At 62.5% G+C, this 54,498-nt stretch carries 57 protein-coding genes and 1 pseudogene (2 of these 58 cut by a window edge); 31 read left to right on the top strand and 27 right to left on the bottom strand.

Translation table 11 applies throughout. The features are described from left to right. Nucleotides 1-390 carry the 3' portion of a DUF3299 domain-containing protein gene (locus LOY37_RS27050; protein ID WP_045199652.1) on the top strand. 144 nt of this gene lie to the left of the window's left edge, so 390 of the gene's 534 nt are visible here — the last part of the coding sequence; the start codon falls outside the window, past its left edge; its stop codon occupies nucleotides 388-390. A gap of 65 nt (nucleotides 391-455) precedes the next feature. Here the strand turns inward: LOY37_RS27050 and LOY37_RS27045 are convergent, their stop codons facing one another. Both LOY37_RS27045 and LOY37_RS27040 read right to left on the bottom strand, forming a co-directional pair. Next, complete coding sequence (locus LOY37_RS27045) at nucleotides 456-1,352, bottom strand: D-hexose-6-phosphate mutarotase (RefSeq protein ID WP_093377946.1); 897 nt, start codon at nucleotides 1,350-1,352, stop codon at nucleotides 456-458. Between the two features lie 72 nt (nucleotides 1,353-1,424). Beyond that, entirely contained in the window at nucleotides 1,425-1,826 is a 402-nt protein-coding gene (locus LOY37_RS27040) for an acyl-CoA thioesterase (RefSeq protein WP_009402429.1), read from the bottom strand. A gap of 373 nt (nucleotides 1,827-2,199) precedes the next feature. Between LOY37_RS27040 and LOY37_RS27035 the strand changes: the two genes are divergently transcribed. From LOY37_RS27035 to LOY37_RS27000, 8 genes are all read left to right on the top strand, one after another. Continuing rightward, complete coding sequence (locus LOY37_RS27035; RefSeq protein WP_045199508.1) at nucleotides 2,200-3,489, top strand: MFS transporter; 1,290 nt, start codon at nucleotides 2,200-2,202, stop codon at nucleotides 3,487-3,489. A 161-nt stretch (nucleotides 3,490-3,650) separates the two neighbouring features. Next, nucleotides 3,651-4,649, top strand: a complete 999-nt coding sequence (locus LOY37_RS27030) for a phosphate ABC transporter substrate-binding protein PstS (protein WP_045199510.1) — start codon at nucleotides 3,651-3,653, stop codon at nucleotides 4,647-4,649. Between the two features lie 139 nt (nucleotides 4,650-4,788). Next, nucleotides 4,789-7,077 carry an ABC transporter permease subunit gene (locus tag LOY37_RS27025; RefSeq protein WP_045199513.1) on the top strand — a complete coding sequence of 763 codons (2,289 nt, stop codon included), beginning with the start codon at nucleotides 4,789-4,791 and terminating at the stop codon, nucleotides 7,075-7,077. Nucleotides 7,078-7,148: 71 nt separating this feature from the next. Then, on the top strand, nucleotides 7,149-8,765 hold the full coding sequence (gene pstA, locus LOY37_RS27020; protein WP_176794310.1) for a phosphate ABC transporter permease PstA: 1,617 nt from the start codon (nucleotides 7,149-7,151) through the stop codon (nucleotides 8,763-8,765). Nucleotides 8,766-8,862: 97 nt separating this feature from the next. Further along, nucleotides 8,863-9,696, top strand: a complete 834-nt coding sequence (gene pstB, locus LOY37_RS27015) for a phosphate ABC transporter ATP-binding protein PstB (RefSeq protein ID WP_045199517.1) — start codon at nucleotides 8,863-8,865, stop codon at nucleotides 9,694-9,696. A 121-nt stretch (nucleotides 9,697-9,817) separates the two neighbouring features. After that, nucleotides 9,818-10,576 (top strand): phosphate signaling complex protein PhoU, encoded by a 759-nt coding sequence (phoU, locus tag LOY37_RS27010; RefSeq protein ID WP_038997986.1) that lies wholly within the window; start codon nucleotides 9,818-9,820, stop codon nucleotides 10,574-10,576. A 152-nt stretch (nucleotides 10,577-10,728) separates the two neighbouring features. Continuing rightward, entirely contained in the window at nucleotides 10,729-11,625 is an 897-nt protein-coding gene (locus LOY37_RS27005; protein ID WP_045199519.1) for a response regulator, read from the top strand. A gap of 244 nt (nucleotides 11,626-11,869) precedes the next feature. Next, nucleotides 11,870-12,766 (top strand): peptidoglycan DD-metalloendopeptidase family protein, encoded by an 897-nt coding sequence (locus tag LOY37_RS27000; protein ID WP_258716072.1) that lies wholly within the window; start codon nucleotides 11,870-11,872, stop codon nucleotides 12,764-12,766. A gap of 6 nt (nucleotides 12,767-12,772) precedes the next feature. On the opposite strand, the gene LOY37_RS26995 is transcribed toward LOY37_RS27000, so the two are convergent. From LOY37_RS26995 to phoB, 3 genes are all read right to left on the bottom strand, one after another. Next, nucleotides 12,773-14,113, bottom strand: a complete 1,341-nt coding sequence (locus LOY37_RS26995; protein WP_045199523.1) for a hemolysin family protein — start codon at nucleotides 14,111-14,113, stop codon at nucleotides 12,773-12,775. Nucleotides 14,114-14,226: 113 nt separating this feature from the next. Beyond that, nucleotides 14,227-15,501: a phosphate regulon sensor histidine kinase PhoR gene (gene phoR, locus LOY37_RS26990; protein WP_230090937.1), complete on the bottom strand. Its 1,275-nt coding sequence runs from the start codon at nucleotides 15,499-15,501 to the stop codon at nucleotides 14,227-14,229. Between the two features lie 151 nt (nucleotides 15,502-15,652). After that, on the bottom strand, nucleotides 15,653-16,342 hold the full coding sequence (gene phoB / locus LOY37_RS26985) for a phosphate regulon transcriptional regulator PhoB (RefSeq protein ID WP_010225936.1): 690 nt from the start codon (nucleotides 16,340-16,342) through the stop codon (nucleotides 15,653-15,655). A gap of 146 nt (nucleotides 16,343-16,488) precedes the next feature. On the opposite strand from phoB, the gene LOY37_RS26980 reads away from it, so the two are divergent. Next, nucleotides 16,489-16,860, top strand: coding sequence for a hypothetical protein (locus LOY37_RS26980; protein ID WP_258716071.1), 372 nt, complete (start codon nucleotides 16,489-16,491; stop codon nucleotides 16,858-16,860). A gap of 66 nt (nucleotides 16,861-16,926) precedes the next feature. Here LOY37_RS26980 and ubiA read toward each other — a convergent pair whose 3' ends face one another. Together ubiA and LOY37_RS26970 are read right to left on the bottom strand one after the other, a co-directional pair. Next, entirely contained in the window at nucleotides 16,927-17,814 is an 888-nt protein-coding gene (ubiA, locus tag LOY37_RS26975) for a 4-hydroxybenzoate octaprenyltransferase (RefSeq protein ID WP_123566976.1), read from the bottom strand. Continuing rightward, on the bottom strand, nucleotides 17,814-18,377 hold the full coding sequence (locus tag LOY37_RS26970) for a chorismate lyase (protein WP_045199531.1): 564 nt from the start codon (nucleotides 18,375-18,377) through the stop codon (nucleotides 17,814-17,816). Before LOY37_RS26970 ends, ubiA begins: the two co-directional genes overlap by 1 nt. A 168-nt stretch (nucleotides 18,378-18,545) precedes the next feature. On the opposite strand from LOY37_RS26970, the gene LOY37_RS26965 reads away from it, so the two are divergent. From LOY37_RS26965 to LOY37_RS26920, 10 genes are all read left to right on the top strand, one after another. Next, the gene (locus LOY37_RS26965) at nucleotides 18,546-18,713 is read left to right on the top strand and encodes a rubredoxin (RefSeq protein ID WP_045199533.1); all 168 of its coding nucleotides are present in this window, start codon (nucleotides 18,546-18,548) and stop codon (nucleotides 18,711-18,713) included. Between the two features lie 34 nt (nucleotides 18,714-18,747). Continuing rightward, complete coding sequence (locus LOY37_RS26960) at nucleotides 18,748-19,896, top strand: NAD(P)/FAD-dependent oxidoreductase (protein WP_093377970.1); 1,149 nt, start codon at nucleotides 18,748-18,750, stop codon at nucleotides 19,894-19,896. Nucleotides 19,897-20,083: 187 nt separating this feature from the next. Continuing rightward, on the top strand, nucleotides 20,084-20,359 hold the full coding sequence (locus tag LOY37_RS26955) for an HU family DNA-binding protein (RefSeq protein WP_003213368.1): 276 nt from the start codon (nucleotides 20,084-20,086) through the stop codon (nucleotides 20,357-20,359). A gap of 181 nt (nucleotides 20,360-20,540) precedes the next feature. Beyond that, nucleotides 20,541-20,759, top strand: a complete 219-nt coding sequence (locus LOY37_RS26950; protein WP_045199537.1) for a hypothetical protein — start codon at nucleotides 20,541-20,543, stop codon at nucleotides 20,757-20,759. After that, a complete protein-coding gene (locus LOY37_RS26945) occupies nucleotides 20,756-21,088 on the top strand; it encodes a hypothetical protein (protein WP_045199539.1) in 333 nt (110 codons plus the stop codon). The genes LOY37_RS26950 and LOY37_RS26945 overlap by 4 nt, the downstream gene beginning before the upstream one ends. After that, on the top strand, nucleotides 21,085-21,465 hold the full coding sequence (locus LOY37_RS26940) for a hypothetical protein (protein WP_258716070.1): 381 nt from the start codon (nucleotides 21,085-21,087) through the stop codon (nucleotides 21,463-21,465). The genes LOY37_RS26945 and LOY37_RS26940 overlap by 4 nt, the downstream gene beginning before the upstream one ends. Further along, the gene (locus tag LOY37_RS26935; RefSeq protein ID WP_258608644.1) at nucleotides 21,462-21,992 is read left to right on the top strand and encodes a hypothetical protein; all 531 of its coding nucleotides are present in this window, start codon (nucleotides 21,462-21,464) and stop codon (nucleotides 21,990-21,992) included. Before LOY37_RS26940 ends, LOY37_RS26935 begins: the two co-directional genes overlap by 4 nt. Then, nucleotides 21,989-22,996: a sel1 repeat family protein gene (locus tag LOY37_RS26930; protein WP_093377984.1), complete on the top strand. Its 1,008-nt coding sequence runs from the start codon at nucleotides 21,989-21,991 to the stop codon at nucleotides 22,994-22,996. Before LOY37_RS26935 ends, LOY37_RS26930 begins: the two co-directional genes overlap by 4 nt. Beyond that, complete coding sequence (locus LOY37_RS26925; protein ID WP_045199545.1) at nucleotides 22,987-23,376, top strand: hypothetical protein; 390 nt, start codon at nucleotides 22,987-22,989, stop codon at nucleotides 23,374-23,376. Before LOY37_RS26930 ends, LOY37_RS26925 begins: the two co-directional genes overlap by 10 nt. A 117-nt stretch (nucleotides 23,377-23,493) precedes the next feature. After that, nucleotides 23,494-23,868 (top strand): helicase, encoded by a 375-nt coding sequence (locus LOY37_RS26920; protein ID WP_045199547.1) that lies wholly within the window; start codon nucleotides 23,494-23,496, stop codon nucleotides 23,866-23,868. 22 nt (nucleotides 23,869-23,890) lie between these two features. Here the strand turns inward: LOY37_RS26920 and LOY37_RS26915 are convergent, their stop codons facing one another. The 6 genes from LOY37_RS26915 to exbB form a co-directional block, all read right to left on the bottom strand. Beyond that, nucleotides 23,891-25,291 carry an aminoacyl-tRNA deacylase and HDOD domain-containing protein gene (locus LOY37_RS26915; protein WP_045199549.1) on the bottom strand — a complete coding sequence of 467 codons (1,401 nt, stop codon included), beginning with the start codon at nucleotides 25,289-25,291 and terminating at the stop codon, nucleotides 23,891-23,893. Between the two features lie 78 nt (nucleotides 25,292-25,369). After that, nucleotides 25,370-27,445 carry an ATP-dependent DNA helicase RecG gene (gene recG / locus LOY37_RS26910; protein ID WP_093377989.1) on the bottom strand — a complete coding sequence of 692 codons (2,076 nt, stop codon included), beginning with the start codon at nucleotides 27,443-27,445 and terminating at the stop codon, nucleotides 25,370-25,372. A 9-nt stretch (nucleotides 27,446-27,454) separates the two neighbouring features. Then, nucleotides 27,455-28,375: a hydrogen peroxide-inducible genes activator gene (locus LOY37_RS26905; protein WP_045199553.1), complete on the bottom strand. Its 921-nt coding sequence runs from the start codon at nucleotides 28,373-28,375 to the stop codon at nucleotides 27,455-27,457. Nucleotides 28,376-28,468: 93 nt separating this feature from the next. Then, nucleotides 28,469-29,206, bottom strand: coding sequence for an energy transducer TonB (locus LOY37_RS26900; protein WP_045199555.1), 738 nt, complete (start codon nucleotides 29,204-29,206; stop codon nucleotides 28,469-28,471). Next, nucleotides 29,203-29,628, bottom strand: a complete 426-nt coding sequence (exbD, locus tag LOY37_RS26895) for a TonB system transport protein ExbD (protein ID WP_045199557.1) — start codon at nucleotides 29,626-29,628, stop codon at nucleotides 29,203-29,205. The genes LOY37_RS26900 and exbD overlap by 4 nt, the downstream gene beginning before the upstream one ends. A 3-nt stretch (nucleotides 29,629-29,631) precedes the next feature. Further along, nucleotides 29,632-30,621, bottom strand: coding sequence for a tonB-system energizer ExbB (exbB, locus tag LOY37_RS26890; RefSeq protein WP_093377992.1), 990 nt, complete (start codon nucleotides 30,619-30,621; stop codon nucleotides 29,632-29,634). 195 nt (nucleotides 30,622-30,816) lie between these two features. Between exbB and LOY37_RS26885 the strand changes: the two genes are divergently transcribed. Beyond that, the gene (locus LOY37_RS26885) at nucleotides 30,817-31,674 is read left to right on the top strand and encodes an SDR family oxidoreductase (protein WP_093377997.1); all 858 of its coding nucleotides are present in this window, start codon (nucleotides 30,817-30,819) and stop codon (nucleotides 31,672-31,674) included. Between the two features lie 3 nt (nucleotides 31,675-31,677). Here the strand turns inward: LOY37_RS26885 and LOY37_RS26880 are convergent, their stop codons facing one another. From LOY37_RS26880 to LOY37_RS26860, 5 genes are all read right to left on the bottom strand, one after another. Then, nucleotides 31,678-32,415: a hypothetical protein gene (locus tag LOY37_RS26880; protein ID WP_045199564.1), complete on the bottom strand. Its 738-nt coding sequence runs from the start codon at nucleotides 32,413-32,415 to the stop codon at nucleotides 31,678-31,680. A 61-nt stretch (nucleotides 32,416-32,476) separates the two neighbouring features. Next, entirely contained in the window at nucleotides 32,477-32,857 is a 381-nt protein-coding gene (locus tag LOY37_RS26875; RefSeq protein ID WP_003229509.1) for a RidA family protein, read from the bottom strand. Nucleotides 32,858-32,880: 23 nt separating this feature from the next. Continuing rightward, a complete protein-coding gene (gene spoT, locus LOY37_RS26870) occupies nucleotides 32,881-34,989 on the bottom strand; it encodes a bifunctional GTP diphosphokinase/guanosine-3',5'-bis pyrophosphate 3'-pyrophosphohydrolase (protein ID WP_045199568.1) in 2,109 nt (702 codons plus the stop codon). Between the two features lie 60 nt (nucleotides 34,990-35,049). Beyond that, nucleotides 35,050-35,319 carry a DNA-directed RNA polymerase subunit omega gene (gene rpoZ / locus LOY37_RS26865; RefSeq protein WP_045199570.1) on the bottom strand — a complete coding sequence of 90 codons (270 nt, stop codon included), beginning with the start codon at nucleotides 35,317-35,319 and terminating at the stop codon, nucleotides 35,050-35,052. Between the two features lie 242 nt (nucleotides 35,320-35,561). Beyond that, nucleotides 35,562-36,440: a LysR family transcriptional regulator gene (locus LOY37_RS26860; RefSeq protein WP_045199572.1), complete on the bottom strand. Its 879-nt coding sequence runs from the start codon at nucleotides 36,438-36,440 to the stop codon at nucleotides 35,562-35,564. Between the two features lie 247 nt (nucleotides 36,441-36,687). Here LOY37_RS26860 and LOY37_RS26855 point away from each other — a divergent pair, with 247 nt between their 5' ends. From LOY37_RS26855 to LOY37_RS26840, 4 genes are all read left to right on the top strand, one after another. Then, nucleotides 36,688-38,070: a glutamine synthetase family protein gene (locus LOY37_RS26855; RefSeq protein ID WP_045199574.1), complete on the top strand. Its 1,383-nt coding sequence runs from the start codon at nucleotides 36,688-36,690 to the stop codon at nucleotides 38,068-38,070. Nucleotides 38,071-38,087: 17 nt separating this feature from the next. Further along, entirely contained in the window at nucleotides 38,088-39,581 is a 1,494-nt protein-coding gene (locus tag LOY37_RS26850; RefSeq protein ID WP_045199576.1) for an aldehyde dehydrogenase, read from the top strand. A 14-nt stretch (nucleotides 39,582-39,595) separates the two neighbouring features. Next, a complete protein-coding gene (locus LOY37_RS26845; protein WP_045199578.1) occupies nucleotides 39,596-40,375 on the top strand; it encodes a gamma-glutamyl-gamma-aminobutyrate hydrolase family protein in 780 nt (259 codons plus the stop codon). Nucleotides 40,376-40,487: 112 nt separating this feature from the next. Beyond that, complete coding sequence (locus LOY37_RS26840) at nucleotides 40,488-42,008, top strand: APC family permease (protein WP_093378011.1); 1,521 nt, start codon at nucleotides 40,488-40,490, stop codon at nucleotides 42,006-42,008. A gap of 21 nt (nucleotides 42,009-42,029) precedes the next feature. Here the strand turns inward: LOY37_RS26840 and gmk are convergent, their stop codons facing one another. Continuing rightward, a complete protein-coding gene (gmk, locus tag LOY37_RS26835) occupies nucleotides 42,030-42,650 on the bottom strand; it encodes a guanylate kinase (RefSeq protein ID WP_045199581.1) in 621 nt (206 codons plus the stop codon). Nucleotides 42,651-42,663: 13 nt separating this feature from the next. Continuing rightward, on the bottom strand, nucleotides 42,664-43,527 hold the full coding sequence (locus LOY37_RS26830; protein ID WP_258716069.1) for a YicC/YloC family endoribonuclease: 864 nt from the start codon (nucleotides 43,525-43,527) through the stop codon (nucleotides 42,664-42,666). Nucleotides 43,528-43,764: 237 nt separating this feature from the next. Here LOY37_RS26830 and rph point away from each other — a divergent pair, with 237 nt between their 5' ends. Further along, the gene (gene rph, locus LOY37_RS26825) at nucleotides 43,765-44,487 is read left to right on the top strand and encodes a ribonuclease PH (protein WP_045199585.1); all 723 of its coding nucleotides are present in this window, start codon (nucleotides 43,765-43,767) and stop codon (nucleotides 44,485-44,487) included. A gap of 24 nt (nucleotides 44,488-44,511) precedes the next feature. Continuing rightward, a complete protein-coding gene (locus LOY37_RS26820) occupies nucleotides 44,512-44,880 on the top strand; it encodes a DUF4870 domain-containing protein (protein ID WP_258716068.1) in 369 nt (122 codons plus the stop codon). A gap of 66 nt (nucleotides 44,881-44,946) precedes the next feature. Here the strand turns inward: LOY37_RS26820 and LOY37_RS26815 are convergent, their stop codons facing one another. Next, nucleotides 44,947-45,726: an exodeoxyribonuclease III gene (locus tag LOY37_RS26815; protein WP_010225880.1), complete on the bottom strand. Its 780-nt coding sequence runs from the start codon at nucleotides 45,724-45,726 to the stop codon at nucleotides 44,947-44,949. Between the two features lie 80 nt (nucleotides 45,727-45,806). Here LOY37_RS26815 and pyrE point away from each other — a divergent pair, with 80 nt between their 5' ends. Continuing rightward, entirely contained in the window at nucleotides 45,807-46,448 is a 642-nt protein-coding gene (gene pyrE / locus LOY37_RS26810) for an orotate phosphoribosyltransferase (protein ID WP_045199589.1), read from the top strand. 41 nt (nucleotides 46,449-46,489) lie between these two features. Here the strand turns inward: pyrE and argB are convergent, their stop codons facing one another. From argB to coaBC, 5 genes and pseudogenes are all read right to left on the bottom strand, one after another. Then, nucleotides 46,490-47,395, bottom strand: a complete 906-nt coding sequence (gene argB, locus LOY37_RS26805) for an acetylglutamate kinase (RefSeq protein ID WP_045199591.1) — start codon at nucleotides 47,393-47,395, stop codon at nucleotides 46,490-46,492. A gap of 29 nt (nucleotides 47,396-47,424) precedes the next feature. After that, nucleotides 47,425-48,801, bottom strand: a pseudogene (locus tag LOY37_RS26800) (phosphomannomutase/phosphoglucomutase); the annotation flags it as partial. A gap of 149 nt (nucleotides 48,802-48,950) precedes the next feature. Then, nucleotides 48,951-49,763 carry a hypothetical protein gene (locus tag LOY37_RS26795; protein ID WP_258716067.1) on the bottom strand — a complete coding sequence of 271 codons (813 nt, stop codon included), beginning with the start codon at nucleotides 49,761-49,763 and terminating at the stop codon, nucleotides 48,951-48,953. After that, a complete protein-coding gene (gene dut, locus LOY37_RS26790; RefSeq protein WP_010225872.1) occupies nucleotides 49,760-50,215 on the bottom strand; it encodes a dUTP diphosphatase in 456 nt (151 codons plus the stop codon). Before dut ends, LOY37_RS26795 begins: the two co-directional genes overlap by 4 nt. A gap of 6 nt (nucleotides 50,216-50,221) precedes the next feature. Beyond that, complete coding sequence (gene coaBC, locus LOY37_RS26785; RefSeq protein WP_010225871.1) at nucleotides 50,222-51,430, bottom strand: bifunctional phosphopantothenoylcysteine decarboxylase/phosphopantothenate--cysteine ligase CoaBC; 1,209 nt, start codon at nucleotides 51,428-51,430, stop codon at nucleotides 50,222-50,224. Nucleotides 51,431-51,563: 133 nt separating this feature from the next. On the opposite strand from coaBC, the gene radC reads away from it, so the two are divergent. Next, nucleotides 51,564-52,238: a RadC family protein gene (radC, locus tag LOY37_RS26780; RefSeq protein ID WP_010225870.1), complete on the top strand. Its 675-nt coding sequence runs from the start codon at nucleotides 51,564-51,566 to the stop codon at nucleotides 52,236-52,238. Here the strand turns inward: radC and LOY37_RS26775 are convergent. Beyond that, entirely contained in the window at nucleotides 52,235-53,824 is a 1,590-nt protein-coding gene (locus LOY37_RS26775; protein ID WP_258716066.1) for an ABC transporter substrate-binding protein, read from the bottom strand. The two genes, radC and LOY37_RS26775, sit on opposite strands and share 4 nt — an antisense overlap. A gap of 362 nt (nucleotides 53,825-54,186) precedes the next feature. Between LOY37_RS26775 and rpmB the strand changes: the two genes are divergently transcribed. After that, nucleotides 54,187-54,423 carry a 50S ribosomal protein L28 gene (gene rpmB / locus LOY37_RS26770; protein WP_010225868.1) on the top strand — a complete coding sequence of 79 codons (237 nt, stop codon included), beginning with the start codon at nucleotides 54,187-54,189 and terminating at the stop codon, nucleotides 54,421-54,423. A gap of 11 nt (nucleotides 54,424-54,434) precedes the next feature. Beyond that, on the top strand, nucleotides 54,435-54,498 hold the 5' end (the start) of the coding sequence (rpmG, locus tag LOY37_RS26765) for a 50S ribosomal protein L33 (RefSeq protein ID WP_010225867.1). Its footprint extends 92 nt past the window's final position; only the first 64 of its 156 coding nucleotides appear in the window; the start codon lies at nucleotides 54,435-54,437; its stop codon lies off the right edge, out of view.

Here is a 54,498-nt window from a genome sequence, read left to right as displayed (position 1 = left end):
GAAGCCATGGGCACCTTCAGCGAAAAGGGTGGCCTCAAGCAGAGCAAGGGCTTGCCGGCAGTGATGTATTCGACCAAGACCGTGGCCGCCATGAATGGCAAGCACATCCGCCTGGGCGGGTATCCGGTGCCGCTGGAAACCGACGCCAAGGGCAACAGCACGTTGTTCTTCCTGGTGCCTTACCCCGGCGCCTGCATCCACGTACCGCCGCCACCACCGAACCAGCTGGTGCTGGTGCGCTATCCCAAGGGCTTGAAGCTCGACGATATCTACACGCCGCTGTGGGTCAACGGTACGTTGAAGGTGGAGACGGTCAGCAATGACCTGGCGGATGCGGCCTATGCAATGGATGCAGCCAAGGTGCGGGTGGTGGAAGACGCCGATCTTTGAATGATCGCGGGGCAAGCTTGCTCCCACCGGATACTGTGGGAGCGGGCTTGCCCCGCGATAGTGATCTAGAGCTGTTCGCTATCGATTTTCAGACTCAGCGAATGGGTTGCCCCAGGCGCCAGTGTCACCACATCGTCCCACACGTTCGCGGTCTCGATGCAGAGCATGCGCTGCCAGCCATCATCGGCCATGTCCGGCAACTCAGCGGCACGCTCGGTCCAGGGGTTCCAGATCACAGCCGTACGCGAACCCTGGGCCGTTATCACCACGCGACGATTCCAGGCCGGGTCGACGATGCTCAGTTGCTCGGGCGCCTGCAGATAAATGCGGTCGGTTTCACCGGCAAAGCCCAGCGCGCCTTGCTGCTGGCGCTGCTCCCAGTTGGCCAGGGTTTCGATGTAGTTCAGACCATCGACACCTTCGACCTGGACCTCGCGCACATCGCTGACCGCGAAGTAGCTGTGCAGCGCCTGGCTGAGGGTGACCGGGACGTTGTCGAGGTTATAGCTGGAGAGGGTGATGCTCAGCTGTTCGCCCATGACGATGGTCAGCTTGAGCTCAACGATGTGTGGCCAGCCGGGCAGGTCGCCTTTGGCCTCTGGCAGGGTGAATTCGATTGTTACATTGCCGTCCTTCACGGCGATGCCCAGCAATTGCCAGTCACGACCGCGCACCAGGCCATGGGCCGGGCCGTCTTCAGCGCGATACATGGCCTGCACGGCATCGGGGTTGCGCTTGAAAATGCCAAACCAGGGCCAGCACACCGGAACCCCGGCGCGCACGGACTTGCCCTGCCTGAAGATGGCCTGTTCGCTGAGCCACAGCAAAGGTGGCTCGCCGAGCCGCTGATAGCTGAGCACCTGCGCGCCTTGCTGGGCGACCAGCAATTCAGCCGTGTCGCTGGTGATGCGCCAGCAATTGAGCTCGCCGTGCTTTTCGGATTCGACCTTGGGTGTGGACATGCGCTTTATCTCGTAGGTTTGCCGTACGGCCTTGGACCGCTTGCATACCTTCGAGTTTACCGCGCAGCGGTCTCAGCGACGAGGAGGAACCGAGCGGGTGCGCCCGCTGCCGTCGATGGCGACGAACACGAATACCGCTTCGGTCACCTTGCGCCACTCGCTGGACAGCGGGTCGTCGCTCCACACCTCGACCATCATCTGGATCGAGCTGCGGCCGATTTCCAGGGTCTGGGTATAGAAGGACAATTGCGCGCCGACTGCCACCGGCACCAGGAATGCCATGCGATCGATGGCCACGGTAGCTACCCGGCCACCGGCAACGCGACTGGCCATGGCGGTACCGGCCAGGTCCATCTGGGCGACCAGCCAGCCGCCGAAGATATCGCCGAAACCGTTGGTTTCACGGGGCAATGCGGTGATCTGCAAGGCCAGGTCGCCTTGCGGGATAGGATCTTCTTGTTCGAGTTCAATCATGCCGGGGGTGCCTCTGACCCATGACGCTTCGTTGGTTGGCGCTATGACAGACGCCTCGAAAAACGATTCAGCACAACTATTCTACGCTGCTTTCGCTTTGCCAGGCGGCGAAGGGAAACTCTGCGAAACCGACTAAGCATACCTAGCGGCGTTTTCGCACAACATCCTTCAGAAGGCGCAACCCTTTCCTACAGGCGGCCAGTATATAGAGCCGAAAGCGCAGCGACGACCATGCAGTCATGAATACTTGTATTGAATTTGTACTGCTATGTGCTTTTTCTGCCAATTTGCTATCTTTCCAGGCTGCCCAGGCCCAAACCCGCGTGCCAGGCGGCCTGCACCCCCAATAAGAAATGCCAAACAAGAGAGACCTATGACCTCCGTGCCCGGCAGTATCGCGCAGCCTTCGAGGCCGCTGACCCGCAGTGACTACAAGACCTTGTCGCTTTCCGCCTTGGGCGGTGCGCTGGAGTTCTACGATTTCATCATCTTCGTGTTCTTCGCCACGGTGGTCGGCAAGCTGTTCTTTCCCGCCGAAATGCCTGAATGGCTGCGTTTGATGCAAACGTTTGGCATCTTTGCCGCCGGCTACCTGGCGCGGCCGCTGGGCGGCATCGTCATGGCCCACTTCGGCGACCTGCTGGGGCGCAAGAAGATGTTCACTCTGAGCATTTTCATGATGGCGGTGCCGACCCTGATCATGGGCTTGCTGCCGACCTATGCGCAGATCGGCCTGTGGGCTCCGATCCTGTTGCTGGTGATGCGGGTGATCCAGGGCGCGGCGATTGGCGGTGAAGTGCCGGGCGCCTGGGTGTTCGTCTCCGAGCACGTGCCGGCGCGCAACACCGGGTACGCTTGCGGCACGCTGACGGCGGGGCTGACTGCCGGGATTCTGCTCGGTTCGCTGGTGGCGACGCTGATCAACACGGTTTACAGCCAGCAGGAAGTGGCCGATTACGCCTGGCGTATTCCGTTCCTGCTCGGCGGCGTGTTTGGCTTGTTCGCGGTCTATCTGCGCCGCTGGCTGCACGAAACCCCGGTGTTTGCCGAGATGCAGGCGCGCAAGGCGCTGGCCGAAGAAGTGCCGCTGCGCGCGGTATTGCGCGACCACCGTGGCGCCATCGTGCTGTCGATGCTGCTGACCTGGCTGCTGTCGGCCGGCATTGTCGTGGTGATCCTGATGACCCCGGCGCTGCTGCAGAGCCTTTATCAGGTCAGTCCGACCGATTCGCTGAAGGCCAACAGCCTGGCTATCGTCCTGCTCAGCCTCGGTTGCATCGGCACCGGCGCGCTGGCCGACCGTTTTGGCGCCGGGCGGGTGTTCATTGTTGGCAGCCTGGCGCTGCTGGTGACCTCCTGGACCTTCTATCACACGCTGCCTACCCACCCCGAGTGGCTGTTCCCGTTGTATGCCTTGACCGGCTTGTGTGTCGGCATCGTCGGCGCCGTGCCGTATGTCATGGTTAAAGCCTTCCCGCCGGTAGTTCGGTTCAGTGGCCTGTCGTTTTCCTACAACCTGGCCTACGCGATCTTCGGCGGCCTGACGCCGATGGCCGTCACCGCGATGCTCAAGTTCAGCCCGATGGCGCCGGCTTATTACGTTGCTGGTATCTGCACCATTGGTCTGCTGGTGGGTATTTATCTGACCGCGAAAAAGCGCTGAAACCGCTCTAAATCAAACCTCGCAACATTTTGAAAAGGCCATCACCGCTCGCCGGTGATGGCCTTTCATCTAATTGTCACATTCGATTCATAGAGTAGTCATACGGCCTGCAGATACTTGGGCCCGATCCATCTCACCCCAATTCCTGCTAGGAGCAAGGCATGAAACTGAAGCGTTTGATGGCGGCCCTGACTTTCGTCGCCGCTGGCGTTGCCACCGCCAATGCGGTTGCCGCTGTTGACCCTGCTATTCCGACCTACACCAAGACCACCGGTGTGTCGGGCAACCTCTCCAGCGTCGGTTCCGATACCCTGGCCAACCTCATGACCCTGTGGGCCGAGGCCTACAAAAAGGAATATCCGAACGTCAACATCCAGATTCAGGCTGCCGGCTCCTCCACCGCGCCACCCGCGCTGACTGAAGGCACCGCCAACCTCGGCCCGATGAGCCGCAAGATGAAGGACGTCGAGCTGCAGGCCTTCGAACAGAAGTACGGCTACAAGCCAACCGCCATCCCGGTTGCCGTCGACGCCCTGGCCGTATTCGTACACAAGGACAACCCGATCAAAGGCCTGACCATGGCCCAGGTCGATGCAATCTTCTCTTCGACCCGCCTGTGCGGCGCCAAGGCCGACGTGAAAACCTGGGGTGACCTGGGCGTGACCGGCGACCTGGCCAACAAGCCAGTGCAGCTGTTCGGCCGTAACTCGGTGTCCGGCACCTACGGCTACTTCAAGGAAGAAGCCCTGTGCAAAGGCGACTTCAAGCCTAACGTCAACGAACAACCTGGCTCGGCTTCGGTCGTGCAGTCGATCAGCAGCTCGCTGAACGGCATCGGTTACTCGGGCATCGGCTACAAAACCGCCAGCGTCAAGACTGTAGCCCTGGCCAAGAAAGAAGGCGGTGCCTTCGTTGAAGACAACGAAGCCAACGCCCTGAACGGCACCTACCCGCTGTCGCGCTTCCTCTACGTCTACGTCAACAAGGCGCCGAACAAGCCTCTGGCCCCGCTGGAAGCCGAGTTCGTCAAGCTGGTGCTGTCGCAAGCCGGCCAGCAAGTGGTGGTGAAGGATGGTTACATCCCGCTGCCAGCCAAAGTGGTTGATAAAGCCCTGGCTGACCTGGGCCTGAATCACAACGGCAACGTTGCGAAGAAGTAACTGAAGGACCGGCGGGGGCGGGTTTTGTCCCGGTCTCGCCACTCATTGCGAGTCCGCTGCCAGGGGTATCTGCGCGGCGGGCTTTTTTGCGTCACTGCATTGTCATGTTTTTGTCATACGGGACCGCTAGGGTGTGCGCATGAATGATCTGGCCAACTCCACCATGACCCAAAATTCTCCCCCCGTGCGGATTGACTTCAATACGCCCGAACTGCAACGCAAGCGGCGCATGCGTGCGCTCAAGGATCGCCTGACCCGCTGGTATGTACTGGTGGGCGGGCTTGCCGTGCTGGCAGCCATTACCCTGATCTTCTTCTACCTGGCCTATGTGGTCGTACCGCTGTTCCAGGGCGCTACCCTGACCAGCAAGAAGGCCCTGGAGCCGACCTGGCTGCAGCAGGACGCCGGCAAGCCGCTGATGATCGCCCTGGAAGAGCAGAACCTGGTCGGCATGCGGGTTTCCGACAAGGGCCAGGCGCTGTTCTTCGACACCAAGAGCGGTGCCGAGCTCAAGCGCGTCGAACTGCCGGTGCCGGCTGGCACCCAGGTGACCTCGATCGGTGCCGATCAGCCGGGTAACCCGCTGGTGGTGCTGGGCCTGTCCAATGGCCAGGCGCTGGTGTTCAGTCATAGCTACAAGATCACCTACCCGGACAACAAGAAAACCATCACTCCGGCCATCGACTACCCCTATGGCCAGGAGCCCTTCGCCCTGGATGACCAGGGCCGGGCGCTGGAGCATGTCAGCCTCAACGTCAATGGCGAGACCCTGGTGGTGGCCGGTTCCACCGGTGCGCACCTGCAGGTGGTGTCGCTGAGCCGCGAAGAGAACATGATGACCGGCGAAGTCACCAGCGAGCAGAGCCGTATCGAGCTGCCGCAGATGACCGAAGCGGTCAAAGCCATTTTCATCGACCCGCGCCAGCAGTGGTTGTATGTCATTAACGGTCGTGCCCAGGCTGACGTTTTCAGCCTGCGCGACAAGAGCCTCAACGGCCGCTACAAGCTGCTTGACGACGGCAATGCCGAAGTCACCGCCAGCACTCAGCTGGTGGGTGGTATCTCGCTGATCATCGGTGACTCCAAGGGCGGCCTGGCCCAGTGGTTCATGGCCCGCGACCCGGATGGCGAGCAGCGCTTCAAGCGCATTCGCGAGTTCCAGATGGGCAAGGCGCCGGTGGTGCAGATCGATGCCGAAGAGCGCCGCAAGGGCTTCGTTGCCCTCGACGCTGACGGCAAGCTCGGCGTGTTCCACAGCACCGCGCACCGTACCCTGCTGGTCGAGCCGGCCGCTGAAGGCGCGGGCATTCTGGCGCTGTCGCCACGGGCCAACCGCATCATCATCGAAGAAGGCGGCAAGCTGCTGCCGCTGACCCTGAAGAACCCGCACCCGGAAGTGTCCTGGAGCGCGCTGTGGAGCAAGGTCTGGTACGAGAACTACGACGAGCCCAAGTATGTCTGGCAGTCGACCGCCTCGAACACCGACTTCGAACCCAAGCTGAGCCTGTCGCCGCTGACCTTCGGTACCTTGAAGGCCGCGTTCTACGCGATGATCCTCGCTGCGCCGCTGGCCATTGCCGCCGCCATCTACACCGCCTACTTCATGGCCCCGGGCATGCGCCGCAAGGTCAAGCCGGTGATCGAACTGATGGAGGCGATGCCGACGGTGATTCTCGGCTTCTTCGCCGGCCTGTTCCTGGCGCCGTTCCTTGAAGGCCACCTGCCGGGTGTGTTCAGCCTGTTCCTGTTGATGCCGCTGGGCATCCTGGTCGCCGGCTTCGCCTGGAGCCGCCTGCCCGAGTCGCTGCGCCTGCGGGTTCCGGATGGCTGGGAAGCGGCGATCCTGATCCCGGTGATCCTCTTCACCGGCTGGTTCGCCCTGTACATGAGCCCGTTCATCGAGACCTGGTTCTTCGACGGCGACATGCGCCTGTGGATTACCAACGACCTGGGTATCACCTACGACCAGCGCAACGCCCTGGTGGTCGGTATCGCCATGGGTTTTGCGGTGATCCCGAACATCTACTCGATCGCTGAAGACGCCGTGTTCAGCGTGCCGCGCAGCCTGACCCTGGGTTCGCTGGCACTCGGTGCCACGCCATGGCAGACCTTGACCCGCGTGGTCATCCTGACCGCAAGCCCGGGGATCTTCTCGGCGCTGATGATCGGCATGGGCCGCGCGGTGGGTGAAACCATGATCGTGCTGATGGCCACCGGCAACACCCCGGTCATGGAAATGAACCTGTTCGAAGGTATGCGCACCCTGGCGGCCAACGTTGCGGTGGAGATGCCCGAGTCGGAAGTCGGTGGCAGTCACTACCGCGTGCTGTTCCTCGCCGCGCTGGTGCTGCTGATGTTCACCTTCGTGATGAACACCTTGGCCGAGCTGATTCGCCAGCGTCTGCGCAAGAAATACTCGTCGCTTTGATAGAAAGGTAGCGATCCGTGAAAAAGGATTCCCTCAAAAGCTGGTTCAAGAGCGGCGCCCCCGGCGTCTGGATGAGCGGTGGCGCGGTCGCCATCGCGGTGATCATGACCATCGGTCTGCTCGCCGTGATCGCCGTGCGCGGCCTGGGCCATTTCTGGCCGGCCGACCTGCTGCAAGCCAGCTACAACGTGCCTGGCCAGGCCAACCACATCGTCGTTGGCGAAGTGGTGCAGAAGGAAGAGGTACCCCGTGCCCGTTTGAAAGGTGCCGGCCTGCCGGTGCCTGATGAAGGCCCGGAGTTCATGACCCGCGAGCTGATCAAGGTCGGTAACCGCGACCTCAACGGTAGCGACTTCACCTGGGTGGTCGGCGAATGGCTGACCGACCAGCACAAGCCGGTCGACCTGATCGCCCTGGAGCGCCGCGAGTGGGGCAACTTCTATGGCTACCTGGTCAGCGTCAAGGAAAACGGCAAGGTCGTCGCCGAAGGCCAGGCGGCCTGGCGCGAGCTGCAAGATCGCCTCAAGCGTGCCGACAAGCTGGCCGGCGAGCTGCAGAAGCTCGAGAAGAAGGACATCGGTGCGATCAACTACGGTCTTGAGCGTCTGCGCCTGCAGACCCGCAAGCTGGAGCTGGACGGCAAGCTGGACGCCGCTGCCCAGGCCGATATCGAAGCCGAGCGCGCCGAGCTGAACAACCGCTACAAGGCCATCGAAGAGCGTCTGGGCGGCCTGCACCAGGACTTCGGCCGCGACAGCCTGGTGGCCAAGGACGGTAATGGTCGTGAGGTGGAAATCAACCTGAGCAAGGTGGTGCATGCCTACCAGCCGAACGGCATGGGTATCTTCACCAAGCTGGGCGTGTATTTTGCCAAGGTCTGGGAATTCCTCAGCGACGACCCGCGTGAGGCCAACACCGAAGGCGGGATCTTCCCGGCGATCTTCGGTACCGTGATGATGACCCTGATCATGGCCGTGATCGTCACCCCGTTCGGCGTGCTGGCGGCGGTGTACCTGCGTGAATATGCGCGTCAGGGCCCGGTGACCCGCCTGATCCGTATTGCGGTGAACAACCTCGCCGGTGTTCCGGCGATCGTTTACGGCGTGTTCGGCCTGGGCTTCTTCGTCTATGTGCTGGGTGGCTCGCTCGACCGGCTGTTCTTCCCCGAAGCGCTGCCGGCGCCGACCCTGGGTACCCCGGGGCTGCTCTGGGCTTCGCTGACCCTGGCGCTGCTGGCGGTGCCGGTGGTGATCGTGGCCACAGAAGAAGGCCTGGCGCGGATTCCGCGTACGGTCCGTGAAGGCTCGCTGGCGCTCGGTGCAACCAAGGCCGAGACCCTGTGGAAGATCGTCCTGCCCATGGCCAGCCCGGCGATGATGACCGGCATGATCCTCGCCGTGGCCCGGGCCGCCGGTGAAGTGGCGCCGCTGATGCTGGTAGGTGTGGTGAAGCTGGCGCCGTCGCTGCCGGTGGACGGCAATTACCCGTACCTGCACCTGGACCAGAAGATCATGCACCTGGGCTTCCACATCTATGACGTCGGCTTCCAGAGCCCGAACGTCGAGGCCGCGCGGCCGCTGGTGTACGCCACGGCATTGCTGCTGGTGCTGGTAATCGCCACCCTGAACCTCTCGGCGGTATGGATTCGTAACCACCTGCGCGAGAAGTACAAGGCGCTGGACAGTTGACTGAAAGCTATTAGCCATAAGCGGCAAGCTACACGCCGCTTTTGCTCAAACTTGCAGCTTGCAGCTAGAAGCTTGCAGCTACAAACGGAGTGAAATCATGCAACATGAAACCCATTCTCACGGTATAGACATGTCGGCCCTGGGTCGCGACAAACAGAGCCTGCGCCTGGCTGAAGAAACCGTAGCCATCGAAGTGCCGGGCCTGAGCCTGTACTACGGCGACAAGCAAGCGCTGTTCGATGTCAGCATGAACATCCCCAAGCAGCGTGTGACCGCTTTCATCGGCCCGTCCGGCTGCGGTAAATCGACCTTGCTGCGCACCTTCAACCGCATGAACGACCTGGTTGACGGCTGCCGCGTGGACGGCGCGATCAACCTTTACGGCAACAACATCTACCGCAAGGGCGAAGACGTCGCCGAACTGCGCCGCCGGGTTGGCATGGTGTTCCAGAAGCCCAATCCGTTCCCCAAGACCATTTACGAGAACGTGGTCTACGGCCTGCGTATCCAGGGCATCAACAAGAAGCGCGTGCTCGACGAAGCCGTGGAGTGGGCGCTCAAGGGTGCGGCGCTGTGGGAGGAGGTCAAGGACCGCCTGCACGAGTCGGCGCTGGGCCTGTCCGGTGGTCAGCAGCAGCGCCTGGTGATTGCCCGTACCATTGCCGTGGAGCCGGAAGTACTGCTGCTCGATGAGCCGTGCTCGGCACTCGACCCGATCTCGACGCTGAAGGTCGAAGAGCTTATCTACGAGCTCAAGTCCAAGTACACCATCGTCATCGTTACCCATAACATGCAGCAGGCGGCGCGGGTCTCTGACTACACCGCATTCATGTACATGGGCAAGCTGGTGGAGTTCGGTGATACCGACACGCTGTTCACCAATCCGGCGAAGAAGCAGACCGAAGACTACATCACCGGCCGGTATGGCTAGCGGCAGTTGCAAGCTTCAAGCCGCAAGCTGCAAGAAAGTGGCGAGCGTGAAGCCCGGGAACGACACGAACAAACTTGAAGCTTGAAGCTTGCTACTTGAAGCTTTTTCGCGGAGCGAAAGCATGATCGATAAAGACAGCCTTACCCACCATATCTCCCAGCAGTTCAACGCCGAACTCGAAGAGGTTCGCAGCCACCTCCTGGCGATGGGCGGCCTGGTCGAGAAGCAGGTCAACGATGCGGTTACCGCGCTGATCGAGGCCGACTCGGGCCTGGCCCAGCAGGTGCGCGAAGTCGACGAGCAGATCAACCAGATGGAGCGCAACATCGACGAAGAGTGCGTGCGCATTCTGGCCCGACGTCAGCCGGCGGCGTCTGACCTGCGCCTGATCATCAGCATTTCCAAGTCGGTAATTGACCTGGAGCGCATCGGCGACGAGTCGACCAAGATTGCCCGTCGCGCCATCCAGCTGTGCGAAGAAGGTGAATCGCCTCGCGGTTACGTTGAAGTGCGTCACATCGGCGACCAGGTGCGCAACATGGTCCGTGATGCCCTGGATGCCTTTGCCCGTTTCGACGCCGACCTGGCGCTGTCGGTGGCCCAGTACGACAAGACCATCGACCGCGAGTACAAGACCGCGCTGCGCGAGCTGGTCACCTACATGATGGAAGATCCACGCTCGATCTCGCGCGTTCTCAGCGTGATCTGGGCGCTGCGTTCGCTGGAGCGTATCGGCGACCACGCGCGCAACATCTCCGAGCTGGTGATCTACCTGGTGCGCGGTACCGACGTCCGTCACCTGGGCCTCAAGCGTATGCAGGAAGAGGTTCAGCGCAGCGGCGAAAAGGCTAATGTTCCGGGCAAATCTGACGATAACTAAGACTGCCCGAGAATGAACGCCCGGCCTTGGCCGGGCGTTTTCGTTTGCGGGTGAGGCAGCCGCGAACGAAACAACGAGTCCCGGCGTGACCCAATGTTTGGCAAATGGCCATCAGTCAGCGTTATGCTAGTCGGGATTCAATAGGAGTGGCGATGAGTAAAGTCAGTGTGTTGGTTGTGGATGATGCGCCGTTCATTCGCGACCTGGTCAAGAAGTGCCTGCGTAACTACTTCCCCGGTATCGTCATCGAAGATGCGGTCAACGGCCGCAAGGCCCAGACCTTGCTGAGCCGTGAGGCTTTCGACCTGGTCCTGTGCGACTGGGAAATGCCGGAAATGTCCGGCCTTGAGCTGCTGACCTGGTGCCGTCAGCAAGAGTCGATGAAGACCCTGCCGTTCATCATGGTGACCAGCCGTGGCGACAAGGAGAACGTGGTCCAGGCGATTCAGGCCGGGGTCTCGGATTTCGTCGGCAAGCCGTTCACCAACGAGCAACTGCTGACCAAGGTGAAAAAAGCCCTGACCAAGGTCGGCAAGCTCGACACCTTGCTGGCCAGTGCGCCGACCCGCGCGACGTCGGCGTTTGCCAACGACTCGCTGAGCGCCCTGACTGGCGGCCGTGCCGAAACGGTCAAGCCGACAGCCCCGGTGGCCCCGGTAGCCGCGGCCAAACCCCTGGTGAGCGCTCCCAAGCCTGCAGCTGCGGCGCCGGCAGGGCGTGGCCAGGGCCAACTGCGCCTGCCAAGCGGCGTGCAGCCGTGTGTGATCAAGGCCTTGAGCCTCAAGGAAGCGCTGCTGGTGGTGCGTCGTGGCGAAACCCTGCCACAGGTTCTGGAAGGCGCGGTACTCGACCTGGAGCAGGGCGAGAACGCCGAGATCGCCCGCCTCAACGGCTACCTGCATGCGGTTGCCGCGCTGGAGCCGAAACCGGACAGCGACTGGTTGCAACTGACCTTCAAGTTCGTTGACCAGGATGCGCAGAAGCTCGACTACCTGTCGCGCCTGATCGCCCGCGGTTCGGCGCAGAAGCACTTCGTGCCAGGGGCCTGAAGGCCTTGTGGGAGCGGGCCTTGCCCCGCGATCGAGCGCGCAGCGGTCGCAATCCAGACAACACCTGATGTATTGACTGGCCTGGCCTCTTCGCGGGGCAAGCCGGCGCCTACAGGAGCCGGCCTTGCCGGCGATCAATGCACCGTTCGTCTCCTGGTACACCCCTGAAACACTCTCGCCATACCCCCGCCAAAATCCGCTGCTAGGCTTCGACAGACCACTCACTGTCAAAAAGCCACTACTCATGCCTGCACGCACGCTGCTGTTCTGCGCCTTGCTCATGGCCTGCGGCCCTGTGCTGGCCATGACCCTTTACAAAAGTACCGACGCCTACGGCGTGGTGTCCTATTCCGATCGACCGATTCCCGGCGGCCGGGCGTTTGTCTTTGGCGACAGGATGGTTGAGCAACTGGAAACCCAGGTGCAGTTGCAGGCCAACCGCTTTGCCGCAGGCGTGCGCTTCAGTGCGCGTAACGACACCTACGCGCCGGTCGAGGTAGAGCTGCGCCTGGAGCGCCTGGGCAATGTCCAGGGTGGGGCGTCGCGTTTGGTGCGGCGGGTGGTGCCGGCGCGCAGCACGGTGGCGCTGACGCTGCTCAGTGCCCGCCAGCCCGGCAAGCCGGTGAGCTACAAGAGCAAGTTCGATTTTGCCCTGGGCAACCCGGGCCAGCGTCAACAGGCGTTCCGTTACCCATTGCCCTGGCGCGGCGGGCCCTTTCGCCTGACCCAGGGGCCCAATGGCCGCTACAGCCACTTCGGGCCCAAGGGCCGTTATGCCATGGACATCGCCATGCCTGAAGGCACGCCGATCATCGCCGCACGGGCAGGGATGGTGATCAAGACCGAAAACAGCCAGAGCGGCCGTGGCAGTCATCCGTCAGGCAACTTTGTGCGCATCCTTCACGAAGACGGCACCATGGGCGTGTACCTGCACCTGATGCGCGGCTCAGTGGTGGTCAGGGAAGGGCAGCGGGTGGTGTACGGCACGCCGCTGGCAAAATCCGGCAATACCGGCAACAGCAGCGGCCCGCACTTGCACTTTGTGGTGCAGCGCAACGTCGGGCTGGCGCTGGAGTCGATACCCTACCAGTTCAACCAGCCCGTCGGCGGGCTGCCGAACTTTACCGCCGGCAACCCCTGAGGCGGCTCAATCGAGCTTGAGCACCTTGGCCAGGACGATCTTCGGCCCCTTCATCTTTTTGATGATGATGCGCAGGCCTTCGACTTCCAGGAGCTCTTCCTCTTCCGGAACCCGCTTGAGGGTCTCGTAGACCAGGCCGGCGAGGGTTTCGGCCTCGATGTGGTCCAGATCCACGCCAAGCAGGCGCTCGACCTTGAACAGCGGGGTGTCGCCGCGTACCAGCAGCTTGCCCGGCTGGTAGGCGAGGATGCCGCGCTCGGCCTTGCGGTGTTCGTCCTGGATGTCGCCAACCAGCACTTCCAGCACGTCCTCCATGGTCAGGTAGCCGATGACTTTGCCGTCGGCTTCCTCGACCAGCGCAAAGTGCGCACCGCCTTTGCGGAACTGCTCGAGCAGGTGCGCCAGCGGCATGTGCCGCGACACGCGCTCCAGCGGCCGGGTCAGCTCGGCCAGGTTGAACGACTCGGGGATATGGTCGAGATCGGCCAGCTCCAGCAGCAGGTCCTTGATGTGCAGCAGGCCGATGAATTCGCCGCGCTCGGCATCGAGTACCGGGTAGCGACTGAACTTGTGCCGACGGAACATCGCGAGGATTTCCTTGAGCGGCGCGTTGGCATCGAGGCAGACCATGTCTTCCCGCGAGTTAGCCCAGTCGACCACTTCCAGCTCGCCCATTTCCACCGCCGAGGCCAGTACCCGCATGCCTTGGTCGCTAGGGTCCTGGCCACGGCTGGAGTGCAGGATCAGCTTGAGTTCTTCACGGCTGTAGTGGTGTTCGTGGTGCGGCCCGGGCTCGCCCTGGCCAGCAATACGCAAGATGGCGTTGGCGCTGGCGTTGAGCAGGTAGATGGCCGGGTACATCAGCCAGTAGAACAGGTACAGCGGCACCGCCGTCCACAGCGACAGCAGCTCGGGCTTGCGGATCGCCCAGGACTTGGGCGCCAGCTCACCGACAACGATGTGCAGGTAGGAGATGACGAAGAAGGCGCTGAAGAACGAGATGCCCTTGATGACTTCCGGCGATTCAACGCCGACGGCGGCCAGCAGGGGTTCGAGCAGGTGCGCGAAGGCCGGCTCACCGACCCAGCCCAGGCCCAGCGAGGCCAGGGTGATGCCCAGTTGGCAAGCGGACAGGTAGGCGTCCAGCTGGCTGTGTACGGTGCGCAGGATCTGCCCGCGCCAGCCATGCTGCTCGGCAATCGACTCGACCCGGGTCGAGCGCAATTTGACCATGGCGAACTCGGCGGCAACAAAGAAGCCGTTGAGCAGAACCAGCAGCAGAGCAAAAAGAATCATGCCGAAATCGGCGAAAAGTGCAGCGAGGTTGAAACCAGGGGAAGGGTCCATGATGGAGTTTTACGGGGTCCGTCTTTTAAGAAAGGGAGTACAGCAATGCCAGCATGAGCTGGCGCGAGTCAGCCAATGTAGCGGCTGACTGCGCAAATTTAAAGGGCGGCGGCTCAGGATGCCTGGCGCGAGGCTATCTGCACCGGGGCGAAATGGCAGGTAAAGGTGCTGCCATGGCCTGGCACGCTGCTGATTTCCAGGCGCGCGCGATGGCGCAGCAGCACGTGCTTGACGATCGCCAGGCCCAGGCCGGTGCCACCGGTATTGGAGGCACGGCTGGAGTCGACGCGGTAGAAGCGCTCGGTCAGGCGTGGCAGATGCTTGGGGTCGATGCCGATGCCCGAGTCCTGCACGCTCAGGTGTGCGCCTTGCTCGTCGGCCCACCAGCGGATGCGGATCTGGCCTTCGTCCTGGGTGTATTTGACTGCATTGAACACCAGGTTGGAGAAGGCGCTGCGCAGCTCCGCCTCGCTACCCTTGAGGCGAATGCCCGGCTGCGCCTCCAGGCTGATGCGCTGGTTACGCTGCCCGGACAATGCCTGGGCGTCGCCCTTGATCGATTGCAGCAGGCTCTCGACCGCTACTGGCTGGTTGTCCGAGGGGTAGTCGGTGGCTTCCAGCTTGGCCAGCAACAGCAGGTCGTTGAGCAGCGTTTGCATGCGCCCGCCTTGCTGCTGCATCTGCTGCAGGGCACGAACCCAGCGCGGGTTCACCTCTTCGACGTTATCGAGCAGGGTTTCCAGGTAGCCGGCGATCACCGTCAGCGGCGTGCGCAGTTCGTGGGAGACGTTGGCGACGAAATCCTTGCGCATCTGCTCCAGCTGATGGATGCGGGTGACATCGCGTACCAGCATCAGGTGCTCGTTGTTGCCGTAACGGGTGATGTGCAGTTGCACGCGCATGCGGTCGTTGATCGGCGAGGGGATCTCCAGCGGTTCGAGGTAGTTCTCCTGCTCGAAGTACTCCTTGAAGCGTGGATGACGTACCAGGTTGGTTACTGGCTGGCCGCTGTCCTGCGGGGTCTTGAGGCCGAGCAGGGTTTCCGCGGCGCGGTTCCACCACTCCAGGTTGCCATCGCTGTCGAGCATGATCACCGCATCCTTGAGGGCGGCGGTGGACTCCTGCACCCGGTCGATCACCGCCTGCAGACGCCCGCGCACGCGCTGGTCGCGGCGTTGCAGATGGTAGATGCTGTCGAACACCTCGCCCCACAGGCCATAGCCATCGGGCGGTGCTTCATCGGGTTTGTGCAGGCGCAGCCATTCGTGCAGGCGCAGCAGTTGCTTGAGGGTCCAGCCCAGGTAGATCGCCAGGCCCAGGGCCAGGCTCCAGCCATAGTAGCCGCTGATCAGGCCGGCCAGCAGGCAGACGGTGATCAGCAACAGCATGTGGCGAATCAGGGTGCCATGCCAGTTCTGGTTCAATTGGGATCCTTAGCGGATCAGCTGCACGTTGCAAGCTACAAGCTGCAAGGTTGAAGCGGATCTGCGTGTGCTTTTGCTCTTTCTTGCAGCTTGGGGCTTACAGCTTGCAGCTTTCTCAACTTTTAGTTGAGAACCGGTAACCGGTGCCGCGGACGGTTTGTACCAGATTTTCGTAGGCATCGCCCAACGCCTTGCGCAGGCGGCGGATATGCACGTCGACGGTGCGTTCCTCGACATAGACGTTGCCGCCCCAGACCTGGTCGAGCAGTTGGCCACGGGTGTAGGCGCGCTCCTGGTGGGTCATGAAGAATTGCAGCAGGCGGTATTCGGTCGGGCCCATTTCGGCCGGCTTGCCATCGATGGTCACTCGGTGGCTGATTGGATCGAGCAGCAGGCCGCCGACTTCGATCGGCGCTTCGCCATCGCTCGGGCCGGCGCGGCGCAGCACGGCCTTGAGCCGGGCCACCAGCTCGCGCGGCGAGAAAGGCTTGGTGATGTAGTCGTCGGCGCCGACTTCCAGGCCCTGGATCTTGTTGTCTTCCTCACCCTTGGCGGTGAGCATGATGATCGGGATGTCGCCGGTCAGCTCGTCGCGCTTGAGGCGGCGGGCCAGTTCGATACCGGAGGTGCCCGGGAGCATCCAGTCGAGCAGGATCAGGTCCGGCTTGCGGTCGACGATGATGGCGTGGGCCTGCTGGGAGTTTTCGGCTTCCAGGCAGTCATAGCCGGCCATTTCCAATGCAACGGCGATCATCTCGCGAATTGGCGCTTCGTCGTCAACGATCAGAATGTTTCTGCCAACCATGCTTAAACCTCTTCCATTAAAGGTGTCTTGGCCCGCATTAGATAACGGAATTATTGCAGTCGTGTGACAGCTCGTGGGCCATTGCAGCAACATTCTGTTACTGGGCTAGGCTTAAATTCCCTCTCCCGAGAATTACGGTGAATCCAATGACACGACATACGCTGAACTGGATGACGCTTTTCGCTGCAGTGGCACTGGCGTTGCCAGGGATAGCGTCGGCCCATCATGCCATGATGAAGAACGGTATGATGGTCGACCATGCTGGAATGACGCTCTACACCTTTGACAAGGATTCGGGCGGCAAGTCCATGTGCAACAATGAGTGTGCCAAGAACTGGCCGCCGCTTATGGTCAAATCTGGCGACATGGCTGAAGAGGGCTGGACACAAATCAAGCGCGATGACGGTTCGATGCAGTGGGCCTACAAAGGCAAGCCGGTGTACACCTTCATCAAGGACAAGAAAGCCGGTGACATGACCGGCGATGGCATGAAAGACGTCTGGCACGTGATCAAGTAATAGTGCCTTCAGTCGCGGGGCAAGCCCGCTCCTACAGGTGCAGGAGCGGGCATGCCCCGCGATGAATCAGAAGCTGTAATCCAGCACGATGCCGACAAACACCAGCAACCCGGCCCAGTGGTTGTGCAAGAAGGCCTTGAAGCACGATTCGCGGTCCAGCTTGCGGGTCGACCAGAACTCCCAGGCAAAGCACAGCAAGGCTGCCACCAGTCCCAGGTGGAACCAGCCGCCCAGCTCGAAGCGGTTGCCGGCCAGCAACAGGCAGCCCAGGGACAATACCTGCAAGGTGAGGATGATCACCCGATCGGCTTCACCGAACAGGATGGCGGTGGATTTGACCCCGATTTTCAGGTCGTCATCGCGGTCGACCATGGCGTAGTACGTGTCGTAGCCCACGGTCCACAGCAGGTTGGCGATGTACAGCAGCCAGGCGATGGCCGGCAGCTCGCCGGTGGCGGCGGTGAAGGCCATGGGGATGCCCCAGGAGTAGGCCGCCCCCAGCACCACCTGCGGGTAGTAGGTGTAGCGCTTCATGAACGGGTAACAGGCCGCCAGCGCCACAGCGCCGAACGACAGCCACACCGTGGTGGCATTGGTGCACAGCACCAGCAAGAAACTCACCCCGACCAATACCGCAAACAGGGTCAGCGCCTCGCGGGCGTTGATCCGTCCGGCGGCCAGCGGGCGGTCGGCAGTGCGTTTGACGTGGCCATCGACCTTGCGGTCGGCGAAATCGTTGATGGCGCAGCCGGCAGCGCGCATCAGCACCACGCCGAGGGTGAATATCAGCACGTTGGCCAGGGTCGGCGCGCCCTTGGCGGCAATCCAGACGGCCGAAAGGGTCGGCCACAGCAGCAGGTAGATGCCAATCGGACGGTCCATCCGGCTCAGCTGGATGAAGTCCCAGGCCCGGGGGTGCAGGCGATTGAACGACTTGAGCAACTGCAGGTACATCAGCGGGTCTCCGATGGGGTGTCGGCGGCAATCCACAGTGTAGGCAAGAACACCTCGGCCACCAGCACGCTCAAGGCGTCGCGATCAAAGCGCGAACGGCGCCCCCACAAGCCTGCATGGCACTGCTCCAGCGGCAGCCAGGCCTGCGGATAGTGGCAGACCTCGATGGGCCGGCGGACAAAGCCCTGTTCGCAGAACAGCAGTTCGCCCAATGAGCGGCTGCCCAGCGCTTCCATGTCCAGGCCGCCACTTTCCAGCGAGCTGCGCGCGGCCACGCTGCGGGCAAACACCCAGGGCTGGCCATGGCCGCGCAAGTACACTTCGCGCACCCAGCCTTCGCTGCCCAACGGCAGGTCAAGGGCCTGGCATTCGTCTTCGCGCAGGCGTTGCCAGCCCTCGCAAAGGGGTGTCACGCAAAAGTGATCGGCGGATAATTGAATCAGGCGGCGGGTCAGGGAGCCCTGGTCGTACAACCAGTCGCGAGTCGTGGGCGATGTGCTGTCTGCCAGGTCAGGGTGCTGCAGCCAGAGTGCAGCGGGCGCTTGCAATGTTTCGTACGGCACGGCGGTATCGAATAACAGGCCAGAGAGACGCCGAGCTTAGCATGATTGCCCGATCCGGCTTGCATGCTGGCACCTGGCTCCAGTACAAAGCCCTTTCTTTGATGGCCGCCACTGTAATCTTCACGAGAGCGGCCACTCCAATGCCTGAGTCTTTCGAGGAAGTGCGTTATGAAAAAGTGGCAATGTATTGTCTGTGGCCTGGTCTACAACGAAGCTGACGGTTGGCCGGACGACGGCATCGCTCCAGGCACCAGGTGGGAAGACGTACCCGAAGACTGGCTGTGCCCGGACTGCGGTGTCGGCAAGATGGATTTCGAGATGATCGAAATCAACTGATCACATTTCAATCAGATTTCAAGGAAGGCAGCGCATGACGGCTCCAGTGGTGATTGTCGGTACAGGTCTGGCGGGTTACAACCTGGCTCGCGAGTTTCGCAAGCTCGACGGCGATACGCCGTTGTTGCTGATTACCGCCGACGACGGCCGTTCCTACTCCAAGCCGATGCTTTCCACCGGTTTCGCCAAGAACAAGGACGCCGACGGCCTGAGCATGGCCGCACCCGGCGCCATGGCCGAGCAGCTCAAGGCCGAGGTGCGCACCCACACCCGCATCAGCGGCATCGACCCGGGCCACAAACGCCTGTGGATCGGTGAAGAGCAGGTTCACTACCGCGACCTGATCCTGGCCTGGGGCGCCGAAACCGTGCGGGTGCCGGTCGAAGGCGATGCGGGCGAGCTGATCTTCCCGATCAACGACCTCGAGGACTACGCGCGTTTTCGCGCCGCCGCCGCTGGCAAGCAACGGGTGCTGATCCTCGGCGCCGGCCTGATCGGCTGTGAGTTCGCCAACGACATGAGCCTGGGTGGCTATCAGGTCGAGCTGGTGGCGCCGTGCGAGCAGGTCATGCCGACCTTGCTGCACCCGATGGCGGCAGCTGCGGTTCAGGCCGGCCTTCAAGAGCTGGGCGTGCGCTTCCACCTGGGCCCGGTACTGACCCGCCTGCAGCGGCTGGAGCAGGGCCTGGAAGCGCACTTGTCCGACGGCAGCGTGATTGCTTGCGACCTGGTGGTTTCGGCTGTTGGCCTGCGCCCACGCATCGACCTGGCCTCGGCTGCGGGGTTGCAGGTCAATCGCGGCGTAGTGGTTGATCGCCAGCTGCGTACCTCCCACGCCAACATCTTCGCCCTCGGTGATTGCGCCGAAGTCGATGGCCTCAATCTGCTGTATGTGATGCCGTTGATGAGTTGCGCCCGGGCGCTGGCGCAAACCCTGGCCGGCAACCCGACAGCGGTCGCCTACGGGCCGATGCCGGTTACGGTTAAAACCCCGGCCTGCCCGCTGGTGGTGTCGCCTGTGCCCCATGGCCGTGAGGGCCAGTGGAGCGTTGAAGGCCAGGGCGCCGACCTCAAGGTGCTCTGCCATGACGCAGACGGCCAACTGCTGGGCTATGCCCTGACCGGCACCGCCGTCATGGACAAGCTGGCTCTAAATCGGCAACTTCCGGCGCTGATGGCGTAAATAACCGGCGTTCTGTCGGATTCCCCCTGCCTTTGCCCCAACAATGGCCGCCCAGAGACTGGCGCGGCCCCTGAGGGCATGCCATTCTCACTCCGTCTGCCGCAGTTTAGAGCCTGCGGTGCCTTGGGCGCTGTTCTTCAAGAGCAGCACGGCATAACAACAAAAAAACCGTCAAAGAGGCTTCACTATGCGTAAACCAGAACTCGCCGCCGCCATTGCGGAAAAGGCTGATCTCACCAAAGAGCAAGCCAACCGCGTGCTCAACGCCGTGCTCGAAGAAATCACCGGCGCCCTGCACCGCAAGGACAGCGTGACCCTGGTCGGCTTCGGTACCTTCCTGCAGCGCCACCGCGGTGCCCGCACGGGCAAAAACCCGCAAACCGGCGAGCCGGTCAAGATCAAGGCCAGCAACACTGTTGCTTTCAAACCAGGCAAATCCCTGAAGGACAGCGTCAATCCGTGATGCCTCGCACAGATCGATTGCAGTGAAAAACGGGCACCGCACAAGGTGCCCGTTTTTTATTGCCGCCGCCCTGGCATCTGGCTAGCATACGCGGCCGCCGTCGCAAGGACGGGGAAGTGTCCAGGGAGGGCCGTGATGAAGACCGAAGGATTCGCACTAACCGCTAGCGCAGGGCAACGCCATGTATGACGGCTTGACCTTGCCCAACTACCTGGCGGGCGTTGCCGACAGCGACCTGTTCGGCAGCCTGGCCTTTGTCTGCCTGATATTGATACTCACCAGCCTGCACCGACGCTGGCGTGACCAGCTCTGGCATCGCCTGCTGACGTTCATTTGCCTGACCACCGTGGTGGTCATGGAACTGGTGGGTTCCTACTATGCGAACCTGCCGCCGGCATGAGCAAAGGCAAAGGGTTGGCCCTGGCGTTGCTGGTACTCCTGCTGCTGCCAGGCGTGACCACGCCGTTGTATTCGAACGCGCTGCTGCTGTGGATGGAGCCTGACAACTTCATCCCCGCCGAATCCTCAATGCTGACCTTCGAGCCCTACCAGATTTCCCAGGGCTCCTCGTCGTACTGGCTGTACGGCCAGGACAAGCACAACTACTACCACTTCACCTACGAAGCCGCGCACCCCTATCGCTATATCCCCCGCGACAACAACTGCCCGGGCTTCGACAGGAACGATGTGCGCAGCTGGTGCCAGGCTTTGCAAGGAAACTCCCGATGATCAAACGCTGGCTGATCGCCCTGGCCGTGCATGCGCTGGCTTGCTTCCTGTTCCTGGTGCTCAACGACATCGGGGTTCATTACTACAAGCAGATCTACGGCGGCTTCACCGCCCGCGGCGTGGCGTCTGGCGCCATTTTCTGGCTGGTGTTCGATGTGATGGTGATCTTCAGCCTGGTGATCGTTTTCGTGCCGAGGCTCAAGCACAAACTCATGATCAATGGCGCGCTGGTGGCGTTGATCATCTACTGGCTGATGCCGGATCACCCGGTGCGAACGATGTTTTTCAGCCCGCTGGCCGGTGGTCTGACTTTCCTGGCGATAATACTTGCCCACTGGTTGGGCCGGCTGAATGTATTCAACAAGGATCGGTCTTGAAACGTAGGCACTATTTTGCCCTGGCGATGGTTGGGGCATTGGTACTTTGGGTGGGACACAACATCCAGGTATTGATCGATCGGCCAGGCGAAGTCAGGGTGGTCAGCGAATCGGGCCGTTATCTCATGGAGAATGTGCCGGTTGGTGGCTGGCTGGTGCCTTTCGATGACCTGGCCTACCTGCGTTTCATTGACCGCAGCAATCAAAAGCAGGTTTACCGCACGCCGCTGTTCTCGCAGACCTCTTTGGACATGCGCGATTACGAAGACGACGGCACTGTCGGCATCGTCTGGATCAGCTTGTACAAGGCTGATGGGCATATCGAGATCGCCATACCCAACTGGAAGCCCCATTGGCTCAACTACTTCATCAGCAATACGCCCTATGACGTGGCCGACGAGCAGGCCGATTGCCGCAAGCCGGAAAACGCCCTGCGCTTTATCCGCGATGTGCTGGGTTACTGGCTGGGTTTCAGTGACTACTGGTGTACTCCCACTCAACAGCTGATCGACAGAGGCAAACCATGAAAGGCTTTGCGACGACGTGGCGGCAGTGGTTCTGCTCGTTCCTGCTGCTGGCCGGGGCGACAACCTGCGCTGGTGCCCCGGCGGACATGCCGGACTGCTCCGACAACGATTTTGGCGCCTTTTTCGCCGCTTTTGCCCAGAGCGAAGCGCTGCAGCAGTCGCTGGTGGCTGACCCGCTGATCGAGCAGCGGATCTACCCCGGTCGCAAGCAACCGCGTGTGGCGATCCGCAAGCTGGCCCCGGAGCAGCGCCCGTCGCTGGCCTTGCTACAGCCGGCCAAGCGTGCCGCGCTGGGGCTGGTGGTCGAGCAGGAGGGTAGCCGGCAAGTGGTGTTGCACGACACCAAGGGCGAACTGCTCAAGGTCTATACCTTTACCCGCGGCCAATGCTGGGTGTTACAGCGGATCGATGACTGGTCGCTGGCGGGCTTCTTTACCGGGCGCCAGGAGAAGGTTGCCGGCGAGCTGGATGTCGAGCGCGCCAGGCTCTATGAGAATCTGGGCAGGGCAGGGCTCTACGACAACCCTGGGCAACTGATGAACGCCGCCCTCAACAGTCTGCTCAGTGCCGCTACCAAGGGCAACAACGAGGCCGCAGTCCAGGCGGTCATCCTGATTTTTTCAGGGGATGCCGAACGACTGCCGGACTCGACCATCGTGCAGCTCCTGGAGGCGGCTATGGTCACTGAACGGGACGCCGGGGCCATGCTGGCGCACTTCGTTTGCTACGGCGAAGAGTATGCCGAGGACCGGGTCTGCCAGGACCCGGGCAAAGCGCTTCAAGCCTTGCGCCAATCGGCGAAGCTGGAGTCGCCGCGGGGGCTGGTGGAGCTTGGCTTTGCCTACGAGGCAGGCAAGCTTGGCCAGCAGGACAATGACCGCGCCATGGCTTGCTACCAGCAAGCGGCACTGGAGGCCAGCGGTTACCGCGACAGCGCCGTGGACGGTATCAAGCGCCTGAGCGACAAAGGCGTGGTCGAAGACGAGACACAGAAATGCTTGTAACTCGCCCTTACCGCCTGGCAATCGCTCTGGTTGTGCACCTGTTGGCCATTGTCACTTACCTGTGGCTGCACAACACTGGCATGACAATGTACCGGCAGATGGCCGGCGGGCTGATGTCGCGCGGCGTCGCGATTGGCATGGGCATGTACCTGATCTTCTACTTCGTGGTGTTGATGAACCTGGCGATCGCGCTGGTGCCGCGGCTCAAGTGGCGGTTGCTGCTGGCGGCGGCCATTCCTGCCGCAATCCTGCTCTACCTGTTGCCCCAGCATCCGCTGCGCGCAATGTTTTGCAGCGTGTTGGGGTTGTCTACGGCACTGGCGGCTGTCGGCGCGAACCAGTTGATTCTGTACGCGTTGAGCAGGTTCAGGCGTCAGTGAATAACCCGGTTACAAGGCCAACGGCGGCTATCATCGGGTAAAGCGTAGAGAACTATGGCGTTTTTGTAGCGAGACTATAAACTGCTTCGCCAGTCACTTTTTAGCCGAGGCGTGCACATGAAGTTTCGCTTTCTCCTTTGGGCCATGGGCCTGCTGATGGCCAAAGCCAGCCGCAACAACCCTGCCTTTCAGCAGCAACTGGCCGACAAGGACCTGGTGTTCCAGCTGCAGACCCTCGATGGCAAGGCGGCGCGCCATTTCATCGTCAAGGACCTGCGAATCAGCAGCAAATCCGGCACTCACCCTGCGCCAGCTTTCGCTATCGCCTTCAAGGATGCCGCGTTCGGTTTTGCCACCCTGCAGGCCAAGAACAAGCAACTGGCCTTCATGCAGGGGATTCAGGACAAAAGCATCCAGATCAAGGGCAACCCGGCGCTGGTGATCTGGTTCCAGGGCCTGATGAAGTACCTGAAACCGAAAAAGAAGGCCTGACCGCCAAGGTCAGGCTTACGCCTCAGTGCTGGCTGAACTGCGAGGCCAGCTCACGCAGCATGGCTTCGGCTTCCAGCACCTTGTTGACCACGTCCTCGGCTTTTTCGCGGGTCAGGTTCAGACGCTCGAGCAGCTCGTCGGGGATGCTTTCCTGCGGCCCCGAGCCGATTCCGCGCGAGCGCAGCAGGCGTACCGCCAGGCACACCAGGTTGGGGAAGGCGGCGCAGTCGCCGGCATAGGTCGGGTCGTGCTGGAAGCGCAGGGCGGTGGACAGCTCATCCGGCATGTCCCAGTAGCGCATCAGCCAGGCGCCGATCTGCTCGCGGCTGATGCCCAGCAGGTGTTGCTCGACGTAGCTGTGGCACAGGTGCGGGTTGACCTCCAGGTGCCGGCAGATCAGCGAGAAATGCGGCGGGAACACATGCGCCAGCAACAGGTAGCCGAAGTTGTGCAGCAGCCCGGCCAGGTAGGTCAGGCCCGATTCCGGGCGCTCGGCCCGTGGCATGGCCCGGGTCAGGCCCTCGATCACCGCAGCGGTGTAGATCGATTGCTGCCAGTACGGCGTGGTCTGTTGCGGGTGGTCCTTGGGCAAGCTCAGGGTTTTGCCCAGCGCCAGGCCCAGGGCCAGGTTGATCACCAGGTCAAAGCCGAGTACGCGAACGATGGCGTCTTCCACCGAGCGGATCTTGCCCGGTGAGGCGTAGTAGGGCGAAGCCGCCCAGCTGACCACTTGCGCAGCAAGGGCCGGGTCGGTTTCGACCACGCCGGTGATGTCATCGATGGTGGCGTTGGGGTCGACCCGCAGCTTGATGATTTTTTGCGCGGTTTCCGCCAGCGGCGGGATCTCGATGGTGCTTTCCAGGCGCTGCTGGATGCGCCGGGCGGTGAATGCCTGGACGGCCTGGGAAATTTCTTCGCGGTCGTCGTGGGGGCGGTCGAGATTTGGGCGGATGCTGGTCAGCAGTTCGCCGAAGTTGCCGGCGCTGGCCTTGCTGAGCATCTTCTTGAAGTCGTCGCGCTCGATCTCCAGCAACAACCCGGCTTCACCGGAGTGAATCAGCAGGCGCTCGGGACGCAGCAGGCTTTCTTCGTACAGGCACGGTGAGCTGGTCAGCGCCGGAATCCCCGGGAGGATCTTCAGGCCGTGCTTTTCCAGCATGTGGCGCAGGCGCTCCAGCGGTACCGCAGCCAGCTTGCGGCCGGTCAGCTCGGTCAGGCGGCTGAGGTCGAGCAACTGGTTTTGCGGGAACAGCACCATCAACGCGCCGACTTCGTCGTCCAGCAGTACGGCCTGCACTTTGGCGGCGGCCGGCAGCTGCGGATGGTCGGTCACTTCGCGGTAGGCGATGCCGAGCTTGTCGAGCAGCAACCGGATAACAGACGGAGCGTGGGGGGTTGCGGTGTCCAGAGCAACTTCAGTCATGGTCTGTATCCAAAATTTTTTCAATCGCATGAGTATAACCAGCTTGAACCCCGGGCTGGCCGCAATCTGGGACGGGCGTCACACTTGGCCGTATTGCTGGCCGTGGCGCAGCCAGCGTTCCAGCAAGGGGCTGACGTGTGACGGCCAGCGGGCTAGCAGGGCCTGGGCGGCGTCGCGCACGGCGGGCAGCAGGTCAGCGTCGCGCATCAGGTCGGCGACCTTGAATTGCAGCAGGCCGGTCTGGCGGGTGCCGAGCATTTCACCCGGGCCGCGCAGCTCCAGGTCTTTCTCGGCGATGATGAAGCCGTCGTTGGTCTCGCGCATGATCCCCAAGCGTTCGCGGCCGATCTGCGACAGCGGCGGGTGATACAGCAGCACGCAATGGCTCACCGCGCTGCCCCGGCCAACCCGGCCGCGCAGCTGGTGCAATTGGGCCAGGCCCAGACGCTCGGGGTTCTCGATGATCATCAGGCTGGCATTGGGCACGTCGACACCAACCTCGATCACCGTGGTTGCCACCAGCAGCTGCAAATTGCCCTGCTTGAATTCGGCCATCACCGCGGCTTTCTCCGCAGGTTTCATGCGCCCGTGAATCAGGCCGACACGCAACTCGCCCAAGGCGCTGCTAAGTTCCTCGTAAGTGGTTTCGGCGGCCTGGCAGGTGAGCTCTTCAGATTCTTCGATCAGGGTGCAGACCCAGTAGGTCTGGCGCCCTTCGGCGCAGGCCGCGCGCACCCGCTCGACCACTTCGAAGCGCCGGCTGTCGGTTACCAGCACGGTGTTGACCGGGGTGCGGCCTGGCGGCAATTCGTCGAGGATCGAGGTGTCCAGGTCGGCATAGGCGCTCATGGCCAGGGTGCGCGGGATCGGCGTGGCGGTCATGATCAGCTGGTGCGGGCACAGTTGGCCGCCCACGCCTTTCTGGCGCAGGGCCAGGCGCTGCTGCACGCCGAAGCGGTGCTGTTCGTCGATGATCGCCAGGGCCAGGTTCTTGAACTTCACTTCTTCCTGGAACAGGGCATGGGTGCCGACCACCATCGGGGCGCCGGCGGCGATCTGTTCCAGGGCGCTGCTGCGTGCCTTGCCCTTGAGCTTGCCGGCCAGCCAGGCGACTTCGATGCCCAGCGGCTCCAGCCAGCGCTTGAAGGTGATGAAATGCTGCTCGGCGAGGATCTCAGTGGGTGCCATCAGCGCCACCTGGTAACCGGCTTCCAGCGCTTGCAGGGCAGCGAGGGCAGCGACCACGGTCTTGCCGGCGCCGACATCGCCTTGCACCAGGCGCAGCATCGGCTCCGGCTGGCTGAGGTCGTAGGCAATCTCGTTGCCCACGCGTTGCTGGGCACCGGTTGGTGCAAAGCCGAGGTTGGCCAGGTACTGCTGGGGCAAGCGGCTGGCCTTGGGCAATACCGGCGCACGCTGGGCGCGCAGGCTTTCGCGCAGGCGCTGCTGGGACAGCTGGTGGGTCAGCAGCTCTTCGAACGCCAGGCGGTGCTGGGCCCAATGGTGGCCTTCGGCGAGCTCATCGACGTCGGCATCGGCCGGTGGGTGGTGCAGGTAGCGGATCGCATCGTCCAGCGGCGCCAGTTGGTAATCCCGGGCCAGTTCGTCCGGTAGCCAGTCCGGCAGGCTGCGCGGGCCGAGCAGGGCCAGGCTCTGCTGGCACAGCTGGCGCAGGCGCTGCTGGGTCAGGCCTTCGGTGGTCGGGTAGATCGGGGTCAGGGTCTGCTCCACCGGGGCCGGCTCGTCGCCGGTCAGCGCGCGGTATTCCGGGTGGTAGATTTCCAGCCCGGAAGCACCCGGGCGCGCTTCACCGTAGCAGCGCAGGTGGGTGCCGCGCTTGAGGCCTTCCTTCTGCGCGTTGCTGAAGTGGTAGAAGCGCAGGCTCAGAACGCCGCTGCCGTCGCCCAGGCGCACCAGCAGGCTGCGGCGCTTGCCCATGACCACGTCGGTGCCACTGACCACGCCTTCGATCACTGCATCCTGGCCCGGGCGCAGGGCACCGATGGGCACCACGCGGGTGCGGTCCTGATAGCGCAGCGGCAGGTGGAACAGCACGTCCTGGAGGTTCTCCAGGCCGACCTTGGCGAGTTTTTCGGCCATGGCCTCGCCGACTCCCTTGAGCGCGGTCACCGAGACCTGGGACAACTCCGGCATGGTGCTTTCCTACTGGCTCGCGGCGGGTTTGGCGACCGAGCACAGGCGGATCGAGTCAGCGAGGATCTCGATGGCCTTGGGCCGCGGGAAGCTGGCGCGCCAGGCGATGGCCACGGTGCGAAACGGCGCCGGTGGGCTCAGCGGGCGCACTTCGATCACGCCCGGGGCGTAATGGTGGCTGTGCACTGCCGACAGCGGCAGGATCGATACGCCCAGGCCCGAAGCGACCATGTGGCGAATGGTTTCCAGCGAGCTGGACTCGACCGTGGTGTGCTTGGCGCCGTCGCTGCCTTTGGCCAGGGTCGGGCACGCCTCGAGCACCTGGTCACGGAAGCAGTGGCCTTCACCGAGCAGCAGCAGGCTCTTGTCGTTGAGCAGGCTGGCGTCGATGGTTTCTTTCTGGGTCCATGGATGCTCGCTGGGCATCAGCACGTAGAACGGCTCGTCGTACAGCGGCAGGGTCAGTACGTCGGCTTCGTTGAACGGCAGGGCGATGATCACTGCGTCCAGCTCGCCATTGCGCAGCTTGTCGCGCAGGATGTGGGTGAAGTTCTCTTCGATGTACAACGGCATCTGCGGGGCGACCCGGTGCAGTTGCGGGATCAGGTGCGGGAACAGGTAGGGGCCGACGGTGTAGATCGCGCCGACTTTCAGCGGGGCGGTCAGCTGGTTCTTGCCGGCCTGGGCCAGCTCGCGAATGCCCTGGGCCTGCTCGAGTACCTTTTGCGCCTGGGCAACGATGCCTTCGCCGACCGGGGTCAGGCGTACCGCGCTTTTGCTGCGCTCGAAGATCAGTACACCCAGCTCGTCCTCAAGCTTCTTGACGCCGACCGACAGGGTCGGCTGGCTGACGTGGCAGCGTTCGGCGGCGTGGCCGAAGTGCTGCTCCTGGGCGAGGGTGACGATGTAGCGCAATTCTGTGAGGGTCATAACGTGCGTCCATGAAGTTGCGGCCCCAGCATAGCGGCTGCAATCGATAGACGCACGTTATCAGACTTGCTCGTTTGTGACAGAAACAAAGCGTTAGCGTTTGTCCAGCGAGTAGACGAAAGGCGCGATCACTTCAATGCTGCCGTTGTTGAGCAGTTCTTTAGGCGGCGGTGGCACCGGTTGCGCGCGACGGATCATCTCCAGGGTCGCCCGATCCAGTGCCGCGCTGCCCGATCCACCAGCCAGGGCGTAGGAGAGGATCTTGCCCTCGCCATCGACCACGAAGCGCAGGCGGTTGATGCCTTCCATACGCATGCGCCGGGCGTTTTCCGGGTAGCGCTTGTACTTCGCCAGGTGTCGCAGCAGATCGCTCTGCCAGGTCGGCAGGGCATTGCTGTTGGTGGCGATGCTCGGCGCCGGAGCCGCCGATTTCTGCGACGGTGCGGTGGTTGGCGGTGTATCGACCACTTCCTCGTCGGCCGGCTTTTCCTGCGGCGGCTCAGGCTTTTTCTCGGGCTTGGGCGGCTGCGGTTTGGCCTTTGGCTTGACCTGCTTGGCAATGGCGATTTTCGGTTTCGGCGCCTCGGCCAGTTTCGGCAGCGGCGGTTCTTCGACCGGCGCTGGCGGCTGTGGCGGGGTGACCACCTTGGGTGGAGGTGGCGGGGCCGGTTCGGGCATCGGGGCCATTTCGATCATCATTGCCGCAGGCGGCAACTCGATCGCTTGGGGCACCGACCAATTGAGCGTCAGCAACACGGCAACGGCATGGATACCCAGCACAATCGCCAGACTACTGCTGTAACGCGCCAGCTTATGCCGCGTCTTGATCATTTCTTGGCTGCCGTCTCAAGGCCGACCAGACCGACTTTCAGGTAACCGGCCGCGCGCAGCGTGTTCATGACTTCCATCAGATCGCCGTAATCCACCCCTTTATCGGCCTGGAAGAAGATCGTGGTGTCCTTGTCGCCCTTGGTCTTGGCGTCGAGAATCGCGCCGAGCTGGTCACGCTGGACCTGCTCGTCACCGACGTACAGGTTCTGGTCAGCCTTGACGCTGAGGAACACCGGCTTCTCGGGCCTCGGCGCCGGTTTTGCGGTCGAGGCGGGCAGGTCGACCTTGATGTCGACGGTTGCCAGCGGCGCTGCCACCATGAAGATGATCAGCAGGACCAACATGACGTCGATGAACGGCGTGACGTTGATTTCGTGGTTTTCGGCGAGGTCGTCGCCACCTTCGTTAAGATGCAGGCCCATGGCTTAGCCCACTTTAACCATGTGAGGTGCCGCGGCGCGATCGCCTGGCTGATGGTCCAGGTCGCGGCTGACCAGCAGCAGGACTTCGGCCGAGGCATCGGACACCTGCGCCTTGTAACCGGCAATGGAGCGGGCGAAGACGTTGTAAATGACCACCGCAGGGATCGCTGCGACCAGGCCCAGGGCGGTGGCCAGCAGGGCTTCGGCGATACCCGGGGCAACCACGGCGAGGTTGGTGGTCTGGGTCTTGGCGATGCCGATGAAGCTGTTCATGATGCCCCAGACGGTACCGAACAGACCGACGAACGGCGCGGTGGAACCGATGGTGGCGAGGACGCCGGTGCCGCTGCTCATGTTGCGGCCGCTGGCAGCTACCAGGCGCTCAAGGCGGAAGCTGACGCGCTCCTTGATGCCTTCTTTCTCGCGGGTATTGGCCGACAGGCGCATTTCATCCAGGGCATCGTGGACCAGGATGTGGGCCAGGGTGCCTTCTTTGTTGGCGCTGTCGCTGGCTTCCTTGAGGGTGGTGGCACGCTTGAGGGCGGCGATCTCGCCACGCAGGCGACGCTTGGCGCCCAGCAGCTCGAAGCCTTTGGCGATCCAGATGGTCCAGGTAATGATCGAGGCGATGGCCAGGCCGATCATGACGATCTTCACCACGATGTCGGCGTTCTTGTACATGCCCCATGGCGACAGGTCGTGGGCCATGCCCAGGCTGGTATCTTCAACCAGTGCTTCAACGCTTTCGTCAGCCGGGCTGGCGGCCTGGCCATCAACCGGAGCAACAGCAGGCGCGGCAGCCGGATCGGTCGGCGCAGCAGCCTGTTCGGCACCCGGTGCGGCCGGTGCAACGGCGGCGGCTGGAGTGGCGGGTGCGGTGGTCGGCTCATCGGCCAGGGCGGCGGGTGCCATCACCAGGCTGAGCATCAGCGCGGCAACGGCGCGCCATGCGCGCGACGTGGTTGGCGAAGCGGAAGGTTGGATACGTGTCATGCTGGCCTGACCTGATGAAGAAGAAAGAGGTGGTTGTCCTTCCAGGCCTCGAGACAGGCCGAGAACAAAATTGGGTGGCCATTATTGCAAGTAATTCTTGTTAGCAGAAGTAATAAAGTTACTTTTTTTCCATCATAGCTAGCCGCCTATCGATTTATTTGGATAGGCTGGGCCTTTGATTTGCGGAGTTTCAGGATGTCTGCGCCCTCAGTTCTGATCGTCGGTTGTGGCGATGTTGGTGGCCGTCTGGCCAAGCAATTGCTGGCCTCTGGCTGGCCGGTGAGCGGCTTGCGCCGCAGTGTTGGCCAATTGCCAGAGGGGGTGACGGCGATCGCTGCCGACTTGAATGACTCGCGTTGCCCGGCCGACTGGCCGGTTGACGCTCCGGATTACCTGGTCTACAGCGTTGCCGCGAGCCAGCATGACGAAGCCGGTTACCAGGCCGCTTATGTCGAGGGCCTGCGCAACGTGCTGGCCTGGCTGGCCGAGCGCGGGCAAAAGCCGCGGCGCCTGCTGTTTGTCTCGAGCAGCAGCGTGTATGCGCAAAAGGACGGCGAGTGGATTGACGAAACTGCTGCCGTGGCGCCTGAAGGCTATTCGGGCAAGGTCATGCTCGAAGCCGAGCAACTGGCCCTGGCCAGCGGCATTCCGGCGACCATCGTGCGCCTTACGGGCATCTACGGCCCGGGTCGCGAATGGCTGCTCAGCCAGGTCCGCCAGGGTTATCGAGTAACCGAAGAGCCGCCGCTGTACGGCAACCGCATTCACGCTGAAGATGCTGCCGGGCTGCTGGCGTTCTTGCTCAAGAGCGATCAGCAAGGCAAGGCTGTGGACGACTGCTACATCGGTGTCGATGACGCGCCGGCGCCGCTGTTTGACGTAGTTGCCTGGCTGCGCGAGTACATGGGCGTTACCCAGTGGTCGGAACAGGAGCGGGTGCGCCGTGCCGGCAGCAAGCGCTGCAGCAACGCCCGGGCCCGGGCACTGGGCTGGGCGCCACAGTACCCAAGCTACAAGGAAGGCTATGCGGCCATCCTTGCCGGTAGCAATTAACCCTTATTGACGCTCAAGCAGCCAGCGACGAGGGCCAGGTTGCAGATCGGGCATCTCGTCGGCCTGGGCCTTGTTGACGGCCTGGAAGATTTCCAGCTGTTTGCCGTCACGCTTGAAGATCCACGGGTTGCCCTGCTGGTTGCGTTCCAGCCACAGGCTGTCGTGCTCGCCGCTCATGGCCGCGCAATCACCAGCCAGGCACAGCGCGTAGCGATCCAGGCCGGGCAGGCCGTCGAGGCTGCCGTTGGCGCGAAAATGCGCCACTGCACCCTGTCCCGGGCCCTCGACAATCTTCCAGTCGCCACCCATGTAAGCCTTGTACAGCTCGGTTTCAAAGGTGGTGCCAGCTGGCGCATCAATGGGCGCCGGGGTTTCGGCGCGCTGGAAGCTCTGCTGCGGGTTGGCGTCACTGGCCGCTTGAACCAGTTCGTCGCCGTCCAGGCTCAGCGTCTCGGCGTAGTTACCGTAAAAATCGACTTCCCACTGGCCATCTTTGAGCGCCTTGAGCTTGCCGTCGCCCGCTTCAAAGCCATTGCTGAAGGTGGCCTGGCTGGCGGCAACGTTGACCTTCCACTCAAGGTTCGGGCCGTTGGCGAGCAGGGCCTGGCGCAGGTTGGAGCCTTTGGCGGCAGCGTCGATGGCGTTCTGGTTGATCCAGGTACCGTTGAGGTCTTCCGGGCTGTGGCTGGCGCAGCCGCTCAACAGGGTGGCGAGCAGCGACAGGGCGAGCGCGTAGCGCATGGCGGGGGTCCTTGCAGGGGCGGGGGATGAGGGCGCACCGGGCGGCGCGCCCTCGGGGGTGTTACTCGATGACCAGGATGGCATCCATTTCAACCTGCGAGCCTTTCGGCAGGGCAGCAACGCCAATGGCGGCGCGGGCCGGGTACGGCTGGTCGAAGTACTTGCCCATGATCTCGTTGACCTTGGCGAAGTGGCTGAGGTCGGTGAGGAAGATGTTCAGCTTGACGATGTCCTTGAACGAACCGCCAGCGGCTTCAGCAACGGCCTTGAGGTTTTCGAAGACCTGGACGGTCTGGGCTTCGAAGCCTTCGACCAGTTCCATGGTTTTCGGGTCCAGCGGGATCTGCCCGGACATGTACACCGTGTTGCCGGCCTTGATCGCCTGGGAATAGGTGCCGATGGCGGCTGGGGCCTTGTCACTGGTGATGACGGTCTTGGTCATGATGACTCCTTGCTGTTATTGGGCTACGCACGCATGCGGGTGATTCGGATCACTCCGGTCAGGGCGCGCAGTTTCTTGATCACGCGTGCCAGGTGCACACGGTCGTGCACGCTGACCACCAGTTGGACCACGCTGATGCGACCATCGCGTTCATCCATGCTGATTTTCTCGATATTGCCGTCGGCGGCGTTGACGCTGCTGGCCAGCAGCGCGATCAGGCCGCGCTGGTGCTCAAGCTCGACGCGCAGCTCGACGTTAAATTCGCCGGTGACATCCTTGGCCCAGGACAGCTGGATGCATTTTTCCGGGTTGTGGCGGATTTCGCTGATGTTGCGGCAGTTTTCCAGGTGCACCACCATGCCTTTGCCCGCCGACAGGTGACCGACAATCGGGTCGCCCGGGATCGGCGTGCAGCATTTGGCGTAGCTCAACACCAGGCCTTCGGTGCCGCGAATGGCCAGCGGGCCTTCCGGGCTTGGCAGTTGCTCGCCTTCGGTGGACAGCAGGCGGCGGGCCACTACGTAGGCCATGCGGTTGCCCAGGCCGATGTCTTCGAGCAGGTCTTCGATCAGCTCCAGGCGGTATTCGCCGAGCATGGCCTGGATGCGCTCCTGGGGGATCTTGTCCAGGGCGCTGTCGAAGCCGTTGAGAACCTTGTTCAGCAGGCGTTCGCCGAGGCTGATGGATTCCGAGCGGCGCTGCAGTTTGAGCGCATGGCGGATGTGCGTACGGGCCTTGCCGGTCACCACGAAATTGAGCCAGGCCGGGTTCGGTCGCGCCCCCGGGGCGCTGACGATCTCGACCGTCGAGCCGCTCTGCAGCGGTTCGGACAGCGGCGCCAGGCGGCGGTTGATGCGGCAGGCAATGCAGCTGTTGCCGACGTCGGTGTGCACCGCGTAGGCGAAGTCGACCGCCGTGGAGCCTTTGGGCAGCTCCATGATCCGGCCCTTGGGCGTGAACACATAGACCTCGTCCGGGAACAGGTCGATCTTCACGCTCTCGATGAATTCAAGGGAGTTGCCCGCGCGTTGCTGCATTTCCAGCACGCCTTTGACCCATTGGCGCGCCCGGGCATGGGTGCCCTTGGGCTGCTCGTCGTCACTGGACTTGTACAGCCAGTGGGCGGCGATGCCGTTGTTGGCCATCTCTTCCATTTCGCGGGTGCGGATCTGGATCTCGATCGGGACCCCGTGCATGCCGAACAGCGTGGTATGCAGCGACTGGTAGCCGTTGGCCTTGGGGATCGCGATGTAATCCTTGAAGCGCCCCGGCAGCGGCTTGTACAGGTTGTGCACGGCGCCCAGCACGCGGTAGCAGGTGTCGACCTTGTCGACGATGATGCGGAACGCGTAGACGTCCATGATCTCGTTGAAGGCCCGGCGTTTGCCGCGCATCTTCTTGTAGATGCCATAGAGGTGCTTCTGCCGGCCGCTGACTTCGCCTTCGATACCGTCGACCGCCAGGCAGTGGGCCAGCGACTCTTCGATCTTGTTGACGATTTCCTTGCGGTTGCCGCGGGCGCGCTTGACCGCCTGGTAGATGCGCGCCGAGCGCATCGGGTGCATGGCCTTGAAGCCGAGGTCTTCGAACTCTACGCGCACACTGTGCATGCCCAGGCGGTTGGCGATGGGGGCGTAGATTTCCAGGGTTTCTTTGGCGATGCGCCGGCGCTTTTCGCCGGACAGCACTTCGAGGGTGCGCATGTTGTGCAGGCGGTCGGCCAGCTTGACCAGGATCACACGGATATCCCGGGCCATGGCCATGGCCATTTTCTGGAAGTTTTCCGCCTGGGCTTCGGCCTTGGTCTCGAAGTTCATCTGGGTCAGCTTGCTGACGCCGTCAACCAGTTCGGCCACGGTTTCGCCAAATTGCGAGCTGAGTGCTTCCTTGGCGATGCCGGTGTCTTCGATCACGTCATGAAGCATGGCGGCCATCAGGCTCTGATGGTCCATGTGCATGTCGGCAAGGATGCTTGCCACCGCCAGCGGGTGCGTGACGTAGGCTTCGCCGCTGCGACGGCGCTGGCCGTCGTGGGCTTGTTCGGCGTAGAAATACGCCCGGCGCACCAGGTTGACCTGGTCGGCGCCGAGGTAGGTCGACAAGCGATCGGCGAGGGCGTCTATGCTCGGCATGGGATTACCTCTTGCCAAGGGACGATGACCGGTGCCGTACTACGTCGACCAGGCATGGGCTTAGACCGCCTCGTTGGTCTCGTCACCCTCGCCGAACGCGAACATTGGCTCAACTTGAGTCTGGATCGACTCTGCAGCCATGAACTCATCAGTGCAGATGCCTTCAGCGATTTCGCGCAGGGCCATGACGGTAGGTTTGTCGTTTTCCCATGGCAGCTTCGGCTCTTTGCCGCCGGTGGCCAGTTGACGGGCACGTTTGGTGGAGAGCATGACCAGCTCAAAACGGTTAGCCACGTGTTCTAGGCAGTCTTCAACGGTTACGCGGGCCATGGTCTTCCTCAAGTAGCAAATGCGGAGTTCAGCCCGAAAGGGCGAGCGGACTCGATAGTTTAAAAAATCACCAGCCTTTAGGGAAGCGCTGATTTCATTTCGAGCCCTTGATACCTCGACGATACCTACTTGCAGGGCTCTAGCACAACTGTCTTGTATGCGTGCTCAATTCAATAGCATCGCGGGGCAAGCTCGCTCCTACAGAGGTTCTGTGGGAGCGGGCTTGCCCCGCGAGGACGATTTCACTGGCGACCCAAGGCATCGCGCAGGCGCGGGGTCAATTCGTCGAACAGCGTCTGCACTGAACGCAAGGCGCGGCAATCGGGGCGGGTCAGCAGCCAGACTTCGGTGTCGCAGCCGGGCAGGGCAGCGCTCAGCGATTCGACGCCGGGCAGGGTATGGGCCATGTAGTCTGGCAGGGCCGCCACGCCCAGGCCGGCGGTTACCAGCTGGGCAATCGCCGAGATGCTGCTGCAACGGTAGCGCGGCATGACCCCGGGCAGGTGTTCGCTGCGCCAGACCACGGTGGGGTGGTCCTGCATGGTGTCGTCCGGGGCTATCCACGGCAGCGCCGCCGGCGCGTCCTTGAGCTTGTCGCGAAACTCTTCGCGGCCGCACACCACATAGGACGCCGATCCCAGGCAGCGCCCGACCAGGTGCTCCGGCGGGGTGTTGGTCAGGCGCAGGGCCAGGTCGGCATCGCGCCGGCTGAGGTTGGCAAAGGTGTTGGAGGTCGCCAGCTCCAGCGACAGCGCCGGATACGCCGGCATGAACTCGGCCAGCGCTGGCAGCAGCAGGCTGTGCAGCACGGCGTCGGTGCAGGTCAGGCGCACCGTGCCGCTGACCACCTGCTCACCGAGTTCCAGCGCCACCCGCGCGGCATCCAGTGCCTGCTCGGCGCGTTCGGCCTGCTCGGCCAGGGCCTGGGCGGTACCGGTGGGGATGTAGCCTTTGCGGCTTTTGACGAACAACGCGGTACCCAGGGCGGCTTCCATGCGCCGGATCGAACGAAAAACAGTCGATACATCGACCTTCAGCAGCTCGGCGGCCTTGGCCAGGGAGCGGCCGCGGACCAGTGCAAGCACCAGGGAAAGGTCGGCGTGGCTGATCTGATATTGCATGGATGCACTCTTTACTTGCCTAAATGCCAATGTCTGTTGCGTGGGGGCCATTCTATAGTGAGGCGGCAGTCGTGAATCAAGTCGCGACGTTGTCAGAAAAATCTGGAACGTCCGTGCGAACCCACGGCTTTCAGCTGTTCCCCACGATGGGACCACTTAAAAAGAACAAATGAAACCATCGCCGCTCTCGATAGCGCAGTAGTACCTCCTCCATGTCGTTCGATAAAAAATCAAAGGATGCCTAGCCATGACGTCGGTCTCCCCGTGCGCCATCCCTCTCGATGAGATGGGCGAATTTCTCCAGGCCCACCCTGAGGTGCAATTTGTCGATCTGCTGATTGCAGACATGAACGGCGTGGTGCGTGGCAAGCGCATCGAGCGTGCAAGCCTGGTTAAAGTCTACGAAAAAGGCATCAACCTGCCGGCTTCGCTGTTTGCCCTGGACATCAACGGCTCGACCGTCGAGAGCACCGGCCTGGGCCTGGACATCGGCGATGCCGACCGCATCTGCTTCCCGATCCCCGGTACCTTGGCCTACGAGCCGTGGCAGAAGCGCCCGACGGCGCAGTTGCTGATGACCATGCACGAACTGGACGGAACGCCATTCTTCGCCGACCCGCGGGAAGTGCTGCGCAGCGTGGTGGAGAAGTTCGATGCGCTGGGCCTGGATATTTGCGCGGCGTTTGAGCTTGAGTTCTACCTGATCGACCAGGACAACCTCAACGGCCGCCCGCAACCGCCGCGTTCGCCGATCTCCGGCAAGCGCCCGCAGTCGACCCAGGTGTACCTGATCGACGATCTCGACGAATACGTCGATTGCCTGCAGGACATGCTTGAAGCCGCCAAGGAGCAGGGCATCCCGGCGGATGCGATCGTCAAGGAAAGCGCCCCGGCGCAGTTCGAGGTCAACCTGCACCACGTTGCCGACCCGATGAAGGCCTGCGACTACGCGGTGTTGCTCAAGCGCCTGATCAAGAACATCGCCTACGACCATGAAATGGACTCCACTTTCATGGCCAAGCCCTATCCGGGCCAGGCGGGCAACGGCCTGCACGTGCATATCTCGTTGCTGGACAAAAAAACCGGCAAGAACATCTTCACCAGCGAAGACCCCGAGCAAAGCGAAACCCTGCGCCACGCCATTGGTGGTGTGCTCGAGACCATGCCGGCGTCAATGGCCTTCCTGTGCCCGAACATCAACTCCTACCGGCGTTTCGGTGCCCAGTTCTACGTGCCCAACGCGCCGAGCTGGGGGCTGGACAACCGCACCGTAGCGGTCCGCGTGCCGACCGGCAGCAGCGATGCCGTGCGTATCGAGCACCGGGTTGCCGGCGCCGATGCCAACCCGTACCTGATGATGGCGGCCATTCTCGCCGGCATCCACCACGGCCTGACCAACCAGATCGAGCCGGGAGCGCCTATCGAGGGCAACTCCTACGAGCAGTTGGAGCAGAGCCTGCCGAACAACCTGCGCGATGCGCTGCGTGAGCTCGATGACAGTGAAGTGCTGAACAAGTACATCAGCCCCGACTACATCGATATTTTTGTCGCCTGCAAGGAAAGCGAGATGGCCGAGTTCGAGGTGTCGATTTCCGACCTCGAATACAACTGGTACCTGCACACGGTGTGACGCCGGAGAAAACAACAATGACAACAGCACCACGCCAACACTGGGAACAGCTTTTCCAGGGCCTGAACATCGAAGGCCGCGCCTTCATCGACGGCCAGTACTGCGCCAGTGTGTCCGGCGAGACTTTCGAGTGTTCAAGCCCGGTCGACGGCCGCCAGCTGGCGCAGATCGCCAGCTGTGACAGCGCCGATGCCGAACGCGCGGTAGCTGCGGCCCGGCGCAGTTTCGACAGTGGCGTCTGGGCCAACCAGGCGCCGGCCCAGCGCAAGCGGGTGCTGATTGCTTTTGCAGATTTGCTTCTGGCCAATGCTGAAGAACTGGCATTGCTCGAGACCCTGGACATGGGCAAGCCGATTGCCGATGCCCTGAGTATTGACATTCCGGCGGCGGCCAACGCCATCCGCTGGAACGCTGAAGCCATCGACAAGATTTACGACGAAGTTGCTGCGACCCCGTCCGACCAGCTGGGTTTGGTCACCCGCTCGCCGGTCGGCGTGGTCGCGGCCATTGTTCCGTGGAACTTTCCACTGATGATGGCCTGCTGGAAACTCGGCCCGGCCCTGGCCACCGGTAACTCGGTGATCCTCAAGCCGTCCGAAAAATCGCCGCTGACCGCCATTCGTATCGCCCAACTGGCGATCGAAGCCGGTTTGCCGGCGGGTGTCCTTAACGTGCTGCCAGGTTACGGCCACACCGTCGGCAAGGCCCTGGCCCTGCACATGGACGTCGATACCCTGGTGTTCACCGGTTCCACCCGCATTGCCAAGCAGCTGATGGTCTACGCCGGCGAGTCGAACATGAAGCGCGTCTGGCTCGAAGCCGGTGGCAAGAGCCCGAATATCGTCTTCGCCGACGCCCCGGACCTGCAGGCCGCCGCCGAAGCTGCGGCCAGCGCTATCGCTTTCAACCAGGGCGAAGTGTGCATTGCCGGTTCGCGCCTGTTGGTTGAACGCTCGATCAAGGACCAGTTCCTGCCGATGGTGGTCGAGGCCCTCAAGGCCTGGAAGCCCGGCCATGCGCTGGACCCGGACACCCGCGTCGGGGCCCTGGTCGACACCACCCAACTGGACACCGTGCTCGGTTACATCGAAGCCGGCAAGGCTGACGGTGCCACCCTGGTCACCGGTGGCGAGCGGGTGCTGGAAGACACCTGCGGTGTTTACGTGCAGCCAGCGATCTTCGATGGCGTGACCAATGCCATGCGTATCGCCCGCGAAGAAATCTTCGGCCCGGTGCTGTCGGTGATCACCTTCGATAGCGCCGAACAAGCCATCGACATTGCCAACGACTCGCCCTTCGGCCTGGCGGCGGCGGTGTGGACCAGCAACATTTCCCGTGCCCACAACACCGCTCGCGCCCTACGTGCTGGCAGTGTCTGGGTCAACCAGTACGACGGCGGCGACATGACCGCACCGTTTGGCGGCTTCAAGCAGTCGGGTAATGGCCGGGACAAATCGTTGCACGCTTTCGACAAATACACCGAACTCAAGGCGACCTGGATCAAGCTGTAAGGGAGGGTGAACCCATGCAAACTACCGCAGCAATGCCGCCTTTGATTGGCGTTTCCGCTTGCCGCCAGCAACTGGGCAAGAACTCGTCGCACACCGTGGGCGACAAATATGTCGAGGCCGCAGGCTTTGCCGGGATCCCCCTGATCCTCCCGGCCAGGGCCGAGCCCAGCGACCCGCGCCGCGTACTGGAGCGGCTCGATGGCATTCTTTTTACCGGTTCGCCTTCAAATGTCGAGCCGCATCATTACAATGGCGCCCCCAGCGTGGAAGGGACCCAGCACGACGTGTTTCGCGATCGACTGACCCTGCCGCTGCTGCAGGCGGCGATTGCCGACGGCGTGCCGGTGTTCTGCATCTGCCGTGGTTTCCAGGAACTCAACGTGGCCCTCGGTGGCACCCTGCACCAGCGGGTGCAGGAACTGCCGGGTTACCTGGATCATCGCGAGCCGCAGGACGCCCCGCTGGAAGAACAGTACAGCCCCCGTCACCTGGTCACTGTCCAGCCCGGCGGGTTGTTCGAACGCCTGGGGATGGAGCACAGCTTCATGGTCAATTCGCTGCACAGCCAGGGTATCGATCGCCTGGCTGGCGGCTTGCGCGCCGAGGCATTGGCCCCCGACGGGCTGATCGAAGCGGTGTCGATGCAAGACGCCCCGGGCTTTGTGGTCGGCGTGCAATGGCACCCCGAGTACCGTTTTGCCGACAACCCGGTCTCGCTGCGCCTGTTCCAGGCATTTCGTGAGGCATGCCTGACCCGTGCCATGGGCGAGCGGATCCGGGAGAAGATCCTATGAGGTCAGCCGGTTGATCCGGGCTTGAAGTACCACGCAACAGGTTTCAATGAGTGAAAGCGGACACCCCGCGGGGCGTCCTGAAAAACAATACCAATATTGGCGGCAACTACTCATGAGTGAACACAAAGCAGGCCTGTCCCCAGGTGAGGGCGGGCGATCCAAGGGGCTGGCCAAGGGCCGGCTCGGACTGCTGGCCAGCATCGTGCTGGGCATTTCCACCATCGCTCCGGTCTACACCCTGACTGGTGCGTTGGGTCCGACCGTGCGTGAAGTCGGGGCTCATCTGCCGGCGGTATTCATCGTTGGCTTCCTGCCGATGCTGCTGGTGGCCCTGGGTTACCGCGAACTGAATGCGGCCGAGCCGGACAGCGGTACTTCCTTTACCTGGTCGGCACGGGCGTTCGGCCCGATGATCGGCTGGATTGGCGGCTGGGGGCTGGTTACCGCAACCACCATCGTGCTGTCCAACCTGGCCGGGGTGGCCGTCGACTTCTTCTATCTATTCCTTGGGCAGATCACCGGCAGCCACGAGGTGGCTGCGCTGAGCGACAACCTGTTGATCAATGTCGTCACCTGTTGCGTGTTCATCGCCATGGCGGTGTGGATCTGCTGTCGCGGCATCGCCACGACCATGACCGTGCAGTACGGCCTGGTGGCCTTGCAGCTGGTGGTGCTGGTGGGCTTTGCCATGGCGGCGTTTGGCGAGTCGTCGGCGACGCCACCGCTGGCGTTCGACCTGGACTGGTTCAACCCCTTCGGCGTTGAGTCGTTCTCGGCCTTTACCGCCGGCCTGTCGCTGTCGATTTTCATTTTCTGGGGCTGGGACGTGTGCCTGAGCATCAGTGAAGAATCGGTCGGCAGCGGTGATACCCCTGGCCGTGCGGCGACCCTGACGGTGCTGCTGATTCTTGGCCTGTACCTGGTCACAGCAATCGCTACCCTGCAATTCGCCGGTATCGGTGACATTGGCCTGGGCCTGAACAACCCGCGCATCCAGGAAAACGTCTTCGCTCACCTGGCCGGCCCGGTCATGGGGCCGCTGGCTATCCTGATGTCGATCGCGGTGCTGGCCAGCACTGCCGCCTCGCTGCAGTCCACTTTCGTATCGCCGGCGCGCACGTTGCTGGCCATGGGTTACTACGGCGCTGTGCCCGAGCGTTTCGCCAGCATCTGCCCGCGCTCGAAAACCCCGCGCTACGCCACCATCTGCGCCGGCATGGCGGCAGGTGTGTTCTACGTGACCATGCGTACCTTGAGCGAAAACGTCCTGGCAGACACCATCACCGCCCTGGGCATGATGATCTGCTTCTACTATTCGCTGACTGCCTATGCTTGCGTCTGGTACTTCCGCCACAGCCTGTTCGACAGCGTGCGGCATTTCCTGATGCGCGGCCTGTGCCCGCTGCTTGGCGGTGGCATCCTTTCGGTGATTTTCCTGCAGACAGCCATCGACAGCGCTTCGCCGTCGTTCGGCAGCGGTTCGCATGTGGGCGGGTTGGGCCTGGTGTTCGTGATCGCAATGATCATCACCGTACTCGGCCTGGTGCTGATGATGCTGTCGCGTCTGCGTGCGCCGGCGTTCTTCCTGGGCATGACCCTGCATCGTCACGCCACGGTCTCCAGCCGCCGCTAAGCGGCTGGAGCGGCAGGTTGCTCAGGCAAGCAATTGCTTGAGCAGCTGGCCATGACGCTGCTGCTGGTTGGCTTGCAGCAGGCGATTGGCGCGGAACACCGCCTTGAGGTCTTCCAGTGCCGTGGCGAAGTCATCGTTGATGATGACAAAGTCATACTCGTCGTAGTGACTCATCTCGCTCACTGCTTCACGCATCCGTCCTTCGATGATCTCGTCGCTGTCCTGGCCGCGGTTGGTCAGGCGCTGGCGCAGGGCTTCCTGGGTCGGCGGCAGGATGAAGATCGAGCGCGCCTCGGGCATCAGCGTGCGCACCTGCTGGGCGCCTTGCCAGTCGATCTCGAGGATCAGGTCCTGGCCCTGGTCGAGCGCCTGTTGCAGCGCGCTGCGCGAAGTCCCGTAGAAGTTACCGAAGACTTCGGCCTGTTCGAGGAAGTCGCCTTGCTCGATCATCAGCTTGAACTCGGTGTGTTCGACGAAGTGATAGTTCACGCCGTGCACTTCGCCCGGGCGCATGGCCCGGGTGGTGTGCGAGACCGACACCTGGATGCTGTTGTCAGCATCGATCAGGGCTTTGACCAGGCTGGTCTTGCCGGCGCCGGAGGGGGCCGAAACGATGTAAAGGGTGCCGCTGCTGTGATTCATGGTCGGGGTGGCCTTACTCAATGTTCTGTACTTGTTCACGCATCTGCTCGATCAGTACCTTGAGGTTGACCGCGGACTGGGTGCTGCGTGGGTCGAAGGCTTTGGAGCCCAGGGTATTGGCTTCGCGGTTGAGCTCCTGCATCAGGAAGTCCAGGCGCCGGCCGGCGGCACCGCCGGACTTGAGCACCCGGCGCACTTCGGTGACGTGGGTGCTCAAGCGGTCGAGTTCTTCGGCGACGTCGCTCTTTTGCGCGAGCATGACCATCTCTTGCTCCAGGCGCTGCGGGTCGAGCTCGGCCTGCATGTCGCTGAAGCGGTCGAGGATCTTCTGCCGTTGCGCCGCGAGCATCTGCGGCACCAGGGCGCGCAAGGTGGTGACCTCGCTGGCCATGTTGTCCAGGCGCTCGTTGATCAGTCGCGCGAGTTCTGCGCCTTCGCGGTTGCGGCCGTTCTTCAGCTCGTTCAGGGCCTCTTCGAACAGGGCCATGGCCTCGCTGTTGAGCGCCTGCGGGTCGGCGGCATCGGCCACCAGCACGCCGGGCCAGGCCAGAACCTCGAGCGGGTTGAGCGGCGCCGGCTGCTTGATCAGGCTGGCGACTGTCTCGGCGGCGGCAACCAGTTGCGCGGCGCGCTCGCGATCAACCCGCAGGGCCTTGCCGTTGTTTTCTTCGTTGAAGCGCAGGGTGCATTCGACCTTGCCGCGCGACAGGCCCTGGCGCAGGCTTTCGCGCACGGCGCCCTCGAGGTCGCGGAAGGCTTCTGGCAGGCGCAGGTGCGGCTCCAGGTAACGATGATTGACTGAGCGCAGTTCCCAGATCAGGGTGCCCTGGCTACCGGCGCGCTCGACTCGAGCAAAAGCGGTCATGCTGTGCACCATGGGAAGTACCTCGCGCAAAAGATGAAGGAAAGCCAAGCGGCTGAAGGCGCAGGATTGTAGCGCAGTGCGGCGCTGGCTCCCAATCAACTGATGTTACAAACCCTCACGCGGTTCCCGGAAAAACCCGACCTGCGGCCCTGGGCCGTCTGTTTCGGGGCCTGCGACAATAGGCGTGTCCTCATCGCCCGGCGCGCTCTATAATGCTGGGCAGATTCAAGTCCAGTACAGGTATCCCAAATGAAACGTCCAAGTGGTCGCGCTGCCGATCAGCTCCGCTCGATCCGCATCACCCGCAACTACACCAAACACGCCGAGGGGTCAGTACTGGTCGAGTTCGGTGACACCAAAGTCATCTGTACCGTCAGTGTCGAGAACGGTGTCCCGCGCTTCCTCAAAGGCCAGGGCCAGGGCTGGCTGACGGCCGAATACGGCATGCTGCCGCGTTCTACCGGCGAGCGTAACCAGCGCGAAGCCAGCCGTGGCAAGCAAGGCGGTCGCACCCTCGAAATCCAGCGCCTGATTGGCCGCTCCCTGCGCGCTGCGCTGGACATGAGCAAGCTGGGCGACATCACCCTGTACGTCGACTGCGACGTGATCCAGGCCGACGGCGGCACCCGCACCGCTTCGATCACCGGCGCCATGGTTGCCCTGGTTGATGCCCTGCGCGTGGTCAAGAAGCGCGGCGGCCTGAAGGGCGGTGACCCGCTCAAGCACATGATCGCAGCCGTCTCGGTAGGCATGTACCAGGGTGAGCCGGTGCTCGACCTGGACTACCTCGAAGACTCGGCCGCCGAGACCGACCTGAACGTGGTGATGACCAGCGCAGGCGGCTTCATCGAAGTACAAGGCACTGCCGAAGGCGCGCCATTCCAGCCGCAAGAGCTCAACGCCATGTTGGCACTGGCGCAAAAAGGCATGGTTGACCTGTTCGAACTGCAGCAGGCCTCGCTGGCTGACTGATACACCCAAGCCCAGGAGCAGAGCATGACCGAGCAGCCCTTGCAGTTGCCCACTCCCAACGCCGAAGTCCGGCAATGGGCGATGTTCTGTCACCTGGCTGCCTTGCTCGGCCTGGTCTTCCCCTTCGGCAGCCTGTTGGGGCCGCTGGTGATGTGGATCTGGAAGAAGGACGTCGACCCGTTCGTCGATGCCCAGGGCAAGGAGGCGCTGAACTTTCAGATCACCGTGTTCATCGCCGGGGTTATCTGCGGGCTGCTGATGTTCGTCCTGATCGGTATCGTGCTGTTTGGCATGCTGATGATTGCGGTGCTGATCCTGACCATCATTGCCGGGGTCAAGGCCAACGAAGGCCAGCCCTATCGCTACCCGCTGACCTGGCGGCCGATCAAATAATGATCTGGTAAAAGCTGAAGCCACAAAAAAACCGACATGAAGTCGGTTTTTTTGTGGTTGTACGACTTAGATGGTCAGCGTCCAGTCGTAATCCACGATCAGCGGCGCGTGCTGGGAGAAGCGCGGCTGGCGTGGCAGGCGTGCGCTGCGCACGAAGCGGCGCAGGCCCGGGGTCAGCAGCTGGTAGTCGAAGCGCCAGCCCAGGTTGAGCATCTCGGCCTGCTCGTTGTCTGGCCACCAGCTGTACTGGTCACCTTCACGGCTGACTTCGCGCAGGGCATCGACATAGCCCATGTTGCCGACAATCTCGTCCATCCAGGCGCGTTCCGGCGCCAGGAAGCCTGGAGACTGCTGGCCATCGCGCCAGTTCTTGACGTCGAGCTTCTGCTGCGCCACGTACAACGAGCCGCAATAGATGTACTCGCGACGCTTGCGCCGCTGCTTGTCCAGGTACTTGGCGAAGTCGTCCATCAACTTGAACTTCTGGTTCAAGTCTTCATCGCCGTTCATTCCCGAAGGTAGCAACAGGGTTGCAATACTTACCTTGTCGAAATCGGCCTGCAGGTAACGTCCGTAGCGGTCGGCTGTCTCGAAGCCCAGGCCGCTGATGACTGCCTTGGGCTGCAACCGCGAATAAAGTGCCACGCCGCCTTGGGCGGGAACTTCTGCGTCGCAGGCATAAAGGAAGTAGCCATCGAGCTGGAAAGCTGGGTCGTCGAGTTCAAAGGCCGAGGCGCGGGTATCCTGAAGGCAGATGACGTCAGCATTCTGGGCTTGTAGCCAGCTGAGCAAACCACGCTCAACGGCAGCCTGAATGCCATTAACGTTCACACTGATGATCCGCATAAATGGCCCCAAAAATCTCGTGCGTGTATGATACCCGAGCTGTACTCAATTAGCTAAATCCGTGGTATCCGGGACTCTTCATGCAGCCGTATCAGCGCGACTTCATTCGTTTTGCCATCGACCGCGGGGTTCTGCGCTTCGGTGAGTTCACCCTCAAGTCCGGGCGCACCAGCCCGTACTTCTTCAACGCCGGCCTGTTCAACAGCGGTTCGGCCCTGGCTCAGCTCGGGCGTTTCTATGCTGCGGCAATCGTCGACAGCAAGATCCCGTTCGACGTGCTGTTCGGCCCGGCCTACAAGGGTATCCCCCTGGCGGCAGCCACTGCCGTGGCCCTGGCCGAGCACCATGACCTCGACCTGCCGTGGTGCTTCAACCGCAAAGAGGCCAAGGCCCACGGTGAAGGCGGCAGCCTGGTCGGCGCACCGCTGACCGGCGATGTGCTGATCATCGACGACGTGATCACTGCCGGTACCGCCATCCGCGAAGTCATGCAGATCATCCAGGCCCAGCAAGCCAAGGCTGCTGGCGTGTTGATCGCGCTGAACCGCCAGGAGCGCGGCAACGGCGAGCTGTCGGCGATCCAGGAAGTGGAGCGCGACTTCGGCATTCCGGTGGTGAGCATCGTCTCGCTGACCCAGGTGCTGGAGTTCCTCGCCGACGACCCGGCGCTCAAGCAGCACTTGCCGGCCGTCGAGGCCTACCGGGCCCAGTACGGTATCTGAGGCAAACAAAAAGGCGACCCGAGGGTCGCCTTTTTTGTGCCTTAGCGCGGCTTGTGGTTGGTAATCAGGGTGCCTACGCCGCTGTCGGTGAAGATCTCCAGCAGTACCGCGTTCGGCACCCGGCCATCGATGATGTGCGAGCTGTTGACCCCGCCTTGCACCGCTTCAAGGGCGCAGCGGATCTTCGGCAGCATGCCGCCGTAAATGGTGCCGTCGGCGATCAGTTCGTTGACCTGCTCGGTGGTCAGGCCGGTGAGCACGGTGCCTTGCTTGTCCATCAGGCCGGCGATGTTGGTCAGCAGCATCAGCTTTTCAGCTTTCAGTGCTTCGGCAACCTTACCGGCCACCAGGTCGGCGTTGATGTTGTACGACTCGCCGTTGGCGCCCACGCCGATCGGCGCGATCACCGGAATGAAGTCACCTTTGACCAGCATGTTGAGCAGGTCGGTGTTCACTCCGACCACTTCGCCCACATGACCGATGTCGATGATTTCCGGAGTGGTCATCTCTGGCGTCTGGCGGCTGACGGTGAGCTTCTTCGCGCGAATCAGCTCGGCATCCTTGCCGGTCAGGCCGATGGCGCTGCCGCCATGACGGTTGATCAGGTTGACGATGTCCTTGTTGACCTGGCCGCCGAGGACCATCTCCACCACGTCCATGGTTTGCGCGTCGGTAACGCGCATGCCGTCGATGAAGTGGCTTTCGATCGACAGGCGCTTGAGCAGGTCACCGATCTGCGGGCCGCCACCGTGCACGACCACCGGGTTGATGCCGACCGCTTTCATCAGCACCACGTCGCGGGCAAAACCGGTTTTGAGCTCTTCGCTCTCCATCGCGTTGCCGCCGTATTTGATCACCAGGGTCTTGCCGACAAAGCGGCGGATATAAGGCAGCGCTTCGGACAAAACCTGGGCGACATGGGTGGCGGCATCGCGATCGAGGGTCATGCAGGGCTCCAGTTGGAACAGATAGTCGGTCAGAACTCGGGTTGCAGGTCAGGGGCAACGCGCTTTAGCTGGGCGCGGAATACCTCTTGGATACGCTGCAGTTCGGCGTCAGTGTCGGCCTCGAAGCGCAATACCAGCACCGGTGTGGTGTTGGAGGCGCGAACCAGGCCCCAGCCTTGTGGGTAGTCGACCCGCACACCATCGATGGTGGTCAGGTTGGCGTCGTTGCCCCAGTCGGCGTTGCGTTGCAGTGCATCAATGATGCTGAATTTACCCTCGTCGGTCACATCAATGTTGATTTCCGGCGTGGAAATATCGTTCGGGAACGCCGCGAACAGCTGTTCGGCATCGGTTTTGGCCTTGCTGAGGATCTCCAGCAGGCGCGCGGCACTGTAAATACCATCGTCAAAACCGTACCAGCGTTCCTTGATGAAAATATGGCCGCTCATTTCACCGGCGAGCAGGGCGCCGGTCTGTTTCATCTTCTTCTTGATCAACGAGTGACCGGTTTTCCACATTAGCGCGCGGCCGCCGTACTGCTCGATCAGCGGGGTCAGGCGGCGGGTGCATTTGACGTCGAAGATGATCTCGGCGCCCGGATTGCGCTCCAGCACGTCCTGGGCGAACAGCATCAGCAGGCGGTCGGGGTAGACGATGTTGCCGGTGTTGGTGACCACGCCGACGCGGTCGCCATCGCCATCGAAGGCCAGGCCCAGGTCGGCGCCGGTTTCCTTGACCTTGGCGATCAGGTCGACCAGGTTCTCAGGCTTGCCCGGGTCCGGGTGGTGGTTGGGGAAGTTGCCATCGACCTCGCAGAACAGCGGGATCATTTCGCAGCCCAGGGCTTCGATCAGCTGCGGGGCAATCACGCCAGCCGCACCGTTGCCGCAGTCCACCACCACCTTGAGCTTCTTCGCCAGCTTGATATCGCCGGTGATCTGTTTGAAATAGCGCTCGAGGATTTCGACTTTCTCGACGCTGCCTTCGCCGCGGCTCAGGTCGTTGGTTTGCAGGCGGATCAACAGCGCCTGGATCTGCTCGTTGGCCAGGGTGTCGCCAGCGATGACGATCTTGAAGCCGTTGTAGTTCGGCGGGTTGTGGCTGCCGGTGAGCATCACTCCGGACTTGCCGGCCAGTACGTTGGCGGCGTAGTAGAGGGCTGGGGTCGGCACCAGGCCGACGTCACTGACCTTGCAGCCGGCTTCGACCAGGCCCTTGATCAGTTGCTCGACCAGCATTGGCCCCGACAGGCGCCCGTCGCGGCCGACCGAGATGTTCGGCTCACCCTGGGCCAGCGTCTGGGCGCCGATGGCGCGGCCGATCCAATAAGCGGTTTCGGCGGTCAGGGTGTCACCGACCACGCCACGGATATCGTAGGCGCGGAAGATGCTGGCGGGAAGGTTCGGGGTCACTCGTTCCATGCTGGTCACCTGGGAAACTCCAATCTAAAAGGGTTGCTGAGAGCGTCAGCGGCAGCCACTGCGCGAGTCAATATGTCCGCCTTTGACGGCATTTTCGCGACAGAGTTCGCCGGTAAAGTCTGTTCTGTCTACATTCAGCTGATGTTTACGGCCCCATTCTGGGAGCGTCTGGCGGTTAACCAAAAGCCGCCGAACAGGCCGGACAACGCTAGAAAGGCGGCGAGCAGCAGCCAGGGGTTGAACCTGTATGCCGAGGCGTTCTCGATCAAGGGGCCGGGCTGAAACCCCAAGGCCCAGGTGGCGTTGGCGGTGCCCAACTGGTGCAATGCCGGCGCCTGGCTGTGGCCGTGGCTGAAAAGCTCGACGGGCGGGTCGTTGAACACCAATTGTGTCAGTCGCATCTGACCAATCGTACCCGCATCGCGCTGCAGTGGGTCAGTGAAGCGTGAGAGCGCGAATGTGAGCACCAGAATGGCCTGTACGGGGGCGTCAGCAGACTCACGCAGTGCGGTGACGCTGAAAACCCGTTGCTGTCCAGCCTCAGGATAGGCTCCAAGGGCAGGTGGAACGCCGCGCTCGGCGCGCCGGACCATGTCGAGCACGGGCTCGCTCATGGGTGGGCTCGAGGCGGCCTGTCCAGGTTTGAGCAACTGTGCCGCCACCAGGCCGTCGAGGTGGGCGAATGCGCCGAGCAGCTTTTTTGGGTCAGGTGATTGAACCAATGCCAGTACCGCCGGGCTTCTCGCCAGGGCGTTCACTTCGCTGCTGACGGCAATGATCGAGGCGTCCAGGCGCGATACGAGTGCACCGGCCTGGGCGTAAGCCAGGTTGTTGCGGTGCTCACGCTGGCCAGGCAGTACTGCGGTGAGCCAAGTCAGTAGTACGCCCGCAAGCAGGCCAGCCAGGGCTATCAATAGCCCCGGCAGCACCTGCTGGAAGCGCCTCAATGGCTACCGGAATGACCGAAGCCGCCAGCGCCACGCTGGCTTTCGTCGAAGGTTTCGACGATATCGAAGTGCGCCTGTACCACGGGTACCAGCACCAGTTGCGCAATGCGCTCGCCGATGGCGATGGTGAATGGGGTCTGGCCGCGGTTCCAGCACGAGACCATCAGCTCGCCCTGGTAGTCGGAGTCGATCAGGCCGACCAGGTTGCCGAGGACGATGCCATGTTTATGGCCAAGGCCCGAGCGCGGCAGGATCAGCGCCGCCAGGCCCGGATCGCCGATGTACACCGAAAGGCCGGTAGGGATCAGCAGGGTCTGGCCTGGCTCGAGGACGGTGTCTTGCTTGAGCATGGCGCGCAGGTCAAGGCCGGCCGAACCCGGGGTGGCGTACTGCGGCAGCGGGAACTCGCTGCCGATGCGTGGATCGAGAATCTTGGCTTGTAGAGCGTGCATGCGAAATTAAACCTGGTTGAGACGTTCGGCAATGAAGGCTACCAGCTGGCGGGCGATCTTGCCCTTGCTGGTCTGCGCGAAAACTGTTGCGTGAAGTTGACGGTCGATGACGCTGCAGGCGTTCTCCTCGCTGTTGAAGCCGATGCTGGGGTTGGCCACATCGTTGGCGACAATCAGGTCGAGGTTCTTGTCCTTGAGCTTGCGCGCGGCGTAATCGAGCAAGTGTTCGGTCTCGGCGGCAAAGCCGACGCTGAACGGGCGGTCAGGACGGGTGGAGATGCTGGCAAGAATGTCCGGGTTGCGGACCATCTGCAGCAGCAGGCCGTCACCTGTCGTAGGGTCTTTCTTGAGTTTTTGCGGGGCTACCACTTCTGGGCGGTAGTCTGCGACTGCTGCCGAGGCGATGAACACATCGCAGGGGATGGCGGCTTCACAGGCGGCAAGCATGTCGCGGGCGCTGACCACGTCGATGCGGGTGACGCGGTCGGGTGTCGGCAGGTTCACCGGGCCGGTCACCAGGGTCACCTTGGCGCCAGCTTCCACGGCGGCTTCAGCCAGGGCAAAGCCCATTTTCCCCGAACTGTGGTTGGTGATGTAGCGCACCGGGTCGATGTTTTCCTGGGTCGGGCCGGCAGTGATCAACACGTGCTTGCCGGTCAGCGACTCGCGCTTGAAAGTCTCGGCGGCGCACCAGGCCAGGTCGGTGGCTTCGAGCATGCGGCCCAGGCCGACGTCGCCACAGGCCTGGCTACCGGAAGCCGGGCCGAACACCTGGATATCACGGCTTTGCAGCAGCTCAAGGTTGGCCTGGGTGGCCGGGTCGCGCCACATCGCCTGGTTCATCGCCGGGGCCACGGCCACGGTGGCATCGGTGGCCAGCACCAGGGTGGTCAGCAGGTCATCGGCGACACCCTGGGCCAGGCGCGCGAGCAGGTCGGCGGTGGCTGGGGCAATCAGCACCAGGTCGGCCCACTTGGCCAGCTCGATATGGCCCATCGCCGCTTCGGCAGCAGGGTCCAATAGGTCCATGTGCACCGGGTGGCCGGACAGGGCCTGCATGGTCAGCGGGGTGATGAATTCGGCCCCGCCACGGGTCATGACGACGCGCACTTGGGCGCCGTGTTCCAGGAGTCGGCGAACCAGCTCGGCACTCTTGTAGGCGGCAATGCCGCCGCCGACGCCGAGAACGATGCGCTTCCGATACAGCCGCTGCATAGGCTTGCCTTTTGCTCAGTGATTGCACGCGGCGACGACGCCTCCCCAGGCCGGTTCGTCGCGTAAAAATGAGCGGCTAATGTAGCACAGGGCTCAAACCGGGAGCAGTAACCGAAAGACAGAGGGAATTGTCATGAGTATCAGGGATTGGCCTGCGGCGGAGCGCCCGCGGGAAAAACTGCTGGAGTCGGGGGCGGGCAACCTGTCGGATGCCGAGCTGCTGGCGATTTTTTTGCGCACCGGGGTGCGTGGGCGTAGCGCGGTCGACCTGGCCAGGCATCTGCTCGGGCGCTTCGGCAGCCTGCGCGGGCTGCTGGAGGCAGACAGCCGCAGCTTCAATGGCGAGCTCGGCCTGGGCCCGGCAAAGTTCGCCCAGTTGCAGGCCGTGCTGGAAATGTCCCGGCGCCACCTGGCCGAGGGCCTGCGGCGCGATTCAGCCCTGCAGAGCCCGCAGGCGGTCAAGGACTACCTCAAGGCGCGCCTGCGCCACGAGCCGCATGAGGTCTTCGGTTGCCTGTTTCTCGACAGCAAGCACCGGGTGCTGGCCTTCGAGGCGCTGTTCCAGGGCTCGATCAACAGCGCCAGCGTCTATCCGCGGCAGGTGATCAAGCGCGCCCTGGCCCATAACGCCGCGGCGTTGATCCTCTGCCACAACCATCCTTCAGGCGTGAGCGAGCCCAGCGATGCCGACCTGGTCCTGACCCGGCGCCTGACCAAGGCGCTGGACATGATCGAAGTGCGCGTGCTCGACCACTTCGTCATCGGCGACGGCGAGCCGCTGTCGATGGCCGAGCACGGCTGGCTTTAGCGCGAGGTGCTGACCCCGGCGAAGTCCTGGCGACCGAACGGGCTGACCTGGTAACCCTGGACATCCTTGCGCGCCAGTACGGCGGCGGTCGGGTGGGCCAGGGGCAGCCACAAGGCCTGCTGCTGAATCAGCGTCTGCGCCTGTTGGTACAGACGGCTGCGCACGCTCTGGTCGTTGGTGGTCTTGCCGGCGCTGATCAACTGGTCGAGGCGCTGATCGCAGTAACGGGCGAAGTTGGTCCCGGACTTGACCGCCGCGCAGGAAAACTGCGGGCTGAGGAAGTTGTCCGGATCGCCGTTGTCACCGGCCCAGCCCATGAACAGCAGGTCGTGCTCGCCAGCCTTGGCCCGGCGGATCAGCTCGCCCCATTCGATCACGCGGATTTCAGCCTTGATGCCGATCTTGCCCAGGTCGGCCTGCAGCAATTGCGCGCCGAGGCTGGGGTTGGGGTTGAGCAGGCTGCCTTGCGGGCGGGTCCAGATGGTGGTGCTGAAGCCGTCCTTGAGGCCGGCCTTGGCCAGCAGGGCCCGGGCCTTGTCGAGGTTGGCCGGATAGCCTGGCAGGTCCTTGGCGTAGCTCCAGGTGTTGGGCGGATACGGGCCATTGGCGGCGACGGCGGTGCCTTCGAACACGGCCTTGAGGTAGCTGGCCTTGTCGAAGGCGAGGTTGATGGCCTGGCGTACTTCCGGCTTGTCCAGCGGTGCGTGCTGGCTATTGATGGCGACGAAAGCGGTCATGAAGGCTTCGGTCTTTTCCACCTTTAGGGTCGGATCCTCGCTGGCCGCGGCGATATCCAGCGGTTTCGGCGACAGGGCGATCTGGCATTCATTGCGCTTGAGTTTTTGCAGGCGCACGTTGGCATCCGGGGTGATGGCGAAGATCAGCGGGTCGACACCCGGCTTGCCGGCAAAGTAGTCCGGGTTGGCGCGGTAGCGGATCACCGCGTCCTTCTGGAAACGATTGAACACAAACGGCCCGGTGCCGATCGGCTGGCTGTTGAGCTTCTCCGGGGTGCCGGCCTTGAGCAACTGGTCGGCGTACTCGGCAGAGTAGATCGAGGCAAAGCCCATGCTCAGGGTGGCCAGGAACGTGGCGTCGGGGTGGTCGAGGGTAAAGCGCACGGTCAGCGGGTCGACGGCCTCGATCTGCTTGATCAGGCTGGGTAGCTGCAGCGACTGGGCGTGCGGATAGCCGCTCTGGGCGATCTTGTGCCAGGAATGGGCGGGGTAGAGCATGCGCTGAAAACTGAACAGCACGTCGTCGGCATCCAGCGTGCGCCCGGGCTTGAAGTAGCCGGTGCTATGGAATTTTACCCCCGGGCGCAACTTGAACTCATAGATCAGGCCGTCTGGCGAAACCGTCCAGCGTTCGGCCAGGCTCGGCACCACCTGGCCCTGGCGCGCATCGAACTCGACCAGGCGGTTCATCAGTACGTCGGCCGAGGCATTGGTGGTGGTCAGCGAGTTGTACTGGACCACGTCGAAGCCTTCGGGGCTGGCTTCGGTGCACACACTCAGCGCAGCCGCCTGGGCGAAAGCCGGGCCGAGCAAGGTGGCGAACAACAGGGGTAGAGCGGCAGCACGCATGGGGATTCCTTGGCTGATCGATGGCCCATCTGCCAGTGCAGTCTGGAAAAGTCCTACCCTAGTGTGCCGTGAGACAAATGACCATATCCTTTTTTGCCGATCGAGCGACGGGCGGTCGACAGCCGGCCGGGCCAGTGGTTATGCTGGTCCGGCGTGTCGAACAGCAAGTCAAAGCACATCTTCTGTTGTTGTGCTCTGGTCTTTCTGGTATAAAGCAGCGCTCTTTTCTAGGGGCTCGGCTTGTCGCATCTGCTGACCGAGTCGATAAGACCCTGAAGAAACACGGCGCCTGGCGCCAAAGACTGAGAGATTAAGCGGCCAACCCATGCCGGGTTGGGCATGTGGTTTTAGAGGGCTGAGGCATGTCGAGAGTCTGTCAAGTTACCGGTAAGGGTCCGGTAACCGGGAATAACATTTCCCACGCAAACAACAAAACCCGTCGTCGTTTCCTGCCGAACCTGCAGCATCATCGCTTCTGGGTCGAGTCCGAGAAGCGTTTCGTGCGTCTGCGCGTATCTGCCAAAGGCATGCGCATCATCGACAAGCGCGGCATTGATGCCGTTCTGGTCGACATTCGCCGTAACGGCGCTAAGGTCTAAGGGAGAGAATCATGCGTGAATTGATCCGTCTGGTGTCGACCGCTAATACCGGCCACTTCTACACCACCGACAAGA

The organism is Pseudomonas sp. B21-012 (assembly GCF_024749305.1).
Lineage (GTDB): Bacteria > Pseudomonadota > Gammaproteobacteria > Pseudomonadales > Pseudomonadaceae > Aquipseudomonas.
This window is presented reverse-complemented; position numbering and strand designations above follow the sequence as displayed.

Bases quoted from the DNA above. Each gene is read 5' to 3' on its own strand.
- LOY37_RS27045 (WP_093377946.1), bottom strand. From the start codon at position 1,352: ATGTCCACACCCAAGGTCGAATCCGAAAAGCACGGCGAGCTCAATTGC.
- LOY37_RS27040 (WP_009402429.1), bottom strand. From the start codon at position 1,826: ATGATTGAACTCGAACAAGAAGATCCTATCCCGCAAGGCGACCTGGCC.
- LOY37_RS27035 (WP_045199508.1), top strand. From the start codon at position 2,200: ATGACCTCCGTGCCCGGCAGTATCGCGCAGCCTTCGAGGCCGCTGACC.
- LOY37_RS27030 (WP_045199510.1), top strand. From the start codon at position 3,651: ATGAAACTGAAGCGTTTGATGGCGGCCCTGACTTTCGTCGCCGCTGGC.
- LOY37_RS27025 (WP_045199513.1), top strand. From the start codon at position 4,789: ATGAATGATCTGGCCAACTCCACCATGACCCAAAATTCTCCCCCCGTG.
- pstA (WP_176794310.1), top strand. From the start codon at position 7,149: ATGAGCGGTGGCGCGGTCGCCATCGCGGTGATCATGACCATCGGTCTG.
- pstB (WP_045199517.1), top strand. From the start codon at position 8,863: ATGCAACATGAAACCCATTCTCACGGTATAGACATGTCGGCCCTGGGT.
- phoU (WP_038997986.1), top strand. From the start codon at position 9,818: ATGATCGATAAAGACAGCCTTACCCACCATATCTCCCAGCAGTTCAAC.
- LOY37_RS27005 (WP_045199519.1), top strand. From the start codon at position 10,729: ATGAGTAAAGTCAGTGTGTTGGTTGTGGATGATGCGCCGTTCATTCGC.
- LOY37_RS27000 (WP_258716072.1), top strand. From the start codon at position 11,870: ATGCCTGCACGCACGCTGCTGTTCTGCGCCTTGCTCATGGCCTGCGGC.
- LOY37_RS26995 (WP_045199523.1), bottom strand. From the start codon at position 14,113: ATGGACCCTTCCCCTGGTTTCAACCTCGCTGCACTTTTCGCCGATTTC.
- phoR (WP_230090937.1), bottom strand. From the start codon at position 15,501: ATGCTGTTGCTGATCACCGTCTGCCTGCTGGCCGGCCTGATCAGCGGC.
- phoB (WP_010225936.1), bottom strand. From the start codon at position 16,342: ATGGTTGGCAGAAACATTCTGATCGTTGACGACGAAGCGCCAATTCGC.
- LOY37_RS26980 (WP_258716071.1), top strand. From the start codon at position 16,489: ATGACACGACATACGCTGAACTGGATGACGCTTTTCGCTGCAGTGGCA.
- ubiA (WP_123566976.1), bottom strand. From the start codon at position 17,814: ATGTACCTGCAGTTGCTCAAGTCGTTCAATCGCCTGCACCCCCGGGCC.
- LOY37_RS26965 (WP_045199533.1), top strand. From the start codon at position 18,546: ATGAAAAAGTGGCAATGTATTGTCTGTGGCCTGGTCTACAACGAAGCT.
- LOY37_RS26960 (WP_093377970.1), top strand. From the start codon at position 18,748: ATGACGGCTCCAGTGGTGATTGTCGGTACAGGTCTGGCGGGTTACAAC.
- LOY37_RS26955 (WP_003213368.1), top strand. From the start codon at position 20,084: ATGCGTAAACCAGAACTCGCCGCCGCCATTGCGGAAAAGGCTGATCTC.
- LOY37_RS26950 (WP_045199537.1), top strand. From the start codon at position 20,541: ATGTATGACGGCTTGACCTTGCCCAACTACCTGGCGGGCGTTGCCGAC.
- LOY37_RS26945 (WP_045199539.1), top strand. From the start codon at position 20,756: ATGAGCAAAGGCAAAGGGTTGGCCCTGGCGTTGCTGGTACTCCTGCTG.
- LOY37_RS26940 (WP_258716070.1), top strand. From the start codon at position 21,085: ATGATCAAACGCTGGCTGATCGCCCTGGCCGTGCATGCGCTGGCTTGC.
- LOY37_RS26930 (WP_093377984.1), top strand. From the start codon at position 21,989: ATGAAAGGCTTTGCGACGACGTGGCGGCAGTGGTTCTGCTCGTTCCTG.
- LOY37_RS26925 (WP_045199545.1), top strand. From the start codon at position 22,987: ATGCTTGTAACTCGCCCTTACCGCCTGGCAATCGCTCTGGTTGTGCAC.
- LOY37_RS26920 (WP_045199547.1), top strand. From the start codon at position 23,494: ATGAAGTTTCGCTTTCTCCTTTGGGCCATGGGCCTGCTGATGGCCAAA.
- LOY37_RS26915 (WP_045199549.1), bottom strand. From the start codon at position 25,291: ATGACTGAAGTTGCTCTGGACACCGCAACCCCCCACGCTCCGTCTGTT.
- recG (WP_093377989.1), bottom strand. From the start codon at position 27,445: ATGCCGGAGTTGTCCCAGGTCTCGGTGACCGCGCTCAAGGGAGTCGGC.
- LOY37_RS26905 (WP_045199553.1), bottom strand. From the start codon at position 28,375: ATGACCCTCACAGAATTGCGCTACATCGTCACCCTCGCCCAGGAGCAG.
- LOY37_RS26900 (WP_045199555.1), bottom strand. From the start codon at position 29,206: ATGATCAAGACGCGGCATAAGCTGGCGCGTTACAGCAGTAGTCTGGCG.
- exbD (WP_045199557.1), bottom strand. From the start codon at position 29,628: ATGGGCCTGCATCTTAACGAAGGTGGCGACGACCTCGCCGAAAACCAC.
- exbB (WP_093377992.1), bottom strand. From the start codon at position 30,621: ATGACACGTATCCAACCTTCCGCTTCGCCAACCACGTCGCGCGCATGG.
- LOY37_RS26885 (WP_093377997.1), top strand. From the start codon at position 30,817: ATGTCTGCGCCCTCAGTTCTGATCGTCGGTTGTGGCGATGTTGGTGGC.
- LOY37_RS26880 (WP_045199564.1), bottom strand. From the start codon at position 32,415: ATGCGCTACGCGCTCGCCCTGTCGCTGCTCGCCACCCTGTTGAGCGGC.
- LOY37_RS26875 (WP_003229509.1), bottom strand. From the start codon at position 32,857: ATGACCAAGACCGTCATCACCAGTGACAAGGCCCCAGCCGCCATCGGC.
- spoT (WP_045199568.1), bottom strand. From the start codon at position 34,989: ATGCCGAGCATAGACGCCCTCGCCGATCGCTTGTCGACCTACCTCGGC.
- rpoZ (WP_045199570.1), bottom strand. From the start codon at position 35,319: ATGGCCCGCGTAACCGTTGAAGACTGCCTAGAACACGTGGCTAACCGT.
- LOY37_RS26860 (WP_045199572.1), bottom strand. From the start codon at position 36,440: ATGCAATATCAGATCAGCCACGCCGACCTTTCCCTGGTGCTTGCACTG.
- LOY37_RS26855 (WP_045199574.1), top strand. From the start codon at position 36,688: ATGACGTCGGTCTCCCCGTGCGCCATCCCTCTCGATGAGATGGGCGAA.
- LOY37_RS26850 (WP_045199576.1), top strand. From the start codon at position 38,088: ATGACAACAGCACCACGCCAACACTGGGAACAGCTTTTCCAGGGCCTG.
- LOY37_RS26845 (WP_045199578.1), top strand. From the start codon at position 39,596: ATGCAAACTACCGCAGCAATGCCGCCTTTGATTGGCGTTTCCGCTTGC.
- LOY37_RS26840 (WP_093378011.1), top strand. From the start codon at position 40,488: ATGAGTGAACACAAAGCAGGCCTGTCCCCAGGTGAGGGCGGGCGATCC.
- gmk (WP_045199581.1), bottom strand. From the start codon at position 42,650: ATGAATCACAGCAGCGGCACCCTTTACATCGTTTCGGCCCCCTCCGGC.
- LOY37_RS26830 (WP_258716069.1), bottom strand. From the start codon at position 43,527: ATGGTGCACAGCATGACCGCTTTTGCTCGAGTCGAGCGCGCCGGTAGC.
- rph (WP_045199585.1), top strand. From the start codon at position 43,765: ATGAAACGTCCAAGTGGTCGCGCTGCCGATCAGCTCCGCTCGATCCGC.
- LOY37_RS26820 (WP_258716068.1), top strand. From the start codon at position 44,512: ATGACCGAGCAGCCCTTGCAGTTGCCCACTCCCAACGCCGAAGTCCGG.
- LOY37_RS26815 (WP_010225880.1), bottom strand. From the start codon at position 45,726: ATGCGGATCATCAGTGTGAACGTTAATGGCATTCAGGCTGCCGTTGAG.
- pyrE (WP_045199589.1), top strand. From the start codon at position 45,807: ATGCAGCCGTATCAGCGCGACTTCATTCGTTTTGCCATCGACCGCGGG.
- argB (WP_045199591.1), bottom strand. From the start codon at position 47,395: ATGACCCTCGATCGCGATGCCGCCACCCATGTCGCCCAGGTTTTGTCC.
- dut (WP_010225872.1), bottom strand. From the start codon at position 50,215: ATGCACGCTCTACAAGCCAAGATTCTCGATCCACGCATCGGCAGCGAG.
- coaBC (WP_010225871.1), bottom strand. From the start codon at position 51,430: ATGCAGCGGCTGTATCGGAAGCGCATCGTTCTCGGCGTCGGCGGCGGC.
- radC (WP_010225870.1), top strand. From the start codon at position 51,564: ATGAGTATCAGGGATTGGCCTGCGGCGGAGCGCCCGCGGGAAAAACTG.
- LOY37_RS26775 (WP_258716066.1), bottom strand. From the start codon at position 53,824: ATGCGTGCTGCCGCTCTACCCCTGTTGTTCGCCACCTTGCTCGGCCCG.
- rpmB (WP_010225868.1), top strand. From the start codon at position 54,187: ATGTCGAGAGTCTGTCAAGTTACCGGTAAGGGTCCGGTAACCGGGAAT.